The 51,327-nt window shown below is 66.1% G+C and carries 56 protein-coding genes; 26 read left to right on the top strand and 30 right to left on the bottom strand.

Annotation, left to right across the window (positions count from 1 at the left end; translation table 11 throughout):
• Window positions 1-64 precede the first annotated feature (64 nt).
• Window positions 65-1,039 (top strand): COX15/CtaA family protein, encoded by a 975-nt coding sequence (locus JWN03_RS38620; RefSeq protein ID WP_297626155.1) that lies wholly within the window; start codon window positions 65-67, stop codon window positions 1,037-1,039.
• A 44-nt stretch (window positions 1,040-1,083) separates the two neighbouring features.
• Here the strand turns inward: JWN03_RS38620 and JWN03_RS38615 are convergent, their stop codons facing one another.
• The 3 genes from JWN03_RS38615 to JWN03_RS38605 all read right to left on the bottom strand — a co-directional run bounded on the left by JWN03_RS38615 (window position 1,084) and on the right by JWN03_RS38605 (window position 3,136).
• The gene (locus JWN03_RS38615) at window positions 1,084-1,596 is read right to left on the bottom strand and encodes a pyridoxamine 5'-phosphate oxidase family protein (RefSeq protein ID WP_297626152.1); all 513 of its coding nucleotides are present in this window, start codon (window positions 1,594-1,596) and stop codon (window positions 1,084-1,086) included.
• 81 nt (window positions 1,597-1,677) lie between these two features.
• A complete protein-coding gene (locus tag JWN03_RS38610) occupies window positions 1,678-2,553 on the bottom strand; it encodes a class I SAM-dependent methyltransferase (RefSeq protein WP_297626149.1) in 876 nt (291 codons plus the stop codon).
• 91 nt (window positions 2,554-2,644) lie between these two features.
• Window positions 2,645-3,136 (bottom strand): MarR family winged helix-turn-helix transcriptional regulator, encoded by a 492-nt coding sequence (locus tag JWN03_RS38605; RefSeq protein ID WP_297626147.1) that lies wholly within the window; start codon window positions 3,134-3,136, stop codon window positions 2,645-2,647.
• 115 nt (window positions 3,137-3,251) lie between these two features.
• On the opposite strand from JWN03_RS38605, the gene JWN03_RS38600 reads away from it, so the two are divergent.
• Window positions 3,252-3,623 (top strand): DoxX family protein, encoded by a 372-nt coding sequence (locus JWN03_RS38600; protein ID WP_297626164.1) that lies wholly within the window; start codon window positions 3,252-3,254, stop codon window positions 3,621-3,623.
• A 67-nt stretch (window positions 3,624-3,690) separates the two neighbouring features.
• Here JWN03_RS38600 and nagB read toward each other — a convergent pair whose 3' ends face one another.
• The 5 genes from nagB to JWN03_RS38575 are packed head-to-tail and all read right to left on the bottom strand — an operon-like array spanning window position 3,691 to window position 8,752.
• A complete protein-coding gene (gene nagB, locus JWN03_RS38595) occupies window positions 3,691-4,473 on the bottom strand; it encodes a glucosamine-6-phosphate deaminase (RefSeq protein WP_297626146.1) in 783 nt (260 codons plus the stop codon).
• Window positions 4,461-5,627, bottom strand: coding sequence for an N-acetylglucosamine-6-phosphate deacetylase (locus tag JWN03_RS38590; protein WP_297626144.1), 1,167 nt, complete (start codon window positions 5,625-5,627; stop codon window positions 4,461-4,463). The genes nagB and JWN03_RS38590 overlap by 13 nt, the downstream gene beginning before the upstream one ends.
• Window positions 5,624-7,279 carry a phosphoenolpyruvate--protein phosphotransferase gene (gene ptsP / locus JWN03_RS38585; RefSeq protein ID WP_297626142.1) on the bottom strand — a complete coding sequence of 552 codons (1,656 nt, stop codon included), beginning with the start codon at window positions 7,277-7,279 and terminating at the stop codon, window positions 5,624-5,626. Before ptsP ends, JWN03_RS38590 begins: the two co-directional genes overlap by 4 nt.
• Window positions 7,269-7,532: an HPr family phosphocarrier protein gene (locus JWN03_RS38580; protein WP_297626140.1), complete on the bottom strand. Its 264-nt coding sequence runs from the start codon at window positions 7,530-7,532 to the stop codon at window positions 7,269-7,271. The genes ptsP and JWN03_RS38580 overlap by 11 nt, the downstream gene beginning before the upstream one ends.
• Complete coding sequence (locus JWN03_RS38575; protein ID WP_297626138.1) at window positions 7,532-8,752, bottom strand: PTS transporter subunit EIIC; 1,221 nt, start codon at window positions 8,750-8,752, stop codon at window positions 7,532-7,534. The genes JWN03_RS38580 and JWN03_RS38575 overlap by 1 nt, the downstream gene beginning before the upstream one ends.
• Before the next feature lie 110 nt (window positions 8,753-8,862).
• On the opposite strand from JWN03_RS38575, the gene JWN03_RS38570 reads away from it, so the two are divergent.
• Together JWN03_RS38570 and JWN03_RS38565 are read left to right on the top strand one after the other, a co-directional pair.
• The gene (locus JWN03_RS38570; protein ID WP_297626136.1) at window positions 8,863-9,093 is read left to right on the top strand and encodes a PTS glucose/sucrose transporter subunit IIB; all 231 of its coding nucleotides are present in this window, start codon (window positions 8,863-8,865) and stop codon (window positions 9,091-9,093) included.
• Between the two features lie 5 nt (window positions 9,094-9,098).
• Window positions 9,099-9,548: a PTS sugar transporter subunit IIA gene (locus tag JWN03_RS38565; protein WP_297626134.1), complete on the top strand. Its 450-nt coding sequence runs from the start codon at window positions 9,099-9,101 to the stop codon at window positions 9,546-9,548.
• A 79-nt stretch (window positions 9,549-9,627) separates the two neighbouring features.
• Here JWN03_RS38565 and JWN03_RS38560 read toward each other — a convergent pair whose 3' ends face one another.
• Window positions 9,628-10,338: a GntR family transcriptional regulator gene (locus JWN03_RS38560; RefSeq protein ID WP_297626131.1), complete on the bottom strand. Its 711-nt coding sequence runs from the start codon at window positions 10,336-10,338 to the stop codon at window positions 9,628-9,630.
• A 61-nt stretch (window positions 10,339-10,399) separates the two neighbouring features.
• Window positions 10,400-10,750, bottom strand: a complete 351-nt coding sequence (locus JWN03_RS38555; protein WP_297626128.1) for a hypothetical protein — start codon at window positions 10,748-10,750, stop codon at window positions 10,400-10,402.
• 98 nt (window positions 10,751-10,848) lie between these two features.
• Here JWN03_RS38555 and JWN03_RS38550 point away from each other — a divergent pair, with 98 nt between their 5' ends.
• Window positions 10,849-11,814 carry a quinone oxidoreductase family protein gene (locus JWN03_RS38550; protein WP_297626126.1) on the top strand — a complete coding sequence of 322 codons (966 nt, stop codon included), beginning with the start codon at window positions 10,849-10,851 and terminating at the stop codon, window positions 11,812-11,814.
• On the opposite strand, the gene JWN03_RS38545 is transcribed toward JWN03_RS38550, so the two are convergent.
• Window positions 11,815-12,420: a TetR/AcrR family transcriptional regulator gene (locus tag JWN03_RS38545; RefSeq protein ID WP_297626122.1), complete on the bottom strand. Its 606-nt coding sequence runs from the start codon at window positions 12,418-12,420 to the stop codon at window positions 11,815-11,817.
• A gap of 86 nt (window positions 12,421-12,506) precedes the next feature.
• Between JWN03_RS38545 and JWN03_RS38540 the strand changes: the two genes are divergently transcribed.
• Complete coding sequence (locus tag JWN03_RS38540) at window positions 12,507-13,985, top strand: FAD-dependent monooxygenase (protein ID WP_297626119.1); 1,479 nt, start codon at window positions 12,507-12,509, stop codon at window positions 13,983-13,985.
• 207 nt (window positions 13,986-14,192) lie between these two features.
• Window positions 14,193-15,656: a hypothetical protein gene (locus JWN03_RS38535; protein ID WP_297626116.1), complete on the top strand. Its 1,464-nt coding sequence runs from the start codon at window positions 14,193-14,195 to the stop codon at window positions 15,654-15,656.
• A 47-nt stretch (window positions 15,657-15,703) separates the two neighbouring features.
• On the opposite strand, the gene JWN03_RS38530 is transcribed toward JWN03_RS38535, so the two are convergent.
• Window positions 15,704-15,994, bottom strand: a complete 291-nt coding sequence (locus JWN03_RS38530) for a hypothetical protein (protein ID WP_297626114.1) — start codon at window positions 15,992-15,994, stop codon at window positions 15,704-15,706.
• Between the two features lie 426 nt (window positions 15,995-16,420).
• Between JWN03_RS38530 and JWN03_RS38525 the strand changes: the two genes are divergently transcribed.
• From JWN03_RS38525 to JWN03_RS38515, 3 genes are all read left to right on the top strand, one after another.
• The gene (locus JWN03_RS38525) at window positions 16,421-17,308 is read left to right on the top strand and encodes a helix-turn-helix domain-containing protein (RefSeq protein ID WP_297626111.1); all 888 of its coding nucleotides are present in this window, start codon (window positions 16,421-16,423) and stop codon (window positions 17,306-17,308) included.
• The gene (locus JWN03_RS38520; RefSeq protein WP_297626109.1) at window positions 17,305-17,508 is read left to right on the top strand and encodes a DUF397 domain-containing protein; all 204 of its coding nucleotides are present in this window, start codon (window positions 17,305-17,307) and stop codon (window positions 17,506-17,508) included. Before JWN03_RS38525 ends, JWN03_RS38520 begins: the two co-directional genes overlap by 4 nt.
• A gap of 456 nt (window positions 17,509-17,964) precedes the next feature.
• A complete protein-coding gene (locus tag JWN03_RS38515) occupies window positions 17,965-18,477 on the top strand; it encodes an LppP/LprE family lipoprotein (protein WP_297626106.1) in 513 nt (170 codons plus the stop codon).
• A gap of 65 nt (window positions 18,478-18,542) precedes the next feature.
• Here JWN03_RS38515 and JWN03_RS38510 read toward each other — a convergent pair whose 3' ends face one another.
• Entirely contained in the window at window positions 18,543-19,337 is a 795-nt protein-coding gene (locus JWN03_RS38510; protein ID WP_297626103.1) for a G1 family glutamic endopeptidase, read from the bottom strand.
• Between the two features lie 171 nt (window positions 19,338-19,508).
• Window positions 19,509-19,865 (bottom strand): winged helix-turn-helix transcriptional regulator, encoded by a 357-nt coding sequence (locus JWN03_RS38505; RefSeq protein ID WP_297626100.1) that lies wholly within the window; start codon window positions 19,863-19,865, stop codon window positions 19,509-19,511.
• Between the two features lie 65 nt (window positions 19,866-19,930).
• Between JWN03_RS38505 and JWN03_RS38500 the strand changes: the two genes are divergently transcribed.
• Both JWN03_RS38500 and JWN03_RS38495 read left to right on the top strand, forming a co-directional pair.
• On the top strand, window positions 19,931-20,560 hold the full coding sequence (locus JWN03_RS38500) for an NADPH-dependent F420 reductase (protein ID WP_297626098.1): 630 nt from the start codon (window positions 19,931-19,933) through the stop codon (window positions 20,558-20,560).
• A gap of 98 nt (window positions 20,561-20,658) precedes the next feature.
• Window positions 20,659-21,339: a hypothetical protein gene (locus JWN03_RS38495; protein WP_297626095.1), complete on the top strand. Its 681-nt coding sequence runs from the start codon at window positions 20,659-20,661 to the stop codon at window positions 21,337-21,339.
• Window positions 21,340-21,390: 51 nt separating this feature from the next.
• Here JWN03_RS38495 and JWN03_RS38490 read toward each other — a convergent pair whose 3' ends face one another.
• Window positions 21,391-22,377, bottom strand: coding sequence for a heme o synthase (locus tag JWN03_RS38490; RefSeq protein WP_297626092.1), 987 nt, complete (start codon window positions 22,375-22,377; stop codon window positions 21,391-21,393).
• A 392-nt stretch (window positions 22,378-22,769) separates the two neighbouring features.
• Here JWN03_RS38490 and tkt point away from each other — a divergent pair, with 392 nt between their 5' ends.
• The 6 genes from tkt to JWN03_RS38460 all read left to right on the top strand — a co-directional run bounded on the left by tkt (window position 22,770) and on the right by JWN03_RS38460 (window position 30,538).
• Entirely contained in the window at window positions 22,770-24,914 is a 2,145-nt protein-coding gene (gene tkt / locus JWN03_RS38485) for a transketolase (RefSeq protein WP_297626089.1), read from the top strand.
• A gap of 5 nt (window positions 24,915-24,919) precedes the next feature.
• Window positions 24,920-26,053: a transaldolase gene (gene tal / locus JWN03_RS38480; RefSeq protein ID WP_297626087.1), complete on the top strand. Its 1,134-nt coding sequence runs from the start codon at window positions 24,920-24,922 to the stop codon at window positions 26,051-26,053.
• A gap of 2 nt (window positions 26,054-26,055) precedes the next feature.
• The gene (zwf, locus tag JWN03_RS38475; RefSeq protein WP_297626084.1) at window positions 26,056-27,618 is read left to right on the top strand and encodes a glucose-6-phosphate dehydrogenase; all 1,563 of its coding nucleotides are present in this window, start codon (window positions 26,056-26,058) and stop codon (window positions 27,616-27,618) included.
• Window positions 27,615-28,523, top strand: a complete 909-nt coding sequence (gene opcA, locus JWN03_RS38470; RefSeq protein WP_297626081.1) for a glucose-6-phosphate dehydrogenase assembly protein OpcA — start codon at window positions 27,615-27,617, stop codon at window positions 28,521-28,523. The genes zwf and opcA overlap by 4 nt, the downstream gene beginning before the upstream one ends.
• Window positions 28,516-29,250, top strand: a complete 735-nt coding sequence (pgl, locus tag JWN03_RS38465; protein WP_297626078.1) for a 6-phosphogluconolactonase — start codon at window positions 28,516-28,518, stop codon at window positions 29,248-29,250. Before opcA ends, pgl begins: the two co-directional genes overlap by 8 nt.
• 592 nt (window positions 29,251-29,842) lie before the next feature.
• Entirely contained in the window at window positions 29,843-30,538 is a 696-nt protein-coding gene (locus tag JWN03_RS38460; protein WP_297626074.1) for a L,D-transpeptidase family protein, read from the top strand.
• 27 nt (window positions 30,539-30,565) lie between these two features.
• On the opposite strand, the gene JWN03_RS38455 is transcribed toward JWN03_RS38460, so the two are convergent.
• From JWN03_RS38455 to JWN03_RS38425, 7 genes are all read right to left on the bottom strand, one after another.
• Entirely contained in the window at window positions 30,566-31,021 is a 456-nt protein-coding gene (locus JWN03_RS38455; protein ID WP_297626072.1) for a hypothetical protein, read from the bottom strand.
• 112 nt (window positions 31,022-31,133) lie between these two features.
• Entirely contained in the window at window positions 31,134-31,787 is a 654-nt protein-coding gene (locus JWN03_RS38450; protein ID WP_297626069.1) for an RraA family protein, read from the bottom strand.
• A gap of 280 nt (window positions 31,788-32,067) precedes the next feature.
• Window positions 32,068-33,447 carry an acyl-CoA dehydrogenase family protein gene (locus tag JWN03_RS38445; RefSeq protein ID WP_297626066.1) on the bottom strand — a complete coding sequence of 460 codons (1,380 nt, stop codon included), beginning with the start codon at window positions 33,445-33,447 and terminating at the stop codon, window positions 32,068-32,070.
• 59 nt (window positions 33,448-33,506) lie between these two features.
• On the bottom strand, window positions 33,507-35,057 hold the full coding sequence (locus JWN03_RS38440; RefSeq protein WP_441343139.1) for a DUF4185 domain-containing protein: 1,551 nt from the start codon (window positions 35,055-35,057) through the stop codon (window positions 33,507-33,509).
• 141 nt (window positions 35,058-35,198) lie between these two features.
• Window positions 35,199-35,873: a hypothetical protein gene (locus tag JWN03_RS38435; protein ID WP_297626063.1), complete on the bottom strand. Its 675-nt coding sequence runs from the start codon at window positions 35,871-35,873 to the stop codon at window positions 35,199-35,201.
• 90 nt (window positions 35,874-35,963) lie between these two features.
• The gene (locus JWN03_RS38430) at window positions 35,964-36,719 is read right to left on the bottom strand and encodes an alpha/beta fold hydrolase (RefSeq protein WP_297626061.1); all 756 of its coding nucleotides are present in this window, start codon (window positions 36,717-36,719) and stop codon (window positions 35,964-35,966) included.
• 524 nt (window positions 36,720-37,243) lie between these two features.
• On the bottom strand, window positions 37,244-37,789 hold the full coding sequence (locus JWN03_RS38425) for a TetR/AcrR family transcriptional regulator (protein ID WP_297626058.1): 546 nt from the start codon (window positions 37,787-37,789) through the stop codon (window positions 37,244-37,246).
• A 94-nt stretch (window positions 37,790-37,883) separates the two neighbouring features.
• On the opposite strand from JWN03_RS38425, the gene JWN03_RS38420 reads away from it, so the two are divergent.
• Complete coding sequence (locus JWN03_RS38420; RefSeq protein ID WP_297626055.1) at window positions 37,884-38,642, top strand: SDR family NAD(P)-dependent oxidoreductase; 759 nt, start codon at window positions 37,884-37,886, stop codon at window positions 38,640-38,642.
• 114 nt (window positions 38,643-38,756) lie between these two features.
• Window positions 38,757-39,551, top strand: a complete 795-nt coding sequence (locus JWN03_RS38415) for a hypothetical protein (protein WP_297626052.1) — start codon at window positions 38,757-38,759, stop codon at window positions 39,549-39,551.
• On the opposite strand, the gene JWN03_RS38410 is transcribed toward JWN03_RS38415, so the two are convergent.
• Window positions 39,545-40,588 carry an Lrp/AsnC family transcriptional regulator gene (locus JWN03_RS38410; protein WP_297626049.1) on the bottom strand — a complete coding sequence of 348 codons (1,044 nt, stop codon included), beginning with the start codon at window positions 40,586-40,588 and terminating at the stop codon, window positions 39,545-39,547. The two genes, JWN03_RS38415 and JWN03_RS38410, sit on opposite strands and share 7 nt — an antisense overlap.
• Before the next feature lie 105 nt (window positions 40,589-40,693).
• Between JWN03_RS38410 and JWN03_RS38405 the strand changes: the two genes are divergently transcribed.
• Entirely contained in the window at window positions 40,694-41,854 is a 1,161-nt protein-coding gene (locus JWN03_RS38405; protein ID WP_297626047.1) for an alpha-hydroxy-acid oxidizing protein, read from the top strand.
• 69 nt (window positions 41,855-41,923) lie between these two features.
• Here the strand turns inward: JWN03_RS38405 and JWN03_RS38400 are convergent, their stop codons facing one another.
• Window positions 41,924-42,823, bottom strand: coding sequence for a helix-turn-helix transcriptional regulator (locus JWN03_RS38400; RefSeq protein WP_297626044.1), 900 nt, complete (start codon window positions 42,821-42,823; stop codon window positions 41,924-41,926).
• Between the two features lie 73 nt (window positions 42,824-42,896).
• On the opposite strand from JWN03_RS38400, the gene JWN03_RS38395 reads away from it, so the two are divergent.
• The gene (locus JWN03_RS38395; RefSeq protein WP_297626042.1) at window positions 42,897-43,568 is read left to right on the top strand and encodes a class I SAM-dependent methyltransferase; all 672 of its coding nucleotides are present in this window, start codon (window positions 42,897-42,899) and stop codon (window positions 43,566-43,568) included.
• A gap of 52 nt (window positions 43,569-43,620) precedes the next feature.
• Here the strand turns inward: JWN03_RS38395 and JWN03_RS38390 are convergent, their stop codons facing one another.
• Window positions 43,621-43,839 carry a hypothetical protein gene (locus JWN03_RS38390; protein ID WP_297626039.1) on the bottom strand — a complete coding sequence of 73 codons (219 nt, stop codon included), beginning with the start codon at window positions 43,837-43,839 and terminating at the stop codon, window positions 43,621-43,623.
• 129 nt (window positions 43,840-43,968) lie between these two features.
• Window positions 43,969-44,952, bottom strand: a complete 984-nt coding sequence (locus JWN03_RS38385) for an alpha/beta fold hydrolase (protein ID WP_297626038.1) — start codon at window positions 44,950-44,952, stop codon at window positions 43,969-43,971.
• Window positions 44,953-45,006: 54 nt separating this feature from the next.
• On the opposite strand from JWN03_RS38385, the gene JWN03_RS38380 reads away from it, so the two are divergent.
• From JWN03_RS38380 to fadD8, 3 genes are read left to right on the top strand one after another with little or no spacing between them, the layout of a single operon-like run.
• Window positions 45,007-45,855 carry an SDR family NAD(P)-dependent oxidoreductase gene (locus JWN03_RS38380; RefSeq protein ID WP_297626035.1) on the top strand — a complete coding sequence of 283 codons (849 nt, stop codon included), beginning with the start codon at window positions 45,007-45,009 and terminating at the stop codon, window positions 45,853-45,855.
• A 43-nt stretch (window positions 45,856-45,898) separates the two neighbouring features.
• The gene (locus JWN03_RS38375) at window positions 45,899-47,092 is read left to right on the top strand and encodes a thiolase C-terminal domain-containing protein (protein ID WP_297626032.1); all 1,194 of its coding nucleotides are present in this window, start codon (window positions 45,899-45,901) and stop codon (window positions 47,090-47,092) included.
• A gap of 35 nt (window positions 47,093-47,127) precedes the next feature.
• Window positions 47,128-48,735, top strand: coding sequence for a fatty-acid--CoA ligase FadD8 (fadD8, locus tag JWN03_RS38370; RefSeq protein ID WP_297626029.1), 1,608 nt, complete (start codon window positions 47,128-47,130; stop codon window positions 48,733-48,735).
• Here the strand turns inward: fadD8 and JWN03_RS38365 are convergent, their stop codons facing one another.
• The 3 genes from JWN03_RS38365 to JWN03_RS38355 all read right to left on the bottom strand — a co-directional run bounded on the left by JWN03_RS38365 (window position 48,736) and on the right by JWN03_RS38355 (window position 50,488).
• Window positions 48,736-49,422 (bottom strand): DUF1361 domain-containing protein, encoded by a 687-nt coding sequence (locus tag JWN03_RS38365; protein ID WP_297626026.1) that lies wholly within the window; start codon window positions 49,420-49,422, stop codon window positions 48,736-48,738. It abuts the gene before it with no gap.
• Between the two features lie 157 nt (window positions 49,423-49,579).
• Window positions 49,580-49,816, bottom strand: a complete 237-nt coding sequence (gene secG / locus JWN03_RS38360; RefSeq protein ID WP_297626023.1) for a preprotein translocase subunit SecG — start codon at window positions 49,814-49,816, stop codon at window positions 49,580-49,582.
• 243 nt (window positions 49,817-50,059) lie between these two features.
• Window positions 50,060-50,488 carry a MarR family winged helix-turn-helix transcriptional regulator gene (locus tag JWN03_RS38355; protein ID WP_297626020.1) on the bottom strand — a complete coding sequence of 143 codons (429 nt, stop codon included), beginning with the start codon at window positions 50,486-50,488 and terminating at the stop codon, window positions 50,060-50,062.
• A gap of 80 nt (window positions 50,489-50,568) precedes the next feature.
• Between JWN03_RS38355 and JWN03_RS38350 the strand changes: the two genes are divergently transcribed.
• Window positions 50,569-51,087, top strand: a complete 519-nt coding sequence (locus tag JWN03_RS38350; RefSeq protein ID WP_297626017.1) for a YbhB/YbcL family Raf kinase inhibitor-like protein — start codon at window positions 50,569-50,571, stop codon at window positions 51,085-51,087.
• Between the two features lie 82 nt (window positions 51,088-51,169).
• On the opposite strand, the gene JWN03_RS38345 is transcribed toward JWN03_RS38350, so the two are convergent.
• Window positions 51,170-51,322, bottom strand: a complete 153-nt coding sequence (locus JWN03_RS38345; RefSeq protein ID WP_297626158.1) for a hypothetical protein — start codon at window positions 51,320-51,322, stop codon at window positions 51,170-51,172.
• Window positions 51,323-51,327 lie beyond the last annotated feature (5 nt).

Below are 51,327 nucleotides of genomic sequence, written 5' to 3'. Positions count from 1 at the left end.
GACTAACGACGCGTTGTAGTAGGGCCGGTGATCGGCCCGAATACGCTCCCGCTACCATCGACGCGTGCTATCTCGCGCATTCCAGCGACTCGTCGACCTGCTCCCGATGCCCTCGCTCCGGGTGCAGCGCATCATCGCTTTCGCGGTGATCCTGTCCCAGGCCGGAATCTCGGTGACCGGGGCCATTGTTCGGGTCACCTCCTCCGGGCTCGGTTGCCCCACTTGGCCGCAATGCTTCCCGGGCAGCTTCACGCCGTCGACGGTGTCGGAAGTGCCGGTGATACACCAGGCGGTCGAATTCGGCAATCGCATGCTGACTTTCGCGGTGACGCTGTGCGCGGCCCTGGTGGTCATCGCGGTGGTGCGCGCGCGGCGGCGGTACGAGGTGAAGGTGTACGCGTGGCTGATGCCCGGCGGCACCGTGCTGCAGGCCATCCTCGGCGGCATCACTGTGCGCACCGGACTGCTGTGGTGGACGGTGTCGGTGCACCTGCTGGTGTCCATGCTGATGGTGTGGCTGTCGGTGCTGCTCTACGCCAAGATCGGCGAACCCGATGACGGCATCGAAACCGTTCGGGTGCCCAGGCCGCTGCAGTGGCTGACCGGATTCAGTGCGATTGCACTGTCCGCGACCCTGATTGCGGGCACGCTGGTCACGGGTGCGGGACCGCATGCCGGTGACAAGAGCATCGAGAAGCCGGTCGCGCGGCTGCAGGTCGAGATCGTCACGCTGGTGCATCTGCATGCTGAGATGGTCGTCGCGTATCTGGCGCTGCTGATCGGCCTGGCGTGTGGTCTCGCCGCGATCGGGATGAACAAGGCCATCCGCACGCGCTTGATCGTGGTCATCGTCCTGGTGTGCAGTCAGGGGCTGGTCGGCCTGGTCCAGTACTTCACCAATGTTCCGGCCGCGCTGGTGGCTGTGCACGTCGGTGGCGCCGCCGCCTGCACCGCGGCCACCGCCGCCCTGTGGGCAGCGATGCGCACGCGGGAATCGGTGACCTCGGTGGTCGCCCAGCCTGTTACCCAGAACGCCTGACCATTACCGGCCGGGGAAACCCCTTGCCGTGAGCGATGTTTCGGTCAGGCCGGAAAACGGTACCGGGTCTGGCTGAAGGGCTCACCCTTGCCGAAGGCCAGCACCTTCTCCGGGGCGATGCCGTAGACGGTGGCCGTCCCGTCCCGGCCATCGTCGAATCCGCCGTCGCTGACGGTGAAGTCCCAGTCCAGCTGCACCTTCCACAGTTTGGCCAACTCATGCAGGGTCGGCACATCGGTAATGCGCTCGGCGGTCCCTTCGACCACCACATCGACCCCGGTATTCAGCCGATCGGTACCGGTGGTGAGCACGCAGCGCGGTTCGCGCGCGAGGTTCACCGCCTTCTGCTCGTTATCGCCGGTGCAGATGTGCAGACGGCCCTCATGCCAGATCGCGGGCAGCGGCGTCACATGCGGCCGGCCATCTCCCCGCACCGTGGACAGCCAGAAGATTTCCGCCTGGTTCAGCACATCAGTCACTTCGGCCCAGGAGGGCGCAGTGGCTCCGGGGCTGCTGAAACGCGTATCCAGTTCGACAACGGGCTCGATCACGGACATCACTGATCTCCTGTTCGCAGATGGGTCGTTATCAGTACAGACCGGGCGCGTGGCCGGAATTCATCGCAGTCTCGTAGGAGATCACTTTCGATCGGCGACGGCGACTCTGCCGCGGGTCAGGAAGCGATCCCGCTCGACCTTCAGATCCAGTTCGCGCGCCACGCTGAGCTGGTCAACGTCCGTGGTGACGTCGAATCCGCGCGCGCCCAGCAGTTTTCGCATCCGCTCCGGCGGCCAGGCCGACTGGTTCGGTTCCCCCGCCATGGGATTGTGCCGCCCGGCCAGGTTCAGCAGCACCTGCACTGTTTTGCGGCCGATCGAATACACCCGTGAGGGCACGGGATAGGTGAGGATCAACCGGCTGCCGGGCGCGCTGTGCTTGCCGACCATATCGACGGTGGCCTCGACCTGCTCCGGAGTCAGGTAGGGCACCACACCCTCCCAGATCCAGGTGGTCGGCCGGGTCTCGTCGTGGCCGCCTTCGGCGAGTGCCGCACCGAGGGAATCGCGCGCGAAGTCCACCGGAACGAATCGGACCGAAGCGGCCAGTGCCGTCCGCTCCCCCAATCGTTCACGCTTCTCCTGCTGGGAGGCAGGCTGATCGACCTCGAATACGTCCACCTCGGCGAGTTCGGCCATGCGCCAGGCGCGCGCGTCCAATCCGGCGCCGAGAATCACCAGCTGCGGATTGCCCCGTTCACGCACCGCATCGTCAATCGCGACCGTGCGTACCGCCAGCACTTCCGTAGTGCCGGTGAGTAATTCGTACTCCATCCGCTCCCCGAAGGCCTTCGGCCGGATACCGGAACGAACCCGTTGCACCAGCTCTTGCTCGGAGGGGGTGAGTAGGTCTATCGCCACCGGGTCGGCGAACCGCCCGACCGCCAACCGTCCATCCGCCACGGCGCGGCCCTGACACACCAGAACCGCCGTCCGACTCGCCTTGCGCTCGGCCATGCCGACCATTATTCAGTGACAGCTCGCATCAAGCCCGCGTGACGTGCTGCCGACCCCTCCGAATCCCCGGTACTCCACCGGGAAAGCGAGGTCAGTGGCGACGACTGTCCGGGCAACCCTCCGGGTCGATGGCGTCGCCGATGCGCTGGCCGATCCGGGTCAGCTGCTGGACCTGAGCCTTGGTGATCGGGTCGAAGACGTAGCGCCGCACCGCTTCCACGTGCCCGGGCGCGGATTCCTCGACCTTGCCGAAGCCCGCATCGGTGAGCGTGGCCAGGGTGTAGCGGCCGTCGGTCGGGTCGGGCGCGCGGCGCACCCAGCCGCGTTTCTCGAGTCGGCCCACCACCTGCGACAGTCGCGCCAGCGAGCCGCCGCACAGCGCCGCGAGCACACTCATCCGCAGCGTCCGCTCCTGCGACATGGAAAGCCCGGACAGCACCTGATACTCGAAATGATTAATCCCCGCATCCTGCTGCAGCTGCGCGTCCAGCGCGGCCGGAAGCCGAATCAGCGTGCCCACCAGCGATAGCCATGCCTGCTGTTCCTCGTCGTCGAGCCAGCGCGGCTGTTCATCGGTGCCCATAGCTCCAGGATAACTTAAATCGTGAAGTGAAATCGACATGAGCTGACTTGCATGTTTAAGTGACACAACCTAGCATTCACTCAACGGTTTAAGTGATCAGGAAGGGTTGACCACCATGAATGTGGCGCTGTGGATTGTGGCAAGCGTGCTTGCTGTGGCGTTCGCGCTGGCGGGGGTAATGAAAAGCACCCAGCCGAAGGAGAAGCTCGCGGAGAAGATGCCGTGGGTGCAGGACGTATCCACCGGCACGCTGCGACTGATCGGCATCACCGAGCTCCTCGGTGGACTGGGCCTGGTACTGCCCGCATGGACCGGCATCGCACCGGTGCTCACGCCGATCGCGGCGAGCGGCATCGCGCTCATCATGGTGCTGGCGGCCGGAGTGCACGTGCGCCGCAAGGAGTTCAACGCGCTGCCGGTGAATGCGGTAATGCTCGCACTCGCCGTGTTCGTCGCCTGGGGCCGCTTCGGACCGTACTCCTACTGAGACCCGAGACGAAGCGGGCGGTGCACCGAGTCTCGGTGCACCGCCTGCTCTTTCGTGAAATCCGTGATCAGAAGCTTTGCCAGGCGGGCTTGTTCTCGACGGCGAAGCGGTAGTAGTCGACTGCCTTCAGGTCGGCGGCTGCATCAGGGTCGACGATGACGGTTACGTGGGGGTGCATCTGCAGGATCGATGCCGGGCAGAACGCCGAGACCGGGCCTTCGACGGCGGCCGCGACGGCATCGGCCTTGCCTGCGCCGGTGGCGATCATGACGAGATGGTCTGCGTCGCTGATGGTTCCGAGGCCCTGGGTCAGGACGTGGGTGGGGACCTGGGTCAGGTCATCCTCGAAGAAGCGGGCATTGTCTTCCCGGGTCGTCGGGGTCAGGGTCTTCACCCGGGTGCGTGAGCGCAGGGATGAACCGGGTTCGTTGAAGCCGAGGTGCCCATTGGCGCCGATACCGAGGATCTGCACCGAGATGCGACCGGTCTGGGCGATCGAGCGCTCGTAATCGGCTGCGGCGGCGGGGATGTCGGCGGCATTGCCGTCGGGGCTGTGCACATCGGAATCGGCGAAGTCCACGTGCGAGGTGAATTCGTCGCGGATGAACTGCGCGTAGGACTGCGGATGCCCGGGCGGGAGGCCGATGTACTCATCGAGTAGAAAGGCCTGCACACCACGGAAACTCAGGTCCGCCTCGCGGTACTGGCGAATGAGTTCCTGGTACGCGCCGAGCGGGGAGGAGCCGGTGGCCAGGCCGATTGCGCGGGCCCCGCGGCGTACATGGTCGGCCATGATGCGGCCCGCCAGCACACCGGCTTCGGCCGCGTTATCGGTGATCACGAGTTCCATGGGTTCCCATCCTTGTACACGGTCAGTGGGTTCAAGTGGTGGTCGGTGACAAGCACGTCGGCGCGCATCCCGGAGCGGAGTGCGCCGACCTGATCTGCAAGGCCGAGCAGTCGAGCAGGGGTGGCGCAGGCGGCTGTGGCAGCGGCGGTGAGTTCCACGCCCGCATGGAAGACGGTACGGCGCAGCACATCCGATGCCGTCGCCGTCCCTCCCGCGATGGCGCCCTCGCCGTTCGGGTCGTAGAGGCGCGAAACCCCTTCCTTCACCACCACATCCAGACTGCCCAGGTGGTAGCGCCCGTCGGGTTGACCGGCGGCCGCCATGGCGTCGGTGATCAGGGCGAGGTTGTCCGGACCGATGGTGTCGAAGACCATGCGGACGGTGCCGTCGGCCAAATGGACGCCGTCACCGATGACCTCGGCCACCACATCCCCACGTCCGGCGGCGGCCATGGCGGCGGTGAGGAAATTGGCATCGCGGTGTGCGAGTTCCTCCATGGCATTGAACAGATGGGTGATGGACACCCGCCAGCCGCGCCGCATGGCGTGCACCGAATGCTCGTAGTCGGCGACCGTATGCCCCAGGGACAGCACTACATTGGCATCGGCGAGCACATCGGCCAGAGCGTCGAAGTTCTCGACCTCCGGGGCGATGGTGACCGAGACGATGCGCCCACCGGCGTAGCCGATCAGACGCTCCAGCATGGCCGGGTCACCGGCGATGATCCGGTCGGGATTGTGCGCGCCCCGGCGATGCTCGCTGATGAACGGACCTTCGAGGTGAATGCCTGCGAGCAGTCCGGAATCGACGGCCTTGCCGAGCACGTCGATGCGTTCGCGCAGTTCGGCTTCGGTCGCGGAGACCAGCGAGGCCACCAGCGTGGTGGTGCCACGGCTGCGATGGAAGTCCGCCGCCACGGCGACGCCCTCAGAATCGGCTTCGGGGAAACCGAATCCACCGCCGCCATGGCAGTGCACGTCGATGAGCCCGGGCAGGATCACCGGCGGGCACGCTGCCACTGCGGGCAACTCACCGTCGAATCCCTGTGCCGGGCCGACGAAGTCGAGCAGCGGTCCGTCGAACGACACCACACCGTCGGCGATATCGCCCGCCTCGGTGAGGGTGACGACCCGGCCGCGCAGTGTCGTCCTCACTTACCTCGCCCCAGCGCGGTACGGGCCGCCTGTAATGCCTCGTCGGCGGTTCGCGCCGCAAGTACGGCGGCGGCCGCAGCCCGGCACTGTTCCACGGTGACTTCCGCGAGCATTGCCCGCACCCCGGCCAATGACCGCGGCACCATGGACAGTGTCTCGACACCGAGACCCACCAGGACACAGGCGAATTCGGGGTTGGACGCCGATTCGCCGCACACCCCGACCTTGACATCGTGCTTACTCGCACCGGCGACCACCATGGCAATAGTGGCCGACAGTGCGGGCTGCCACGGATTGTGCAGCGCAGCCAGCGACGAGGACATGCGGTCCGCGCCGAAGAGATACTGCGACAGATCATTCGTGCCGATGGAGAAGAAATCCACCTCCGCACCGAGATGCTCGGCGCGCAGTGCGGCGGCCGGAATCTCGACCATAACGCCGGGCGATTGCACCCCGGCCGCGCGCGCACGGGTGGCGAAGTAGTTCGCCTCCTCTACCGTGCCAACCATGGGCGCCATCACCTGCACGGCAGCCCCGGTGGCCTGTCGTGCGGCCTCGATGGCTGTGAGCTGGTCGAGCAGCGCCCCCTCATCGACGCTGCTCAACCGCAGCCCGCGCACACCCAGCGCAGGGTTCTCTTCTTCCGGCAGATTCAGGAACGGCAGCGGCTTATCGGATCCGGCGTCCAGGGTCCGCACCGTGATCGGGCGCTCCCCCAGGACGCGGAAGATCTCCGCGTACTGCTCCGTCTGCTCGGCCACCGTCGGCGCGGATTGCCTGCCCAGGAACAGGAATTCGGTCCGGAACAGTCCGACACCCTCGGCGCCGAGTTCGACCGCGAGCCGCGCATCGGCGGCGCTGCCCACATTGGCGAGCAGCGGCACCGCATGTCCGTCAGCCGTGCGGCCCGGACCGGTGGGAGCGTCTGTGTGCCGCGCGCGCACGGCAAGCACTTCCTCACGACGCTGCTCCCCCGGCTCGACTTCGACTGTGCCACTGGTGCCGTCGAGCACCACCACGGTGTTCTCCGCGATCTCGACCGCCTCCGGGCAGGCCACCACGGCCGGAATACCCAGGGCCTTGGCCAGAATCGCGGTATGCGAGGTGGGTCCGCCTGCGACGGTGAGCAATCCGACCACGATCTGCGGATCGAGCGTCGCCGTATCGGCGGGCGCGAGATCCTGCGCGGCGAGAACGAAAGGCGTAGCGCTGTCCGGGATTCCGGGCGGATCCACCCCCAGCAGTTCGGCGACCACCCGCTGCCCCACATCCCGCAGGTCGGAGGCGCGTTCGGCCATCATGCCGCCCAGCGCCGCCAATTGCTCGGCAAAGTGGGCAACGGCCTCGGTGACCGAGTGCGCGGTGGGGCCACCGGCACGGATACCCGTGCGCACCTGGTCGAGCAGAGCCGGATCGGCCGCCAGCGCCGAAGTCATGAACAAGATGTCGGCGGCCGGACCTTTCGCCGCATCGGCCTGTGCGGCGTAGCGGCCCGCGACGGTCTCGAAAGCGGTTTCGGCACGGGAGATTTCGGCCTCGATATCGCTCCCGGGAGCATCGGACGAGCTGGTGACCGGCGCGGACGCCAGCCACTTCACCGGTCCTAGCGCCACTCCGGGAGCGGCGGCGACACCATGGATCTCACGCGTCAAGATCGGTCTCCAGCAGCGTGACGAGCTGGTCGAGGACCTCGTCACCGCCGTCCTCGGTGTAGAGGGTGACGGTGTCGCCCTGCTTCACGCCGAGGGTCATCACCTGCAGCAGACTGCCGGCGGCGACAGGCGGCTTGCCATCGATCGAAATCGTCACGGGCGTGGCCGATTTGGCGGCGGCCTGGGCGAAGAGGGCGGCCGGGCGGGCATGCAGGCCGGTCTTCGACGCAACAACAGCGGTGCGATTGATCATTACGCGACGTTCTCCTTCTCGATCTCTTCTTCTTCGGGTTCACGACCCGGTGTCGGCAGATTCCAGCGTCGGATGATGAAGCTGAAGGTGACGTAGTACAGGACGGCGTAGCCGAGTCCGATGGGAATCAGCCAGAGCGGATGCGTCGCCTTACCGAAGTTCAGCAGATAGTCGATGGCGCCCGCGGAGAAGGTGAAACCGTCATGGATACCCAGCGCATTGGTCAGCGCCAGCGCGGTGCCGGTGAAGAGCGCGTGGATGAGCAGCAGCGGCCAGGCGACGAAGATGAACGCGAATTCCAGCGGCTCGGTGATACCGGTGACGAAGGCGGTCAGACCGGTGGAGAGCATGATGCCGCCGATCATCTTGCGGTTCTCCGGCTTGGCATTGCGCCAGATGGCGAGCGCGGCTGCGGGCAGGCCGAACATCATGATCGGGAAGAAACCGGTCATAAAGGTACCGGCGGACGGGTCACCGGCCAGGAAGCGCGGGATATCGCCGTGCGTCCCGTTGTAGTCGCCGATCACGAACCACAGCACCGAGTTCAGGATGTGGTGCAGTCCCAGTGGCAGCAGCATGCGATTGGCGAAACCGAAGATGCCGCCACCGACGACCGAATGGTCGGCCACGGTATTGCCGAGCCAGGTCAGACCGGAGTTGAAGGCCGGGTAGATGAACGACATGACCACGCCGAGAATCACTGCCGCACAGGCGGTCAGGATCGGGACCAGGCGGCGGCCGGAGAAGAAGCCGAGGTAGTCCGGGAGCTGGGTGCGGTGGTAGCGCTGCCAGAGAATCGCTGCCGTCAAGCCGATGACGATGCCGCCGAGGACACCGAAGTTCACCAGTGCCTGAGCACCTTTGGTGTCGGTCTTACCTTCGAGGACCACCGGGGACATGGCTTTGAGGACGCCGCCGAAGGCGAGGTAGCCGACCACCGCGGCGAGCGCAGTGGAACCGTCGGCCTTCTTGGCCCAGCCGATGGCGATACCGACCGCGAACAGCAGCGGGAGGGCGTCGATGAGTGCACCGCCGGCCCCTGCGAGCACGCTGGCGACGGTTTTGGTGGCCGTCCAGCGGCCGATCATGTCGTCCTGGCCTAGTCGTAGCAGCAACCCGGCGGCAGGTAGCGTGGCAATCGGCAGCATCAAGCTACGGCCGAGCTTCTGCAGTCCGGACAGGTCGATTTTCTTGCGCGCGCCCTGGGCGGTATCGGCCATAGCGGTGTTCCTCGGTCTGTGAATAGGGTCACCCAGCGGTATGGTGACTGGTTATAACCACATATAACTGGTTATAACCAGTTTTGTCCACTCGACACGCAGGAGGAATCATGTCGAAAGTCGATCAAATCGTCGCCGGACTCGGTGGCACCGACAACATCGTCGAAGTGGAGGGCTGCATCACCCGACTCCGCGTCGAGGTCAAGGACGCCACGAAGGTGAACGAGAAGGATCTCAAGGCCGCGGGCGCGCACGGCGTGGTCAAGATGGGTGACGCGGTTCAGGTCGTGGTCGGGCCGACCGCCGATGCCCTGGCCGAAGACATCAACGATCTCCTCTGAGCGCCGTGAGCACGCAGATTCTGGCGCCCCTGCAAGGCCGCGCCATCCCTCTCTCCGAGGTGCCCGACCCGGTGTTCGCGGCGGAGATGGTCGGCGCGGGCGTCGCCATCGAACCGCCCGATACCGATGAGCCGATCACGGTTGTCGCGCCGATTTCCGGCGCCATCGCGAAGCTGCATCCCCATGCCGCCGTCATCCTCAGCGATGCGGGCATCGGCGTGCTGCTGCATGTCGGCATCGACACCGTCGGCAAGACGGATCTGTTCCAGATGCAGGCCGCCGAAGGCGACCGCATCGAGGTTGGACAACCTCTGGTTACCTTCTCGCCGAATGCCATTCGCCGCCTGGGGCTCAGCGCCGCCGTGCCGGTCGTGGTGATGGACACCGCGCCGGGTTCGGCGCAGAACGCGGCATCCGGAGCGGTGACCGCGGGCGAGGTCCTCTTCTCCATCTGAGCGGACAACGAACTGAACCCCGGCCTGAATCAGGCTGGGGCTCAATCATGTTCGGTACAGCACTGAGTTCGGTTGCGGCTCAGTCGTTCTGACTGCCGTCGCCCGCCGAAACAGTCATGTAGACCTGGTATCGGTCTGCGCGGTACCAGGATTGGGCATGTTCGACACACCGGTCCCGCGAGTACGACATGCGATCGAACGCCAGCAGCGGCGAACCGACATCGGTGCCGAGCCAGCCCGCATTCCGCTCGTCCGAGGCCACCGCGCGCACCGTTTGATCGGCACGGTCGACGGGGCAGTCGTACTCACGATTCAGCAGCGAGTACAGCGATTGCGTCAGATCATGATCGAGCAGTCCCGGCAGCAGATCGGCCCGGTACCAGCCGTCGTCGATGGAGATGGGCAGCCCGTCCGCGAGCCGTAGCCGCACCAGGTGGAATGCCTTGTCCTCGGTCCCGATCCCGAGCGCGGCGATCGAAGCCGGCGGCGGCACACCGACATCGGTGTGCAGCACCACGGTGCTCGGTGTGCGGCCCAGCCGTCGCATGTCCTCGCTGAAGGAGGCCATATGCAGTCGTGAGCGCGCGACGCGTTCCGCGACGAAGGTGCCTTTACCCGGGATGCGGGTGATGACGCCCTCGGATTCGAGCTGGCCCAGCACCTCTCGCACCGTCATCCGGCTGACCCGGTAGTCGTCGCAGAGTTGCCGTTCACTGGGCAGCATTTCGCCGGGGCGCAGCGTTGCGCACAGGGTCGTCAGCGCGGAACGCAGCTGTGCCTGTTTTGTCACTCGACCGGACACGATGTCCTCTGTGAGCGCGCGCCCCCCGCGTGTTGCGGGTTCATTCGACCTACTTCTCGTTGCGTGCCTTGGGGAATCGCTTCTGCTTGGCTACCCAGCCTGCCATCTTGGCCCAGTGGCCCTTGGCGGGGGTGACGGTGGAGATGAGTTCGCGGTTCCACTCGTCGGCCTCGGTGAGTCCGTCGACGGCGGCGACGAGCGCCTTGGCGGTCTCCAGATCGCCGACGACCCGATCGCCGAGAACGCCGTCGGAGCCGACGAGGGTGACCCGGACGCCGATGCGGCCGACGGGCTGCAGCACCGCGGTGGCGGACCCACCGTGCTCGGCGAGGAATCCCTTCACCGAATCGATGACGGACGGCGACAGCTTGGCAGGTGCCGGTGCGGCGGTAGCGCTCATATCGGCCAGTTTACCCACGGGTAAAGCAGACTCCATGAAGCGCCGGTGTTCCCTGCGTCGCGCACGACCCGGCGGCAGGGCGGGTGTAGAACAGAGACATGCGCGCCATCGAGGTTTCCGAGCACGGCGGTCCCGAGGTTCTCCGGTCGGCCGAGGTAGCGGACCCGCAGGTCGGGCCCGGGCAACTGCTGGTCGACACCGAGGCGATCGGCGTCAATTTCATCGACACCTATATTCGCACCGGGCGCTATCCGACGCCTGTGCCGTACATTCCGGGCGCCGAGGGCACCGGCGTGGTGGCGGCCGTCGGGCCGGACGTCACGGAGTTCCAGGTCGGGGATCGGGTGGCATGGGCGACCGCGCCCGCCAGTTATGCCGAGAAGGTGCTGGTTCCTGCCGAGTTCGCGATTCCGGTACCGGCCGGGGTGCCCGCGCCGGTCGCGGCTTCCGCACTGCTGCAAGGCATGACGGCGCACTACCTGATCGAGTCGATCTACAAGCCCGAGATGGGTGAGACCGTGCTCGTGCACGCCGGGGCGGGTGGTGTCGGGCTGATCCTGACGCAGCTGCTGGCCGCGCGCGGGGTGCAGGTGATCACCACCGTGTCCACCGATGATAAAGAGAAGCTCTCCCGTGACGCGGGCGCCGCCGAGGTGCTGCGCTACGAGGACGACATTGCCGCGCGGGTAAGGGAACTCACCGATGGGGTGGGCGTGGCGGCCGCTTACGACGGGGTCGGCGCGAACACCTTCGAGGCCAGTCTGGCTTCGCTGCGGGTGCGCGGCATGCTGGCACTGTACGGCGGGGCCAGCGGTCCGGTGCCGCCCTTCGATCTGCAGCGGCTCAATCCGGCCGGATCGCTGTTCGTGACGCGGCCGACACTGGCGGACTATGTGCGCGATCGCGCCGAATTGCTCTGGCGCGCAGGCGACATCATGAATGCCATTGCCGACGGAACCTTGAAGATCCGGGTCGGCGCGAGCTATGCGCTTGCCGACGCCGAGCAGGCGCATCGGGATCTGGAGGGGCGCAAGACAACCGGATCGGTTGTGCTGCTGCCCTGATCAGGTGATGTCGCGGCCTGTCAGGCCGCGGTAGATGAAGCGGGTGAGCGCCTCGACGGCCTGTTCGTCGGTCAGTTCGAGCGTGCCGTCCTCGACGGCCTGCAGTAGCGCGCTCGTCGCCAGGAACATGATGGCGAGGCTGACGTCCGGGCTACCGGGAAGTTCCAACCCGGCGGCGGGAAAGCCGTCGAGATGGTCGCGGATGCCCATGCGCTGCTGTGCGCCGAAATCGCTGACGATGCGGGCGAAATCCGCACTGACCAGTGCGGCTTGGGAGGTGGCGCGCAATACCGCCCAGTTGTGGCGAGTGAAGCTCCAGTAGTTGTCGACGTGGTAGCGCACCGCCTCCGGATCGGTGAAATCCGGTTTGTGGTCCGGCGATTCGGCGGAGACATCACCTTCGGCCTCGAGGTCGTTCAGCAGCGACTGGAGCAGCTCCTCCTTGCTGGAGAAGTGGTTGTAGAACGAGCCTGCCGCCCGGCCGGCCGCGGCGGTGATATCGGTGATCTTGGTATTCAGGTAGCCGCGTTCGGCGAAGAGCCGGCGCGCGGCACTCTTGAGCGCCTGCTCGGTCTCTGTCGATCGCTCCTGACGTCGCCCAGTCATTCGAACCACCTCCTTGACAGCGGAAACTACCATCCACAATACTGAATCCACATTCAGTGAATTGCTATTCAGTTATTGGAGTTGCCATGTCGCCGCAGGTACTCATCGCAGGCGCCGGTCCCACCGGCCTCACCCTCGCCATCGATCTGGCACGTCGCGGTATCGCGGTGCGCATCGTGGATCGGGCCGAGAAGTTCTTCGACGGCTCGCGGGGGGACGGTATCCAGCCGCGCACGCTCGAGGTGTTCGACGATCTGGGCGTCCTCGACGCGGTGCTGGCCGCGGGGATCCCGCAGCCACTCATGAAGGTGTTCCTGGGTGGGGAGTTCGCCATGGAGCGGCGGATGACCGAACCGAAGGAGCCCACTCCCGATGTGCCGCACCCGAATCCGTGGGTGCTCGGGCAGTCCGATACCGAGGGGATACTGCGGGAGCGGCTGGCGGAATTCGGTGTGAAGGTCGAACTGGCCACGGAGCTGGCGGATTTCGCCGCCGACGAGGACGGGGTGACGGTCACGCTGACGCACGGCGGGGCGAGCGAGACCGTGCGGGTGGACTACCTCGTGGGCGCGGACGGCGGGCGCAGCACGGTGCGCAAGGCGCTCGGAATCGCGTTCGAGGGCACCACCGACGAGTCGATTCGCATGCTGCTCGGCGATATGCGCGCCGATGCGCTCGATCACGAGTACGGGTACTGGTTCGCCAACCCGGAGGATCCGATGGAGGGAATCGCCATGTCCCCCTTGCCGGGTGGGCGCAAGTTCCAGTTCGCGGCGCCGATCAGCGACGAATCCGATGCCGATCTGGCGGTGCTGCAGGAGTATCTGGAGCGGCGGTCGGGCCGCACCGACGTCACACTGAGCGAATTGAGCTGGTCGACGGTGTGGCGGCCGAATATCCGGCTGGCGGAACGCTTCCGGGTCGGGCGGGTGTTCCTCGCCGGTGATGCCGCGCATGTGCATCCGCCGACCGGCGGGCAGGGGCTCAATACCGGTGTGCAGGACGGCTACAACCTGGGGTGGAAACTCGAAGCGGCGCTGCGGAATCCGGGGGCGGAGAGTGAGCCGCTGCTCGATTCCTATCAGGCCGAGCGGCGCGCGGTCGCGGCGCAGGTACTCGGGCTGAGCTCGGCGCTGCTGGACAAAACGGTCAAGGGGGATCCGAACGCCATGGATCGCGAGGGCACCCAGCAGTTGGATCTGAGCTATCGGCAGCTGTATGCGACCGATGCGGCCGATGCCGAGGGGTTGCTCACCGGCGATCGCGCCCCCGATGCGCCGCTGGCCGACTCGGCCGGGCAGGCGGTCAGCCTCTTCGACATGTTCCGCGGGCCGCACGCGACGCTGCTCGTTTTCGGACCGTTGCACGCCGTGGAGCCGGGTGAGGGCGAGAGCACCTCGTTCGGACAGCCGACCAGGGTGGTGCGGGTGGTGCGACCGGGGGCCGTGACCGGCACGCACGACCTGACCGATCCCGAGGGGCACGCCTACCGCGCCTACGGCGCCGCCGATGGAACACGCGTGCTCATCCGTCCCGACGGCTATGTCGGGGCGCTGCTGCGGTAGCAATCGGACATTCCGGCCGGTTGCCCAGGCCTCGACCGCAACCGGCCGGTAGGGGCTCCCCCTGCGCGGCGACCGGCCGAACCATGCAGAATGATCTTGCTGCCGCGCAAAACAATTCGCCGCGACCGCGCAGCGCGACACGTAAGGTGGTCGCGGCGACCGTTCGGGCGGCCGAAGGGTAAAAGCATCGGTCAGAGGTGGTCTGGGATGTTGGTGAAGGTCCGGAACGATGACCCGTCGCGGTTGTCGGCCACCGAGCGCACCGTGGTGAACTGGCTCAAGTCGTGGAGCGGGCCGCACGCCGTGCCCGGTATCGCCATAGTGCAGTGCCAGGACGCCGACATCGTGGTGTGGACGCCGCAGACCAGTGTGGTGGTGGGAGTGCACGGTTTCACCGAGCGCGTCACCGGCACCCTCTCCTGCGCCGAGAACGAGCCGTGGACGGTCGACGGCAAGCCCGCGCCGATCGACGGCGACGCCAACCCGCTCGAGCGGGTGCTGCAGCAGACCGTGGGCCTGGCCGGCCAATTGCGCTCCGCGCCCGGCCGGGAGCATGTGCCCGTCAGCGGACTGGTGCTGCTCTGCCCCCAGCTCGGCAGCCGCGTGAAGCTCGAAAAGGGCGCCCTCCCACCCGGTATCGACGTCCTGATCGGCGACGGCCCGTCCTCCCTGCGCAACTACTTCACCAGCCTCGCCGAGGGCGCCGACCCGTCCTGGGACGCCGCACAGGTCGGCCAAGCGCTGGGCGCGCTCGGATTCGCCGCCGCCGCAACCTATTCCGACCTCGTCTCGGAAGGTTTCCCGCCGCCCGATTCGGCCCGGACCTCCGCTCCCCCGCTGTCCGCCGCCCCCACGGTCGTGGTCCCCTCGGTTCCCGTCCCTTCCCCCGAGCCCCCAACTCCCCCGGCGGTTCCTGCCGGCCCGCCCTCCGGCGCCCCGGCAGGCCCGCTCCCGGGCGCTCGAGCGGGTCGGCCTTCCGGGGCCCAGCCCGGTCCAGGAGCCGGCCGCGCCATACCCGGCGGCGCACCCGCCGGTTCCGCTGGCGGCGCTCCCACCGGCCCCGGCCGCGATGCCCCACCCGCACAACAATTCTCACAGCCCGCAGGCCGCCGTCCGGCAGCAGGCGCCGAAATCGCCAGCGCCGCAGCAGCAGCCGCCGCCTACCGCGCAGTCACCGGCGGCGCCCCCGCCCCCCAGCAGCAATACGCCCAAGGCGGCTCCCCGCAAGGCCCCTCCGGCCCTCCCCCCGGCGCCCAGCGCCCCCGCCAGTTCCAGCCCCAGTCCCCACAGCCCGGATGGCAAGGCGGCCAACAATCTCGCCCCCAACAGGGCGGCCCGTCCCCCGAAAACGGCCCCCAGACAAGCTATTCCGGCCAGTCCCAAAACCCCGCCCCCGGCTTCCCCCTGTGGTCCGACCCTCAGCACCCTCCCAAGGCAGCCCGCCCCCGCCGCCGCCGCGACCTCCCCATAGTCGGCGCCCTGGTCCTACTGGTCCTCATCCTCGCAGTAGCCGCCATGTGCACCGGCCGCACCACAACCACCAACAACAAACCTCGCCCCGCCCAAGAATCCACCCTCACCCACCAGTCCACCACCCCCACCACCACAGACCCCACCATCCCCCAAACCACCATCGCCCCAGCCTGCTTCCCCCTCCAACCAGGCTGCTGAGGCCAGCGCAGCTGCCGCAGTTCAGGGGCCGCGCCGATCACGCAGCTTCAGTTGAGTGCGACTCCGTCGATCAGGACGGCGAAGATCGCTGCGTCCCATGGATCGGCCTCGGCACCATCGAGTATGGCGTCTAAAAGCGGTGCACTGGAGAGACTTCCGGTGCCGTGATGACCGGCTGCGCGGGCACTGACGATGACGGCATGGATGACCGCTGCGTAGATCTGGGACCGGGGCTGGACGACGGACCTCCCTGATGCCTCGACTACTCGCAGGCGGGCTTCAACTGCGTCGATAACCTCGCGCAGGACATCGATTTCAATTTTGCGCAGGCTGTCCATGTCAGAACCCCGGCAACGTGTGAGGTCCGAACGGACCGGAGCGCTCGGCCGCGAGGCACACCTGTATTTCGGCGACGGCCAATCCGCTGCGAGGTCGGAGAGCTCGGCTCGTGGCGGGGGCAGCGAGCGTCAACGCGGCGATTACCGCCGTGGCAAGCGTGATAGCAAGGACGGCATTCATTTCCATACCTCCGGCCCTCGATGGTTGTGTGCGCCCGGGTTGCTTCTCGAATCGAAGAGGCCGTACCGGACGCATCTCATGCAACCCGGAGCGCAGAGTGCCGTGACACCGATTCGGAGTCTCCGAACCGGATTCGCCGAAATGCCTGAACAGTCACCGATTCCAGTGGGACCCTTGCACCGAAGCGAATGAACAGAGCTGCCCGAAGCGGGGATATGTCACGCCCCGAAACGGAGGTTGCGACCATGCATGATGCCGATGTGGGTTCTACGGTTCCGTTGCGCCAGCTCGGACGGTTGATGCTGGAGTGGCGCAACCGAGCAGGCCTCAGCCAGGCGAGAGCGGCAGTGCTACTGGAGATGGGCGCGACCAGTCTTGCACGTATCGAGAAGGCCGAAAACTCGCGCATCAGAACCTCCGTCATCAAGGAAGCCTGCGGGATCTATGGGGTTCCTGCGGACGTCGCCGAGGGAATGATCGGGCTCGCTCAACAAGCCAAAGTGAAAAGCTGGTGGCATTCGTACAGCGATCTGATGCCGAAGAATCTTGATGTGTATGTGGGGTTGGAGGCCGCGGCTGTCGGGATCGCCTCGTACCAGCCCGATCTGATCCCAGGCCTGCTCCAAACGGAGCAGTACGACCGTGCCTTGTTGCGCCAGCGGTGGCCGGACGATTCGGAGGAAGAACGCGATCGACGGGCACAGATCAAGCGGCATCGCCAAACAACGATCCTGCGGCGAACCCGTCCGATGGATCTGGACATCGTGATCGGACAGGCCGCCCTGCAGCGCATCGTCGGCGAACCGAAGACCATGGCGAACCAATTGCGCTATCTCGCCGATACCTCTACGCGAGAGAACATCTCGGTCCGAATCCTGCCGTTCGAGGCAGGATTTCCGGGAGGTCTCTCGATGCTGCCGTTCGTGATACTCGACTTCGGGACTCCACCGCGTGGAGAACCAACAGAGCCGCCTGTCGTGTATCTGGAAGGCGCCGTCGGCAGTATGTACCTTGAGGACGGTAATGACGTGCGGTTCTACCATCACGCGCACGAAGACATCCACCAGGCAGCTTTGGACGAAGTAGCCAGCCGAAACTTGTTGAGACGGCTAGCAAGGGAGTTGGCACCGTGAACACGAACCCATGCGGCACAAGGTGGTTCAAGAGCAGTTACAGCCAAGCCGGTGGCGAATGTGTTGAGATCGCGTTCCTCGGCCACGGCGAGGTCGGTGTTCGTGACTCGAAGAATCCGCAATGTGCGGCACTGGTATTCGGTGGAGCGGAGTGGGATCGGTTTGCCGGGGCCGTTCGCTCCGGCAAGTTCGACCGCTAGGACTGTCGATACTGCACTGCCGGGCGGCGAGTGGCGCTGGCTTGCCCATATTCTTTGGGGCACAGGAAGTTTGGGGGTCACGGCGCGAACTCCCGGTTAACACGGAGTCGGGTCGGTCCGATATTCAGGTTGTCCTTCCGGAGGTGCGGGAGTCGGGAATCGGGTGCCGGTGAGCAGGTCGTACCTTCGGCGAGGACACCGTTTATCCGGATGTGCCGGAACGACTTTCGAGGGGATTTCATGAAAGCCATGACGGCTGTTCTTGTCGCGGGTGTTGCGCTGGCCGTGAGTGCTTGCGGGACTACGACTTCGCAGTCCGCCGGTACCACGACGACGTCGCGTGTGGTTGCGACCCCGGCATCGTCACAGGCCACGCAACCGGGGACCCAGCCGGGTCGGACCACCGATGCTCCGAACAGTGGCGGCTCCGCGCCTACCACCGGGGATCCGGGCCCGGTGTCGACCATCACGGGGGATCAGCAGCCCGCGCCGGGCACCGCCGTTGACCAGCAGCCCGCGCCCGGTACACCGGTGGCGAGCACCGTCGCTGCTCCGATCGGGAGCGGCCACAACCTGTGCTTCGACCTGAATTCCGAACTCGCCCACAACGCCGTTGCCCGTTTGGCCGCAACATCGGCCGGCCCCTGGCAAATCGAGAGTGCGAGCAACGATCCGATCGCCGACGGGTGTGACGGCGTGCTGTCGTGGCTGACCGTCACTTCCGGCAATATCCACCCGTACACCCACGTCATGTTCTTCACCAACGGCACGTATTTGGGCACCGCCACCTCCCAGCCGTACGGCTACACCGAGGTGCTCGGCAAGTCGCGCACTGTCGTATCGGTGCGCTACCGCTGGGCGAAAGCCGATGACGCGCTCTGCTGCCCGCAGGGCGGACCGAGCATCGTGACCTTCACTCTGAACGGCACGACCGTCCAGGCCAACGGCCAGTTCCCACCCAGCAACTGACAGTTGAGTAATCCCGAGGGGCGGTCGGCGGCGGCCGCCCCTCGGAACGATTGGGGCGCTTCGCCTCAGGGCGAGGGGATCGTGAAGGAATCGTCTGTTATCGGGGTGGGGCTGATGTGGGGTGCGGCGATCGATAGTGACTGGGGGTTGTAGGTGGCGAGGGGGCGGCCGTCGGCGGTGACGCCGGTGAAGGTGACGGAGGTGAAGCCGGGGACGTTGTACGGGATGCCCTCGACCACCGCGAGGGCTGCGGTCGGGATTACCGGGCTTTGGAAGGTTGCTCCGTAATGCCAGCCCTGGGTGGTGTCGGCGACTGCCAGGTGGTAATTGGTTCGGCCGTCCCAGGTGATGGTTGCCGCTACCTCGTCGCCCGGGATGGTCGGCGGCGTATTCCAGCGATTGTCCGGGGTGTCGGCATCCGGGGTCGGCATTCCCTCCTGGTTACTGAAGGAGGGGGTCTCGAAGAATCCGAAATAATGCGGCACTCCGGCGTCGCACTCGCCGATGGTTCCGGTCTGGATGAGCGTGCGGTCCCCGCCCGGACCCATCCCGACCAGCCCGATCCATGGGCCGAAATGCGGAATCATCAGGGTTCCGAGCGCGGCACCGGGATGGGCGAGCAGGCCGGGCACGCGGAAGACGGACCCACCGGTCAGGACCGAATTGACCACACCGTTCACCGCGCCACCGAGGTCGCCGAAGGGCGGGCACGTGAGCGTCGGCATCTTCCACTGCGCGGAGAGAACCTTGAATGACGGAGCAACGGCGGCATATCCGCTGTAGTTGTCGCCGCCGGGACTGATAGGGCTGATCAATGGTGCGGGAGGAGGCGCCGGCTCAGCGGCCGCCGATGGCGTCATAGCCATCATCGGGACAATTCCCACAGCCAGTAGCCATCCCCGCCGACGTATTCCCGAATCGCTCCGACTCATCATTGAATCCTCCCCCGGTGAGAATCGAATCCGCTGCAGCAGCGCGGCGAACGGCTCGAATCTACCTCGGCGAATCACCAACCTGCGGAATGGATTACGTCACACGCCGCGCAGCTCAGAGGCTGGCGCGTCAGCGCGGTCCTGGGCTTCCATTACCTCGTCGCCGTGGTCGTGGGCCCATTGGGCGATGAGTTCTATCGGGCCGAGCAGCGAATGGCCGAGGGGTGTCAGGGCGTATTTCCCGGCGGTCCGGGTGAGGAGACCGTTGTACTCGAGGCGGCGCAGGGTCTCGGTGAGAACTTTCGCACTGATGCTGCCGACTCGGGTGCGAAGTTCGCTGTGGCGCAACGGGCCGTGGCGCAGCGCCCACAGTGCGACGCCGTTCCAGGTATTGGACAGCAGATCCAGACCCAGCCGGGCGCGGCAGTCGGCCAGCACCTGGTTGCCGGGAACCATATGGTAATCACCGTGCTGCCTAACGTCTTCCACGTATCCATCGAACCATGTGAGGAGACAGGCAAATGCGGATCGGCATTCTCGGAACGGGCAATATGGCGGAAGCGCTCGGCGGGCAGTGGGCCCGGGCCGGGCATGAGGTGCGAGTCGGCGGGCGCAGCGCCGAGCACGCGGCGGAACTCGCGCAGCGGATCGGCGCGGTGGCTGGTTCACTCGCCGAGGTTGCTGCTTTCGGCGAGGCATTGCTGCTGGCCGTGCCGTACGACGCCGCGCCGGAGGTGCTGGCCGACGCCGGGCCACTGAATGGACGAATCGTGATCGATTGCACCAATCCGCTTGTCCCCGGATCGTTCACATTGAAGACCGATGGCCGTTCGGCAGCCGAGAATTTCGCCGAGCAGTCGGGGGCGCGTGTGGTGAAGGCGTTCAACCTCTGCCACGTGGACGTGTGGCGAATGACGCCGCCCGTATTCGCCGGCCGTCCGGTGGCAGTCCCCCTGTGCGGCGAGCCCGCCGCGGTAGCCGACGCGATCCCGCTGGTCGAGGCCCTCGGCTGCCATCCCATCAATGCCGGCGGCCTCGATCGCGCGGGCCTGTTGGAGGCAACAGCCGCATTCGTGATCGGCATGTGGTTCGCCGGAGAAGACGCGCAGGCGGTTCTGCCACCCCTCGAAGTCGCACACGGCACGGCATAACCGACAGGACCGTCGTTCGCGTACTGGGCGACTGTCCGCATATATGTTGTTCGTCGGGGCCGGGTGATGAGAGAGCGGGTGCTATGCACTGGGATCAGATGTCCGATACGCCGGACGACCTACGTCGGCGGGCTACGCGACTGCGGCGCGGGGTCGGTCAACTGGGGGTGCTGGAGTCGATTATCGATGCGGCGGAAGGGCCTTGGCTCGGCGCAATGGACGCTGACGGGCGCGGCGCGGCGGAATTGCGCATGCATCTGGCCGGGCATTACCGACTGCATGTGGTCGTGACCAGTGCGGGCAAGCTGAGCCTGGTACACGTCAATACGCTCGCGCAGGGGACCACCGGGGAGCGGATCTTCTCCAACAAAATGGCGTTGCGGCGCGGCTGGGACGAAAAAGAGACGATGCCGAAGCAGCCGCAGTGGCTCCACTACGTGGTGACGTGGGTCAAGGCTGTGAGCAGTGAGGTGGATCGCCCCGCGGTGCTGGGGTGGATGCTGGCGGGGGCCGACCGAAACTTGGCCGCTGTCGAAGACGTCATCGACAATCTGCGTGCCAGCCTCGCCGAGCAGGAGCAATTGCGCGACGAACGGGCCGCCGAGGTCGCTGAACTACAGGCTGAGCTGGAAGCCCTCACCACAGATCAGAATAATTCACCACAGCTCCATGCAACCCAGATCGATGCACCTCCGATCGAGACACCCCAGATCGATGCACCTCCGATCGAGGAGCCACAGATCATTGCACCTCAGGTGCACAGCACCTCAGTTCAATAGCAAACTGCCGCCGAGCCTTTGGGCCCGGCGGCAGTTTCGTTTTGTCGATGGTCACCCGAAGGCGATGTGCCCCAGCGTGTGCCACCCCATGACCGAGTCCACGGCCAGACCGCAGAACACCACCGCGAGATAGTTGTTCGACTGCAGGAACAGACGCAGCGGCTTCACCGGCTCACCGCGACGCACGCCCGAGTACAGCTGGTGCGCCATCAGCAGGAACCAGGCGCCCGCGACAATCGCCACGGCGGCGTAGATGGCGCCGGCGGCCGGAGCCAAAGCCAGCGTGGCCAATACGGTCAGCCAGGTGTAGATGACGATCTGCTTGGTGACGACCTCTTCGGTGGCCACAACCGGGAGCATCGGAACGCCCGCGGCCTTGTAGTCCTCCTTGTAGCGCATGGCCAGCGCCCAGGTGTGCGGCGGCGTCCAGAAGAAGATGACCAGGAACAGCACGATCGCGGGCCAGCCGATCGTCCCGGTCACCGCGGACCAGCCGACCAGGGCGGGCATGCAACCGGCCGCGCCGCCCCACACCACATTCTGTGAGGTACGGCGCTTGAGGCCGAGGGTGTAGACGAAGACGTAGAACAGAATCGTCGCGACGACCAGCACACCGCTGAGCAGATTGGCCTGCCACCACAGCCAGGCGAAGGAACCCAGGCCGAGCACGATGCCGAAGATCGCGGCATTGCGCGTGGGCACCGCCTCACGAGCGAGCGGACGCTTGGAGGTCCGCTTCATCACCTTGTCGATATCGGCGTCCGCGACACAGTTCAGCGTGTTCGCGCTGGCCGCACCCATCCAGCCACCGAACAGCGTGACGAGGATCAGCCGCAGATCCGCATGCCCGCGATCAGCCAGCAGCATGGTGGGAATCGTTGCTACCAGCAGCAGCTCGATCACGCGGGGCTTGGTGAGCGCGATGTAAGCGAGTACTCGCCTGGTCGTCGATGCCAGCGGCCCACTGCCTGTGACGCGGTCGGTCAGCACCGTTCCGGAGGAGCCGTGAGCGCCACCCGGCTGTTGCCCAATCCGCACTGTTTCTCCTCGCACGCCGTGCATCTTGATCCGGTCTGGAACAGCAGCGCGCTCGGCCGTTCCCTAGAAAGGAGTCAGTGGCGGCGCGGCTACTACTACAGAGCATGGTAGACCCACGCCGACCGTGCTCTCGTCCAGGTCCGGCGCGGGCGCACCGAGATATGTCCGCGACGGGACCGCAGCCGGGTCACAAACTGGTCCGCACGAGGCTACGAACCACGACACGACGGCCGGTGAACGCGGGTTCCCGCGTGGCGCGGAAACGGCCACCTTTAGGGTGGTGGGTAGTCCGGTGCGCTGTCGGATGATTGAGTCGGCGCATCGCGCATCACCCCGCCAGCGAGCCCGCCGACAACCTCAGTGTTCACGAGAAGGTCAGGAGAACCTCGGTCGTGTCAGTCACAGACGACATCCGCGCCCTCACTCAGCCGCATCACCCCACCGACTGGTCCGAAGTGGACACCAGAGCCGTGGATACGGCCCGGGTCCTCGCCGCGGACGCGGTACAGAAGGTAGGCAATGGCCATCCGGGCACCGCAATGAGCCTGGCGCCGTTGGCGTACACCCTTTTTCAGCGCATCATGCGGATCGATCCCAGCGATCCGGAGTGGGTGGGCCGCGATCGTTTCGTGCTGTCCTGCGGCCACTCCAGCCTCACCCAGTACGTGCAGCTCTACCTGGCGGGCTTCGGACTGGAGCTCAGCGACCTCGAGAGCCTGCGCACCTGGGGCTCGCTGACCCCGGGCCACCCGGAGTACCGGCACACCAAGGGCGTGGAGATCACCACCGGCCCGCTGGGCCAGGGTCTGGCCTCGGCAATCGGCATGTCGATGGCGTCGCGGCGTGAGCGCGGTCTGTTCGATCCCGAAGCGGCGCAGGGCGAAAGCGCCTTCGACCACTTCATCTACGTCATCGCCTCCGATGGCGATATGGAGGAGGGCGTCACCTCCGAGGCGTCCTCGCTGGCCGGTACCCAGCAGCTGGGCAACCTGATCCTGTTCTACGACGACAACCGCATCTCCATCGAAGACGACACCACCATCGCCTTCACCGAGGATGTCGCCGCGCGCTACCGCGCCTACGACTGGCATGTGCAGATCGTCGAGGGTGGCGAGAATGTCACCGGTATCGAAGAGGCCGTCGCCGCGGCGCAGGCCGTGACCGACAAGCCGTCGATCATCGTGCTGCGCACCATCATCGGCTACCCGGCCCCGACCAAGATGAACACCGGCGGCGCGCACGGCGCGGCGCTGGGCAAGGACGAGGTCGCCGCCACCAAGAAGATCCTGGGCTTCGATCCGGAGCAGAGCTTCGAGGTCGACGAAGCGGTCATCGCGCACACCCGCAGCCAGGTCGCCGATCGCGCGAAGGCCGCCAAGGCCGTGTGGCAGGACCAGTTCGACGCGTGGGCCGCTGCCAACCCGGCGAACAAGGCGCTCTTCGATCGCCTGCAGACTCGCAGCCTCCCCGCCGGCTGGTCCGCCCAGCTGCCGACCTGGCCCGCCGACCAGAAGGGCATGGCCACCCGTAAGGCGTCCGGCGCGGTGCTCGCGGCGCTCGCCCCGGTGCTGCCGGAGCTGTGGGGCGGCTCGGCCGACCTCGCCGAGTCCAACAACACCACCATGCCGAACAGCCCGAGCTTCGGCCCGGAGTCGATCTCGACCGGTATGTGGAAGGCCAACCCCTACGGCCGCACCCTGCACTTCGGTGTGCGTGAGCACGCCATGGGTTCCATCCTGAACGGCATTGCGCTGCACGGTCCCACGCGTCCGTACGGTGGCACCTTCCTGGTGTTCTCCGATTACATGCGTCCCGCCGTGCGCCTGGGCGCGCTTATGCGCACCCCGGTCACCTACGTGTGGACGCACGACTCCATCGGTCTGGGCGAGGACGGCCCGACCCACCAGCCGATCGAGCACCTCGCCGCACTGCGCGCCATCCCGGGCCTGAATGTCGTCCGCCCGGGAGACGCCAATGAGACCAGCTATGCCTGGCGCACCATTCTGGAACGTGACTCCGCGGAACGGCATTCGCACTTCGTGCCGTCGGACGCCCCGCACCAGGACGGCCCGTCCGCGCTGGCGCTGACCCGCCAGGATCTGCCGATCCAGGAGGGCACCAGCTACGACGGCGTCCGCAAGGGCGGTTACGTGCTGGCCGAATCCTCCACTGCCACACCGCAGGTGATCCTGATCGCCACCGGTTCGGAACTGCAGCTGGCGGTCGACGCGCGCACCGCGCTCGAGGCGGAGGGTATCGGCACGCGCGTAGTGTCGATGCCGTGTGTCGAGTGGTTCGACGCGCAGGATCAGTCCTACCGCGATCAGGTGCTGCCGCCTTCGGTCAAGGCGCGTGTCTCGGTGGAAGCCGGGATCGCAATGCCCTGGTACCGATTCGTCGGTGATGCCGGTGAGATCGTGTCGATCGAGCATTTCGGCGCCTCGGCCGATTACAAGACGCTGTTCCGCGAGTTCGGTATCACTACCGAAGCCACCGTCGCTGCCGCGCAGCGCTCGCTCGCCAAGGTGAAGGGATAGTCCACATGACCCAGAACCCGAATCTCGCGGCCCTGTCGGCCGCCGGGGTTTCCGTATGGCTCGATGATCTCTCGCGTGGTCGCATCAAGTCCGGCAATCTGCAGGACCTGATCAATACGTGGAGCATTGTCGGCGTCACCACCAACCCGACCATCTTCCAGGGTGCGCTCTCCAAGGGCCACGACTACGACGCCCAGGTCGGCGAGCTCGCTGCCCGTGGCGCCGATGTCGATTCCGCCATTCGCACCATCACCACCGATGACGTGCGCTCGGCCTGCGATGTGTTCGCCGAGGTCTTCAAGGCTTCCGGCGGCACCGACGGCCGTGTCTCCATCGAGGTCGATCCGCGTCTGGCCTTCGACGAGGACGGCACGGTCGCCCAGGCCATCGAGCTGTGGAAGATCGTGGACCGGCCCAACCTGTTCATCAAGATTCCCGCCACCGAGGCCGGTATTCCGGCCATCACGCGGGTGATCGCGGAGGGCATCAGCGTGAATGTGACGCTGATCTTCTCGGTCGAGCGCTACCTCTCGGTCATGGGCGCGTACCTCGACGGCCTGACCAATGCGCACACCGCGGGCCACGATCTCGCCAAGATCCATTCCGTCGCTTCGTTCTTCGTCTCCCGCGTGGACTCGGAGATCGACAAGCGGCTCGAGGCCATCGGCACCCCCGAGGCCCTCGCACTGCGCGGTAAGGCCGGAATCGCCAACGCGCGCTTGGCCTACGCCGCCTACCAGGACGTATTCGACGGCGGCAAGCACACTTCGGTGTTCGCGCGGCTGTCGGCGGCGGGCGGGGCCAATCGGCAGCGCGCGCTGTGGGCCTCGACCGGTGTGAAGAACCCGGATTACCCGGACACCATGTACATCTCCGAGCTGGTGGCGCCGAACACGGTGAACACCGTCCCGGAGAAGACCCTGGCGGCCTTCGCCGATCATGGCGAGGTCGCCGGCGACACCATGTCCGGCACCGGTCCGGCCGCGCAGGAGATCTTCGACAAGATCGCCGCCGCCGGCGTGAATCTGGACGAGGTATTCGGTGTGCTCGAGGTCGAGGGCGTCGACAAGTTCGTGACCTCGTGGGAGGAATTGCTCGGCGCCACCACCGAACAGCTCCAGGCAGCCGGGAGTAACTGACGGTGGCAAACGGCGCAGCGACAACGGCCGCGACGGTGAACCCGCTCCGCGATGGACGCGACAGCCGGGTTCCCCGCATCGCCGGGCCGTGCAGCATGGTGATTTTCGGGGTGACCGGTGACCTGTCGCGGCGCAAGTTGCTGCCGGCCATCTATGACTTGGCGAACCGGGGGCTGCTGCCCCCCGGTTTCTCCCTGGTCGGGTTCGCCCGGCGCGATATGTCCGATGCGGAATTCGCTGCCGTAGTGAAGGATTCGGTGAGTTCTTCGGCGCGCACCCCGTTCCGCGAGGAAGTGTGGGACCAGCTGAAGGACGGATTGCGGTTCGTCCAAGGAACTTTCGAGGACGACGCCGCCTTCCACCGGCTGGCCACCACCCTCAAGGATCTTGACCGGGATCGCGGTACAGGCGGCAATCACGCCTTCTACCTGGCGATCCCACCCACCGAGTTCCCGGTGGTGCTCGATCAGCTGTCGAAGAACGGTCTCGCACAGGCGAAACCGGAGCACGGCAATACTCCGACGTGGCGGCGGGTAGTCATCGAGAAGCCCTTCGGGCACGATCTCGACAGTGCCCGTGAGCTCAATGCCCTGGTGAACTCGGTCTTCCCCGAGCAGTCGGTGTTCCGCATCGACCACTACCTCGGCAAGGAGACGGTGCAGAACATTCTGGCGCTGCGCTTCGCGAACCAGCTGTTCGATCCGATCTGGAATGCCAATTACGTCGATCATGTGCAGATCACCATGGCCGAGGACATCGGCTTGGGCGGTCGCGCAGGCTATTACGACGGTATCGGCGCCGCACGTGATGTGATCCAGAACCATCTGCTGCAGCTGCTGGCGCTGACGGCGATGGAGGAGCCGGTGAGCTTCCAGCCGCGACAGTTGCAGATCGAGAAGATCAAGGTGCTCTCGGCGACCAAGCTCGCCGAGCCGCTGGACGAGACCACCGCGCGCGGGCAGTACACCGCCGGATGGCAGGGTAGTGAGCCTGTTGTCGGCCTGATGCAGGAGGAGGGTTTCGACCCGAATTCGCGCACCGAGACCTACGCCGCCATCACCCTGCACGTGGAGACACGGCGCTGGGCGGGGGTGCCGTTCTATCTGCGCACCGGAAAGCGTCTGGGCCGCCGCGTCACCGAGATCGCGGTGGTGTTCAAGCGGGCCCCGCATCTGCCGTTCGACCAGACGATGACCGAGGAGCTGGGGCAGAACGCCCTGGTGATCCGGGTGCAGCCGGACGAGGGCATCACCATGCGATTCGGGTCGAAGGTGCCCGGCTCCAGTATGGAGGTCCGCGATGTGAATATGGACTTCAGCTACGGCGAAGCCTTCACCGAGGACTCCCCCGAGGCCTACGAGCGGCTCATCCTGGATGTGCTGCTCGGCGTGCCGTCGCTCTTCCCGGTCAACGAGGAGGTCGAATTGGCTTGGCGCATACTCGATCCCGTTCTCGAGCACTGGGCCCAGACCGGTAAGCCCGATCCGTACGAGGCCGGTATGTGGGGTCCGGAATCCGCCGACGAAATGCTCGCGCGCAGCGGGCGGGAATGGCGGCGACCGTGATCATCGATATGCCGGACACCGATACCCGTGAGGTATCCAAGCGGCTGATCCAGCTGCGTGAGGCCAATGGCGTGGTCACCATGGGCCGGGTGCTGACCCTGGTGGTCTGCACCCTGGACAGCTCCGAGGCCGAAGACGCCATCGACGCCGCCAATGACGCCAGTCGCGAACACCCGTGCCGCGTCATAGTTCTCGCACGTGGTGACCGGAATGCGACAACGCGGCTCGACGCCCAGATCCGTGTGGGCGGCGACGCCGGCGCGGCCGAGGTGATAGTGCTGCGGTTGCAGGGCGATCTGGTCAGTCACGAAAGCAGTGTGGTGGTGCCGTTCCTGCTGCCCGACACCCCCGTGGTGGCGTGGTGGCCTCGTGGCGCCCCGGATTTCCCGTCCAAGGATTCGGTGGGCCGCCTGGCGACCCGGCGAATTACCGACGCGACCTTCGCGCCCGATCCGCAGGACACCATCAAGAAGCGCCGCGATTCGTACGCGGCGGGCGATACCGATCTGGCGTGGAGCCGGGTCACCTACTGGCGGGCCCTGCTGGCCGCGGCCCTGGACGAGGCGCCGTTCGAAGACGTTGAGTCCGTGACGGTTTCGGGCCTGCAGGACGAACCCGCACTGGACATGCTGGCCGGGTGGCTCGCCGCCCGACTGTCCTGCCCGGTGATTCGCGAGACCGGCGAGCTGAAGGTGGAGATGCACCGCTCGTCGGTATCGATCTCCATTGCCCGCCCGCAGCACGGCCGCACCGCGACCCTGACCCGCACGGGCGAGCCTGATCAGCGCTTCGCCCTGGCCCGCCGGGAGACCCGCGACTGCCTGGCCGAAGAGCTGCGCCATCTCGACGCCGACGAGGTCTACGCCGAGGCGCTGGTCGGAATCGAAAAGGTGATCTATGAGTAAGCCCGCCGTCGAAACCTTCGCTACCACAGCGGAACTCGTGCAGGCGGCGGCTGCCCGCTTCGTCACCCAGGTGGTGGAGGCGCAGCGGCTGCGCGGCTGCGCGTCAGTGGTCTTGACCGGCGGCGGCACGGGTATCGGCCTGCTCGAATGGGTGCGCAAGGCGCCGGGTGATATCGACTGGTCCAAGGTCGACATCTTCTGGGGCGATGAGCGTTTCGTGCCCACCGGGGATCCGGAGCGCAACGACCTGCAGGCACGGCAGGCGCTGCTCGACCATGTTCCGGTCGATCCGGCCCGGGTGCACCCGACGGAAACCTCCAGCGGCGACTATCCCGATCCGCTGGAGGCCGCAGGCGAGTACTCGGCCACCGTCCACGCGTATCTAGCCGAGCACGGTGCGTTCGATCTGCACCTGCTCGGTATGGGCGGTGAAGGCCACATCAACTCGCTGTTCCCGCATACGGACGCCACCCGTGAGGAACGCGAACTCGTTGTCGCCGAGACGCATTCGCCCAAGCCGCCGGCCGTCCGCATCACGCTGACGCTGCCCGCCATCCGCAAGTCCCGTCACGTGATTCTGATTGTCGGCGGCGAGGCCAAGGCCGCTGCGGTGGTGGCCGCACTCAATGGCGCCTCGCCCCTGGATGTGCCCGCTGCGGGTGCGATCGGCAGCGAGTCCACCACCTGGCTGCTCGACGAGGCCGCTGCCGCCGATCTCCCGAGCTGATTGTTCGCCCAGGTCGGGGGCGTCAAGGCCCCCGACCTGCGGTAGATCGCCACAATGCGCTGTCGCGCAACCAGTTCGGCCATTTCGGTGAGCGAGTCGGCCAGGCTGGGCCGCAGTTGTGCACGGGCCGCCTCCAGTGCCGCGTCGACAGCGGTGGGCGCCACTCCAGGAAACTCCATCCGCAGACGCAGCGCGGAGATTCGGTAGGGTGTCATCGGATTGTCCAGTGCCGCAATTGCTCATGCGAACGCTGTTGGAATACCTCGAGCGTGCTCATATAGACCTAGTCCCTTTGCCGGAAAGCTGCGGTCGGATTCGAGCTGATCCACCGGGGTCCGGGGTGGGAGGCAAGAAGAGCGTGCCGGAGTTGTCGAGCTACTCCGAACGGGTGTGTCGGGCGAAAGATTACGACACTCTGCGCTATCTGAACACCCATTCCGGCGAGTCCTCGGCACCACGCCGAGCTGGTACAACAGTAGTCATCCGACCAGTCCGCGTACCGTGTGACCAGTGCAAACACGGACATAGCCGACAGGCAGAAAATCACTCCGGCTCGCTACGAGGCCATCGGCGCAGACAGTGGGGAGCCTGAATGGGATTGGCGGACAAGGGTCTCCGAGCGCTGCGGTGGACGGTCACCGTGGCCGTCGCGGTGCTCGCCGTCGCGGTGCTGCCCCGGCTGACCGTCGACCGGCCGCCGTTCGACCCGAATACCGTTCCCGGGATGCAGGTTGTCTGGGTCACGGCACCGGCCGGCGCCGATCGCGGGACGCTGGAGCTGTGGCAGCGGAACCGGCTGCGGGACTGGAAGCGCACCTTCGCGGTACCGGCCCGGGTTGGCGCGGAAGGGATTTCGAGTGCGGCAGGCGAGGGCCGGGACTACACACCGGAAGGCACCTTCGCCTTGACCGAGGGCTTCGGCCGCCTCCCCGATCCGGCCGCGCTACTCCCCTACCTCACCGTCGACCCGTCGAATACCTGGTGGTGGGTATCCGACTCCGAAAGCCCCCTCTACAACCGGAAGTATCGGTGCGCCGAGGATGCCTGCCCATTCGACACCGCTATCAGCGAGAATCTCGGCCGGACCGACCCGCAGTACAACCATGCGCTCGTCATCGACTACAACCGCTTCCCCGCGGTTCCGGCCCAGGGCTCGGCATTCTTCGTGCACGGCGATACCGGGGCAGCGACGGCAGGGTGCGTCGCCGTCTCCGAGGACGTCGTCCGCACCCTGCTCGCCACCCTCCAGCCGTCGAAGCGGCCGGTCATCGCGATTCACAGCAGCTGAATCACGCTCCGGCCCAGCAACTCCGGATCAGACGCACACGCCGTTCAGGTTCATGGCGGTGATCATCGTCTGCCCGGAGGCGGGATGCAGGTCGGATGCATCGTCGAAGTAGATCGCGCTGATGATGTGCTGCCCCGCGACGCCGGGAACCCACGGAATGCTGGCGGTGCCGTTGGTGACCGGTACCGTTCCCACCACATTGCCGGAGATGCCGGGCAGGTGGCTGGTGAACTCCACCGAGCCGTGCGATACCGGGGTGCCGTCGGCCATCTTCACCGTCGCCACCGCGGTCTGCCCGCAGCCGACGGAGGCGAGCTTGGCCGGGCCGATCGGTGAGCCGGTCATGCTGACCGTCAGGGTCGGCGTCCCCGCCGCGGCCGCTTGCGGCGCTGCCGCCATCGGTACTGCAATACAAGCCGCTGCGACCGCGATCCCGGCCATGCCGCGCGCTGCCATGCCTCGTGAGAGGTCGAATCCGCTCATCGTGCCCCGTCTTTCGGTGTATCCGGACCAATCGTGGACAGATCTTCGAACCGGTCGCAGGGTATCCGACGTTGGCCCGGCTGCCATGGAGGCGGCGCGGCGAGTATTCGGGTCAGGCGAGGAATTCCAGGGCCGAGTGCTCGCCCCGCTGCAGTGCCTGGGCGTGTGCGGAGATGCCGAGGCAGTCGCTGAGCGTGGCTCCCGCATCCAGCTTCGCGATGACGCGGGCCTCGGCTTGTTTGATGGCGGTGGCGGCAGCCAGCAGTTCTTCCGCTCGCGCCGGGTCGAGTACAACAATGCCTTCATCGTCGGCGAAGATCAGATCACCCGGATTCACCGGCACACCACCGCAGGTCACGCGGACCTGCAGTTCACCGAGCTCGGTGGTGGATCCGGCCATAGGTGTGATGAAACGGCTGTAGATCGGCAGCTCGCAATCGCGGACATAGCCGATATCGCGGTACCCGCCGTCGACAATGATCCCGCCCAGCTCGCGCACCAGCGCCCCGCGCGCGAAAAGCTCTCCGGCCAAGGCGATTTCACTGCTTCCGCCATCAACGATGACAATATCCCCCGGCGCGGCCGACTCGATGGCCCGCAATACCGCGAAGAAATCCCCATAGCACCGGACGGTGAACGCCGGGCCCAGAATTCTGATCCCCGCCGACCGCGGCCGAATCGCACTGTCCATCACCCGCAACGACTTATCAGCATCACACAGCGCAGTCGTATCAACCGAGCGAAACCCAGCGGCAAGTCGTTCCACGAGCACAGGCAATGCCTTTCGGAGTTCGAACCCACATGACTCTCCGACCCTACGTCCCCCGCACCGCTCGAACCCGCCGTTTCACCCGACCTTTCGCCGCCCGGCCAATGCCTCCCGAACCATCAACCGCGCAGCAACACCAATAGCCGGCTGCTCCGTCAGCACCTGAAATGTCTTCTCGCACAGCCGATCAGTAGCCCTCGGTCGCCCGAGAAATGTTAGAGATCGGAGGTCCGGTCCAATGCCGGGTGTGGTGATGATCTACCGCCTGAACGTGCGGCTATCGAGGCGGGCGGAGGATCTTCAGGGCGGCCTTCATGATCGGGCCCGGAACCCGATCCCGCATGTTCAGCGCTGCGGCTGCGGCTTTGGTTCGTATCTCGGTGCCGCGGCCGAACATTTTGTTCAGCGGGCCTCCGGACGGTTCGAGGTCGACGTGGAGGGGTGGTCTGCCTTCGGCAGCGCCCAGGGCGTGGGAGATGACTATGCGCTGGATTTCGCTGGTGCCTTCGAAGATGGTGTACAGCTTGGCATCTCGGTACCATTTCTCCACCGGGTGGTCGGTGATGTAGCCCCATCCGCCCAGTGTCTGTATCGCGCGTTCGGTGGCTTTCACCGCGATTTCGCTGGCCGCCAGCTTCGCCATCGAACCTTCGCCGCGTTCGAAGGGCACACCCTTGGCGGCCATCCAGGACGCCCGCCAAGTCAATAGTCGCGCGGCGTCGATCTGGGTGGCGAGGTCCGCGATCGGGAAGGCGATGCCTTGATTGTCGATGATCGGCGCACCGAAGGCCTCGCGGCGGGTCGCGTAGAAGGTCATGTATTCCAGAGCGGCTCTTGCGATTCCGAGCGCCTGGGCGGCGACCATCGGGCGAGTCTGCTCGAAGGTTCCCAGCGTCACCGAAGCGGATCGGCCGCCGGTGCGGGCCGCCTCGCGGCGCTTGGCCAGCGAATGCTCGAGCTTCTCGACTCCGCCGAGCAGGTTGTCCATCGGCACGCGCACGCTGTCGAATTTCAACTCCGCGGTATGCGAGGCGCGGCATCCCAGCTTGTCGAGCTTTCGTACCAATTCCAGACCGGGTGTGCCGCCGGGTACTACGAAGAGGGCCTGGCCGCGGTGGCCCAATTGCTCATCCACCACCGCGTTCACGACGTGCACATTGGCAATGCCGCCATTGCCGATCCACATCTTGTGACCGTCGATGATCCAGTCGTCACCGTCGCGGACGGCCCGCGTGCGCAGATTGCGCACGTCGCTGCCGCCCTCAGGTTCCGATATCGCGAGCGCCGCGAGCTTCAAATCCCCTGGTGTGCCGAAACATTCGGGCGCCCACCGCAGCATCTGCTCGGGAGTGGCGGCCTGGCCGATCGCCGACAAGGCCAGTGCGGGCATGACAATCGCCAATCCGATGCCGGCGCAGCCCCAGAACAGCTCCTCCATAAACATCGGCAGCGACAATCCGGTCGGGTCGCCGATGAGGTCGCGGTAGAACAGCGGGCTGTAGAAGCCGCGTTTCGCTGCCTCTTCGAGGACCGGCCAGGGGAACTCCTGGGCCTGGTCGTAGTGGGACGCCACCGGCCTGATGCAGTCCCGGGCGAACTCGTGCGCACGCTTGGCCAGGTCGTGCTGTGCTGCCGTGGGTGTCAGGTCGAAGGTCACGACTTGTCGATACCCGGTCAGGGGCCGTCAACACGTCCCGTCACGGATTACCTGCGGCGTCACTTCAGGGTTGCGTGCATGAGGTACACGTTGTAGCTGTTCCACGCCGACACGGTGAAGTACAGGTCCTTGCCCGTGGACCACGGGTGCATGAACCCGCCGTACGCGGTCGGATAGTCCTCGGTACTGAGCAACGGCACCGGATCGGTCCACGCACCCTGCGGTTGCGCGGCGGTGCGCATCACGATCTGCCCACGCGTCACGTCCAGATACACCATCTGCCACTGCTGCGAATCCTGATCGAAACGCACCGACAACTCACTCGCGGTACCGGAAACGATAGGCGTGGCCAGCAATTCGTTCGCCCCGTCCGCGGCCACCCAGGTCCCGTCGATCCAGTACTGGTACGCCGATTTGTTGAGCACCTGATCAGCAGGCACACGGGCCAGGCCGATCACACCCAGGCGCCCATTCGGGGTGCCGAACATGTACGCGTAATCCCCACGGGGCACCATCGTCGCGACCTGGAAACGCCCCAACCCGAACAGGTTGTCCCAGCGCGCCCATTGCGATTTGGTCCAGGTGCGGCCGTTGTCGTCGGAATAGGCGATACCACCGTCATTGGTCCACCACATCCCCGGAATACGGGACCAATGGTTGATCGACATGTACGTCAGATACTGCCGGTCACCGATCGCGAACCCCGACGTCGGGATCGTGGTGTGCTCGAAGTTCTTGATCTTGCGGCTGTCCAGGATCTCCGCGGCATGACAGCGGGAGTTCTGCACGAAATCATCCAGCACCAGACCCTGGGACAGATCATGGTTACTGCTGTAGGCGATCGTGTTGCTGCGCCAGTCCTGCTGATCGGTACCCGCCCCGCCGGCCTGCCAGCCCTTGCCGAAGGTGTCACCGAACACGACCGCGACCTGACCGGGCTTGTTCTCCCACATCAATCCCAGATCGGTGCCATCGACCGACCACCGCATATCGGTACGATTGACCGACCCGTGCCCGGTCACCTGATCGACCAGCTGCACCGCATCCACCTGCCGCGCCGGCACCGGCGCCACCGCGGGCGCCGGCTCCGAAGGTTGCACATCCGAGGTCGGCGGGGCCTGCGGTTCGGGGGCCTCACCGCCGGGCACCGGAATCGGAATCGGTTCCGGCTCCGGGGCGATCTCGATATGCGGCAACGACAAACCACTCCCACTGCCCGTGCCGGCAGGCGCGGTGGCCGGGGCGGGATCGTCCCGAATATCCGGGCACGGGTTGCCACACGGATCCGCCGGCAACGCGGCCGGGTCGATCCGGGTGTTATCGGGTTTGGGTCCGGGCACCTGGACCGTCACGATCTGCGGTATCGGGATCGGAACCTTGATCGTCGCACCCGGTTGCTGCTGCGACGGATCAGGGTTCGGTTGGCGGGCAAGGGGATCGAAACCTGTTTCGCCACAGGAGTTCAGCGGCGGAGCAGCCCACGGTTGGGTAGGACCGGCCATCGCCGGAGCCGCCGGCAGCAACACGGCACCCAGCGTCAGAACACCGGATAGTGCGAGTAACGCGGGGATTTCGGAGTGTGAAAGCTGGCGGCGATGCCGAAATCCCATGAGAGCGCGTTTCCTCGTCTGTAATCGAACCGCGCCACTGTACCCCGATCCGCGCGCTACCGTATCGGTCACCGAATCGGTCACGACCGAGTCGAGGCGCAGGCGTCCGACCGATTCGCCTTATCTGCCGAACCCCCGGGATCAGTTCTGACAGACCGGGTAGGCGGCTGCCGGGTGGCAGTGCGCCGGGCACGCCAGGACGTAGACGATATTGCCCAGCAGTAGTCCGTCATCGAGAGCTGGATAATCGACGGACAGATCGTGCAGGTAGGCGGAGAACTCGAAGCTTTCCGGGATCTGGCAGAGGAAGACCAGATCGGTGCCGCACGCGCAGCGGAAGTGTTCAGCGGCCTGCACCCAGAATGCGGCGCCGCCCACTTTGAAATCCTGCAGCGGCAGGCTGTCGTTGCGGTGGTCCACATCCTCGAATTCATGGACTGTCAATCGGTGCGGCCGTAGGTACGGGTCTGCGGTCGCGGCGGCGACACCATTGCGCTGCAGCAGGATTCGCCAGAACGCATGGTCGTTCTCGGCCGGGTGGTCCCAGAATTCCGGAGGCAGCTGGGTCTCGGACGGATAGCAGGCGTCGCTTTCGACCGGGCATTGGAAGACCAGCAGCTGGTCACCACCGAAGTGCGGCACCCCGGCAGGAATCTCGACCTGGAAGTACAAAGCCATGCGCTCGCCGCAGTCGCACACCGGCCAGGGCTGATCCGCGTCCAAGACGGGCCAGCCCCCGATGGTGTCGCGATCACCTGCGACGGCCGCCTGCCCACTGACGTCGATCACATTGGTCACTGGCGCGGTCGATCCCATTTGCCCTCCGTATTCCGTTGCGCCACAGACAATAAAGCATCCGCATTCGAGGTCAGGGAGTGCCGCGAGACTCCCGGGCGACCGCCATCGTCACAGGGATTCGCCCTCGCAATGGGAGAGGAACTTCTCCAGCTCGTCGGTGAAGCCCGGTGCAGCCGGGACGAAATGGCCGGCTCCCGGCGCGGTGAGCCGTTGAGCTCCGAGCTCCTCGGCGAGCGCGTCGCATATCCGTTCCAGCGCAAGGGAATGTCCGCCGGAAGCGACCAGGGCGGGCACTCCGGCCGCACGCAATGCCGCGAGATCAGGCCGCGCTTGCCCAGGCAGCCGCCCACCCTGCGCGCGGTGCACAGCGGCCACAACCGCTTCCGGAAAGCGTTCGGCATCGACCCCGGGTGATCCAGCGAGAGCGAGGAATTCGCGCAGCGAATCGGGGTCGGCATCAAGACCATTGATGAGGACCGCGTCCCCCAATTCTTCCAGTCGAGCCACGTCCGGGTCCCCTGGAACAAGGAAGAAAAGAGGTGGTTCGATCAGCGTCAGCGAGCGCACACTCTCCGGCCGTTCAGCCGCGGCCAGCAGTGTTCCGAGCACCCCGTAGGAATGGGCGACCACATGAGGTCGGCACGCCCGGAAAACCGCACCGAGATCGTCCGCATCGACCAGAAAGTCCTGCCGCCCACCCAGCGCCGGCGGACTCGGCTCGAACCCGCGCCGATACACGAGCAGCAGCTTCCACCGCGCACCCAGCGATTCCATCCCAGCCCACGTAGTCCTCGGCCCGGCCCCACCATGGACCAGCACCACTTCGGGCCCATCCCCGCACTTACGCACCGTGAGAGCATCCACGCCAGTATTGTCAGCCACTTTCGGTCCCCCGGACAGCAACAGTGGGAATTGCCTCAGGTGACTTATCACTCCGATCCCACCCACCAACCCGAATCCCGCCCTCGCCCAAGTGAAACGACCACCACCAGGAACTGAGGGCGGCAAACGCCGAGAAGAACCCGCCACCAGTTCCTGGTCGATGAGGCTTCATACGACTGGTCGACGCGTAGGTGGTCGAGTGCACGGTAATGGCAACTGTTCGCGCGGCGATCTGCCCAGGAGACTTGTTTCCAGGAGGGGCATGGCCGCCGAAACTCAAGTGCCGGAATGCCGCTGGCGTTTGCACTGGTACGCAATAGCTCGCATCATTACCGGCGCCCTCGCTGCCCTCGCACTGATCGTCGCCGCATTGCTGGTCCCGCTCGCCCAACCAGATCCATCGTCAAACACCAATGCGCCCGCAGTGCCGTTGCCACCGGTCTCAGCTCCATTGCAACCGAGGTGGCTGGACAGTTCAGCACCTTCATCACCCAATTGAGCCAATGTCATTGCAGGCCTTGGCGGAGGAGGGTCCAGGCGGCGGTGGTGCGGGCTGGGCGGGCTGCGGGTTCGGTGTTGGAGAGGAGGGAGGCGAGCATTGCGAGGGCGAGCATGAGGTCGTCGGGGGTCAGGTCGGGGCGCCAGGTGGGGCGGGCGGGTTCGAGTTTGGTGGCCAGGAGGTGGCGGAGGCGGTCGGCCAGGGCGGATAGGTGGGGGTCTGTGGCGGTGTGGTCGAGGGCGGCGACGATGGTTATGGCGCTGGGGAGTTGGGCGATTACCTCGGTGAGGATGGCGTCGAGGGTTACTTCGGGGGCGGCGGCGAAGGATTCCAGGGATTCGATGTTGTTTTCGAAGACGGCCAGGGCGAGGCTCTGACGGTCAGGGAAGTGGCGGTAGAGGCTGCCTTGGCCTACACCCGCGGTGCGGGCGATCAGGCTGAAGGGGGCGTGGAAACCGGTTTCGGCGAAGACCTGGCGGGCGGCGGTGATGAGTGCCGCGCGGTTGCCGGCGGCGGCGCTCGGGCCTCTATTGACGCGACGTTGCGGGGGCACGCACACTAGCTTAGCAACCGGACAATTCTGTCCGGTTGTGTGCCGGGACGTTCGAGGCAATGCGCCTCCGGTTCACTCGCTGAGAGGAGTTTCTTTGAGCAGCAATAACTTCGATGGCAAGGTCGCGGTGATCACCGGTGCCGGATCGGGTATCGGACGCGCGATGGCGGTGGCCTTCGCAGCGGCGGGAGCCAAGGGGGTCGCCGCCGATATCGACATCACGGGCGCGGAGAAGACTGCGGCCGATATCGGCTCGGCCGCTCTCCCGGTCGCGGTCGATATCTCCGATGAGGCGTCGGTGGCACGGCTGGTCGACACAGCCGTCGAGACGTTCGGACGGATCGATGTGCTGTGCAATAACGCCGGAATCATGGACACCATGGCCCTGCCTGCGGATACCTCGATAGAGGTATGGGATCGGGTCCTGCGGATCAACCTGACCGGCACCTTCCTGGTCACGCGTGCGGTACTTCCGCACATGCTGAAGCAGGCCGCGGGCGCGATCGTCAATACCGCCTCCGAGGCGGGCGTTCGCGGCGGCGCCGCGGGTATCGCCTACACCGCATCAAAACACGGAGTTGTCGGCATCACCCGCAATGTCGCATGGGCTCACGCCAATGACGGGATCCGTTGCAATGCAATCCTTCCCGGCCCCACGCTCACCGGCATCGCCGGGCCCACCCCGAACTGGGATGCCGAGGGCATCACCCGCCTACGGCCGATCCTGTCCCTCGCCCAGAACATCGCCCAGCCGGAGCAGATGGCGGACGTCGCGGTGTTCCTGGCCTCCGATGCCGCAGCGTTCATCAATGGCGCGATCCTGCCGGTCGACGGTGGCTGGTCCGCAGGGTGAAAACCGCACCGCGCACCGCATGATCAGGTAGTTCACTACTCGCGTTTCCCGCCGCTGCCGCGCCTAACGTTGCTGGTAGACGCCGAAAATTTCGGCGCGCAGATGGAGTTGATCATGATCGACATCATTACCTTGCGCGGCACCGGGGAGCAGCGCAATTCCGATGGCACCCCGGCCGGCATGCTGCACGATGTCACCAAACTGCTGGACCCGGCGAAGTTCAGCTGGTTCGAACCGGACTGGCCCGCATCGATCGGGCCGGATCCGAATACCTGGGGACCCTCGCTGGACACCTCGGTACGACTGGGGGTCGCGGCGGGCGTACAGGCGCTACAGGATTCGCCGAATATCTGTGGGCTGCTGAGTTATTCGCTCGGCGGGATCGTCGCGAGCACCATCCTCGAAGGTGTGCGGGCGGGACGATTCACCAATGTCGACGGCTCACCGCTGGAGATCGCTTTCGTGGTGAATATCGCCAATCCGATGCGACGGTCCGGGCAATCGGTGGGAAATCTCTGCCCCGCAGGCACATACGGCCTGCACCGGCGGCGCAAGGCGTGGCCGACCGATATCGACGTGTTCGAGTACGCCAACCCCAATGACATCATCACCGCCTCCCCCGCCGATTCGCCTCTGCGTCTCATCGATGCCGGAATCTCACCCTTCTCACTGGTCGAGGGCGCTCGGATCGGCAATCTGACCCCGCTGCTTTTCCACGAGCTGCTGGATTTCCTACTGCTGGACCCGGTCTCGAACCTGGACCGCTATTCTGCGGCCGTGCGCGGCCTGCTCGGATACCTCACGCCGTGGCCCGATGGCGAGCACGTCCGATACTCGGGCCACACCATGCCCGGCACCGACGTGCTGTGGACAACACACGCCGCTGAATATCTCAACGCCAACTACTGAGCGGCGGACGAAATATCCCGCCAGATATCGGGCGGGACAACAGCTTTGGATCGACCGTGCTGATCGAGGATACGGCCGAGCAGCTTTTCGTGCCGCAGCGTGATGCTGCGCTCGGTAATGGCGAGCTCGGGATGCATGGTGGCGAGCTGGTTTTCGAACCGCGTCACCTCCGCGACCGAATGCAGCCCGGCCTGCACCACAAGATTGTGCGTACCGCTCACCACGGCGCAATTGCGGGTCTGCGGCAGCCGGATGAGCGCGTACCCGATCGTGGATAGCGCGGCGGTGGGCGCCGTCGCACAGAAGGTCACCGCGACCGGCCAGCCGCCGAGCGGGCGCGCGAAATCGCAGCGAAAGCTGAGCAGGCCGAGCCGGGTCAGCTCGTCGATCCGCCGTTTGACGGTGGAGCTGCTGGTCCCCAATGCGGTGGCGATCGCCCGATGCGAGGCCCGGCCGTCGCCGTACAGCTGATCGATCATCGCCCGGTCCAGCTCGGTCACCTGCCGCCGTCCGCGCACGTCGGAGGCGGGAGCAGCGGGTGTTCGCAACTGGTCGCGCTGCTCCGGAGCCAGCGCGTCGATGCGCCAGCTGCCACCCTCGGCGAACCAGTGCGTGACGATCCGAGTCCGCACGGCGACAACATTCGGGACGGCCGGGAGCACATCCAGGGTGTACCGGGCCATCTGATCGAAGTCGCGGGTCGCCACGGTGGCGAGAATGCGATTGCTGCCACCCGATCGTTCGAGGGTGAGCATGTGCGGATGCCCGGCGAGCGCAGCCACCACCGTCGCGGTCGCCCCGGCAGCGCAGTCGATATCGACGTACGCGGCGCAGACCAAATCGAACAGCGCAGGCCCCGGCGAGACGCACACCCACGCTTCACCGCGATCGTCCAGGCGCTGCCAGCGGCGGGCGACGGTCACCGGATCGATGCCAAGCACCTGCCCCAGCTCGGTCCACGAAGCGCGGGGCCGCAATTGCAGGGCGTGGATCAGCGCGAGGTCCTCTTCACTCAGCGCTCTGACATCATCCTGCACGTGTACCGGTCTCCGTGACTGAATACTGCGTTTCGTTCGGTTCCAACGCTCAGTCTCGCACAATAATCAGGTACCCCGGCACGTTCGGAAACTGGAGATGACGTCATGGCATTCGGTGACTTTCAGAACGAGATCTACTTCAACGGACTACGCGGCGTAGTGCCCGCGCTCCCGGTGAGCTTCACCGATCTGGAGGAGCGGGCGCGCGCGGCCATGCCGCCGTCGGTGTGGTCGTATGTGGCCGGCGGCGCCGGCGATGAGCGCACCCAGCGCGCCAATGTCACGGCCTTCGACCACTGGGGACTGATCCCCCGCATGTTCGTCGGCGCGGCCCAGCGCGAGCTGTCGATCGATCTGTTCGGAATGACCCTGCCCGCACCGGTTTTCATGGCTCCGATCGGCGTGATCGGCCTGTGCGCCCAGGACGGCCACGGCGATCTCGCGACCGCGCGCGCCGCGGCGCGCACCGGCATTCCCATGGTGGCATCGACCCTCATGGTCGACCCGCTGGAGGATGTGGCGGCCGAATTCGGTGATACGCCAGGCTTTTTCCAGCTCTACACCCCGACCGACCGCGATCTCGCCGCCAGCCTGGTCGAACGCGCCGAGCGCGCCGGATACAAGGGCATTGTCGTCACCCTCGACACCTGGGTGACCGGTTGGCGACCGCGCGATCTGTCCACCGGCAATTTCCCGCAGCTGCGCGGGCACTGCCTGGCCAACTACTTCACCGATCCGGTCTTCCGCGCGAGCCTGGCGCAGTCACCGGAACAGGATCCGCAATCGGCGATCCTGAAATGGATCCAGGTCTTCGGCAATCCCCTGACCTGGGAAGACCTCCCGTGGTTGCGCTCGCTGACCAAGCTGCCGCTGATCGTCAAGGGCATCTGCCATCCCGACGACGTCCGCCGCGCCCGCGACGGTGGCGTGGACGGCATCTACTGCTCCAATCACGGTGGCCGCCAAGCCAATGGCGGCATCCCGGCGCTCGATATGCTCCCGGATGTCGTCGCCGCGGCCGAAGGACTGCCCGTCCTGTTCGACTCCGGCATTCGCAGCGGCGCCGACATCATCAAGGCCCTGGCCCTCGGCGCCACCGCCGTAGGCATCGGCCGCCCCTACGCCTACGGCCTCAACCTCGGCGGCACCGACGGCATCGTCCACGTCCTGCGCTCACTACTGGCCGAAGCCGACCTGATCATGGCAGTCGACGGCTACCCCACCCTGAAAGACCTCACCCCCCAATCCCTGCGCCCGGTCTCCTGACATCACGATCCCCGGCCGATGGTCCCGATGGTTGCCACTACCGGGACCGTCGCCGTTGCAGGCCGTCCGTCAAGCCACGTCGCTGCGGGTGCGCCAGACGCGGGGGGTCATCTCGTGTTCGCGGCGGAACCTGCGGGCGAAGTAGCCGGGGTCGAGAATGCCTACGCGGCGGGCAATGTCGTTGATCGGGAGGTCGGTGTCGGTGAGTAGGCGTCGGGCCTCGGACATGCGGCGGGCGAGGATCCAGTCCTGGACGGTGCGGCCGGTGCGGCGGCGGACCAGGGTGGTGAGGTAGGCGGGAGTCATGCCGATCGCGCTCGCGACGTCGCGCAGTGAGAGTTGGTCGGTGAAGCGCGCTTCGATGACGGCGAAGACTTCGGCGAGCACGGATTCATTGCTGCGCTGGAGGTCTCCCACCACATCGACCGCCAGCCGGGCGATATCCACCAGGAGCAATGTCAGATGGGCCGCGGCGGCCTGGCGGTATCCCGCTCGGCCCGTGCTCAATTCGTCCTCGATGGCGGCGATGGTGTTCTCCCACAACGGTTGCCGCTCCGCGGGCACGTACAGCCGCAGCAACCCGCTCGGGGTGCCGTGCAGGAAGGGGAACAGCAGCGGGTGCGCTCGCCAGGCGGGCCAGGGCGCACGGGTGTCATCGCCGAGCGCCGCCGGATCGAAGAGCACCCCGACCGCGCTGTCCATGGTGACTGCCCGACCGTCCACCACCGCACCCGGCGCGACCACGAAGACGTCGCCGGTCCGCGCGAGCCCCGGATGCTCCTGCTCGCCCGGCGTGCCGCGGTCGACGTAGAGCAGCACCGGAAAGTCGTGGATGTGCGGCGTGCCGTACCCCGGTCGCCCGTCGTGGGCAAATCGCATGACCGAGATCGGCGGTACAGCAGGATCGGAGGAGTAGCGGTACACCGGCACGCCCGCTTCGTACCGGATGGCGTGCGGACGTTCGGGCATGAACCAAAGATAATCCTAGTTCTGCCGATGATCCACCAATTGCTCAGCCAGTTCGGTGCACATCATGGAATACATGACGAAAGATACTCCCCTCCACCAGGCCATGGGCAACCGTCACGACTACCTCCCCGCAGCCGGTCGTGACGCCATGCTGCCGTTCTACGACGTGTTGACCCGCCTGCTCGGAGCCCGCAAGGTGCACCGCTCACTCATTCGGCAGGCCGACCTCGCACCCGATACCCGGATTCTCGAGATCGGGTGCGGCACCGGCACACTCACCGTTGCGGCCAAAGATGCGCAACCGTGCGCGGATATTGTCGGCACCGATCCGGATCCGCTCGCCCTGGCTCGCGCCGAGCGCAAGATCCACGGCCGCAAAGGCATTCGATTCGAACGCGCGTACGCGCAAGATCTGCCGTTCCCCGACGCCGGCTTCGACTACGTATTCTCCTCATTCATGCTGCACCACCTCAACCCCGAGGTGAAGCCCACCCTGGCCGCCGAGGTGTTCCGCGTACTCCGTCCCGGCGGGCGACTGCATCTGGCCGATGTCGGCGGAAACCTCTCCGCCACAGACGGATACGCCTCGCGCCGCATGATGAAGAATCCGCACGCGAGCGGCAACCTCGGCGACGGTATCCCCCACCTCCTGCGGGCTGCCGGCTTCGACTGTGAGGAAGTGGATTCCCAGGTGTACCGCCACGTCGGACGCGTCACCTTCTACCGCGCCACCCGGCCCGCGTAATCCGCTACCGAAAGCCGAGATCCGGCCTGTCGGGCCGGATCTCGATACGGTTCTAGAAGCTGCCGGTCTCGGGCAGCTGCTCGGTCCACGGACCCCACTCCGGATGGCAACCCGGACGCCAGTACTCGTGGTCACGGTCGCAGTGCACCCAGTGCCAGTACCCGTCATGGACGAACTGCAGGTTCGGCACGGAGGTCGTCGTGTCACCGGCAGGTGCTTCGGCGGATGCGGCACCGGCCGCCATGACCATCGGAACTGCCGCGATCGTCATAGCCAAAGCCACGCGAATCCCGGTACGGCTCACTCTCGCTTGTAGTTTCATGCCCATCATCACAGCCGAAGGGTGGCCCTGCGAAAAGGCGCCGGGCCACTCCTTCAGAGGATCTTCAGGCAGTGCGGATCAGGCCGAAGTCGAGACGGTCACGTCCAAACTCTGCAGGGCATTGATCAGGAAAACGTTGACCGCATCCGCGCGTTCCAGCTGGACCAGGTGACCGGCCTTGGGGATCTCGACCACCTCGCGGAGGTCGACCACATTGGCGCGCAGGGTGGCCAAGGGGTCGCGGCCGCTGAAACCCTCCATGTCAGGGTCGTTCTCGCCATAGAGGAAGAAGGTCGGGACGGTGACCTTGGCGTCGGCGTACGCCTCGGTGAGTTCCCAGTTGCGGTCCAGGCTGCGGTACCAGTTCAGGCCACCGGTGAACCCGGTGCGCTCGAAATCCGCTACCAGCGTGTCGAATTCGGCTTCGGAGAGCCACGACCACGGCATGGGCGGAGCCTCGGGAAGCACGTCGAGGTAGCCGAGCCCCGGCGGGTTCTTCCAGGTGTCGAGGTAGTGGTAATCACCGCTGAGCGAGTAGTACACCCGGGCCAGGAACCCGCGCGGGTCGGCGGCCAGCTCGGCATCGGCCACACCGGGAGCCTGGAAGTACGCCAGATGCAGGAAATGCCGATCCGCCGCCTTGGTCCAGAATGCCGACGGCGGACGCGGCGGACGCGGGCTGAACGGATTGTTCAGGACCGCCACCCCCGCCACCCGCTCCGGATGCCGCAGCGACAGCTCCCACACCAGTTGCGCGCCGAAGTCCAAGCCCACGAAGACGGCCTGCTGCTCGCCGATATCGTCGAGCAGCGCCAGCAGATCGCCGATCACGGCCTCGTTCGTGTACGACTCCAGCCCGGCGGGCGCGTCGGTGCGCCCGTAGCCGCGCAGGTCCGGGGCCAGCGCGCGGTACCCGGCCGCCGCGACCGCTTCCAGCTGGTTGTGCCACATGAACCAGGTGTGCGGGAACCCGTGGCAGAAGATGACCGGATACCCCTCACCCTGCTCAGCCACGTGCATACGGATGTCTCCGGTATCCACCGTCCGATGCGTCAGCTCCACTGCTGCCTCCAATTTCTAGAACACGTTCCTATTTAAAGGTAGTGTCCAGAGGTCGTGAGCGAAATACCCAAGATTCTCGCCGGAACGGTCGCCGTGGTGACCGGAGCCAGCCGCGGTATCGGCAAGGGCATTGCCCTGGAGCTGGGCGCGGCGGGCGCGACCGTCTATGTCACCGGACGCACCACCACGGCCGGACACCTGCCGGGCACGGTGGCCGGCACCGCCGCCGAGATCGATGAGCTCGGCGGGACCGGAGTCGCGGTGGTCTGCGACCACAAGGACGACAGTGCGGTCGAAAAACTCTTCGCGCAGGTGCGCGAGGAACACGGCCGCCTCGATGTGCTGGTGAATAATGTCTACAACTCCCCCGCCGCCGCCCGCTGGCTCGGCCGCAAGTTCTGGGAGGTGCCGCCCAAGGCGTGGGACGAGACTTTCGATATCGGCGTTCGATCGCATTATGTGGCAAGCGTTTTCGCCGCGCCGCTGATCATCGAATCCGGTGGGCTCATCGTCAATGTGTCCTCCCCCGGTGCGACTCGGTACATGCACAATGCCGTCTATGGCGTGGGCAAGACTGCGCTGGATCGGCTCACCGCCGATATGGCGCACGATCTCGCCGACACCGATGCGACAGCCGTGTCGCTGTGGCCCGGCATCGTGAATACCGAACTGCTGCAGATGGTTCCGGCTGATGCGCAGGGCCGGCGCCTGGTCACGCTGCCCGGTGAAGGCACCTTCGATCTCGATACCGCCGAATCCCCCCGCTTCCCGGGCCGGGCCGTCGCGGCACTGGCCGCCGACCCGAAGCGCAAGGCGCGCAGCGGGAAAGCCTGGAAGGTCGCCGACCTCGCCGGGGAGTACGGGTTCACCGATATCGACGGCCGCGTCCCGCGCGCCGACTGACCATCCACCACAGTTGTTTCCGCAGAACAGGAGTACAGGAAGAATGCGTCGCGTTTTCGTCGTCGGAGTCAATATGACCCCGTTCGTCAAGATCGGTTCCCGCGAGTGGACCTACCCGCAGATGGTCGCAGAGGCCGTCAACGGCGCACTCGGCGATGCCGGAGTCACCTACGACCAGGTGCAGCGCGCCGCTGTCGGCTACGTCTTCCAGCCGTCCGCCGCCGGGCAGCGCGCGCTGTACGACGTGGGCCTGACCGGTATCCCGATCGTCAATGTGAACAACAACTGCGCCACCGGTTCCACGGCGCTCATGCTGGCCCGCGAATGGGTCGGCAGCGGGATTGTGGACATCGCCCTGGCCGTCGGCTTCGAGCAGATGACCAAGGAATCCATGGCGGGCCCGGCCACCCGACCCAAGGCCACCACCGTGGATCACCACCTGGCCGTCATGCGTGAGCATTACGACTTCAGCCAGGCGCCCATCACCACGCAGTTCTTCGGCAATGCCGCCATCGAGCATATGAAGCGCTACGGCACCACGCCCGAGCAGCTGGCTGCGGTCGCGGTGAAGAACCATGAGCACTCGACCCGGAACCCGTTGGCGCAATTCCAGGATGCGTACACGCTGGAGCAGGTGCTCGGCGACAAGCCGGTGCACGGTCCGCTGACCCGCTCGCAGTGCTCGCCCATGTCCGACGGCGCGGCCGCCGCGGTCGTGGTCAGCGAGGAGTACGTGCGGGCGCACGGCCTGGAGGATCAGGCCATCGAGATCCTGGCGCAGGAGCTGGCCACCGATGATGGTAATGCCTTCTCGACCGGCTCCATGATCGATGTCGTTGGCGCGCCCATGACCCGCGCCGCGGCCGGAAAGGTGTTCGCCACCGCCGGAATCGGGGTCACGGACGTCGATGTGATCGAACTGCACGACTGCTTCACCATCAACGAGCTCATCACCTACGAGGCCCTGGGCCTGTGCGGTGAGGGCGAATCCGGTGCGCTGATCGAATCCGGCGCCACCACCTACGGCGGCTCCTGGGTGGTGAACCCGTCCGGCGGGCTCATCTCCAAGGGCCATCCGCTCGGCGCCACCGGCCTGGCGCAGGCCACCGAATTGTCCTGGCAGCTGCGCGGACTCGCGGGCGAACGCCAGGTGCCGGACGCGCGCACCGCGCTCGCCCACAATCTGGGCCTGGGCGGCGCGGTCGTCGTCACCCTGTACGGCGCACACACGCTATAACCGCTGACAAAGAACCGCTCGAAGTGGAGAAGGCTATGACCACAATCGATCCCGACACCCATCTGCGGCTGCCACTGCACAATGGCCATCTGCTGGTGTCCGGACTGCGCCGGCACAAGAATCGGCCGGTGCTGACCCTCGGTGGCAATGTGCTCACCGGCGGCGAGGTGCTCGATGCGATGAGCCGCTATATCTCGGCGTTCGCCGAGTTCGGCCTCGTGCAGGGCAGCCCGGTCGGCATCCTCGCGCTCAACCGGCCGGAGGTGCTGTTCACCATCGGCGCGGGCCAGATCTCGGGGCAGCGGCGCACCGCGCTGCACCCGATCGGCGGCGTCGACGATCACGCGTATGTGCTTGCCGACGCGGGCATTACGACGCTCATCCTGGATCCGGTTCCGGCGTTCGTGCAGCGTGCTCGCGAACTGGTGGATCGGGTGGAGAGCCTCACTCGCGTGCTGGTGCTCGGGCCCGTACCCGAAGCGCTGGCCGATGTGGGCGTCGATCTGCTCGCCACCGCCGACAAGTACGAGCCGCAGCCGGTACAGGCGGTGGAACTGCTGCCCGAGGACATCATCTCGATCAGCTACACCGGCGGAACCACCGGCAAGCCCAAGGGTGTGGTCGGCACCGCGCGCACCATGACTGCCATGACGCAGATCCAGCTGTCGGAGTGGGAATGGCCCAAGCGGCCGAAATTCCTTATCTGCACACCGCTTTCGCATGCGGGCGCGGCGTTCTTCCTGCCGGTCGTGCTGCTCGGCGGGCAGTGTGTGGTGGTGCCACGCTTCGATGCCGGTGAAGTGCTGAAGGCCATCGAAGAGCACAAGATCAGCGCCACCATGCTGGTGCCGTCCATGCTCTACGCGCTGCTGGACCACCCGGATTCGGCGACCCGCGATCTGTCGTCGCTGGAGACCGTCTACTACGGCGCGTCCGCCATCGACCCGAATCGCCTGCAGGAGGCCATCGATCGCTTCGGGCCGATCTTCGCGCAGTACTTCGGGCAGTCCGAAGCGCCCATGGCCATCAGCTATCTGGGCAAGGAGGAGCACGACAAGGAGCGGCTCACCTCGTGCGGGCGGCCCTCCACCGCGGTCCGGGTGGCGCTGCTCGACGGTGAGGACACTCCGGTCGCGCCCGGTGAGGTCGGCGAAATCTGTGTTTCCGGACCGCTGCTCGCGGCCGGGTACCTGAATCTGCCCGAGGTCACCGCCGAAACGTTCCACAACGGCTGGCTGCGCACCGGCGACTTGGCCCGCGAAGACGAGGACGGCTTCCTGTTCATCGTCGGCCGCAGCAAGGACATGGTGGTCACCGGCGGCTTCAATGTCTTCCCGCGTGAGGTGGAAGACGTTGTCTCCGAGCATCCCCGGGTGCTCGAAGTCGCGGTGGTCGGCGTCCCCGACGCGCATTGGGGCGAGGCCGTCACCGCACTCCTGGTCCTCGACCCGGAGACCGCCGGCGATCCGGCTGCCGTCGAGATCGTGACCGCCGAGATCCAGGCGGCGGTCAAGCAGCGCAAGGGTTCCGTCCAGGTTCCCAAGCATGTGCTGCTCATCGACAAGCTGCCGCTCACCGGCCTCGGCAAGCCGGACAAGAAGGCGATTCGCATTATCGCGGCGGAGCGCCTCGGCCTCGCCTGATCACACCTGATCGGGGCTCGGCGGTGCGAGGCGCAAGCTTCGCACCAGCCGGGCGCCGCGACGGGCGCTCGCCACCCCGGCCTCGGCCACGGCGCGAGTCACGAAGTGGCCCAGGGCGGTTGCCACGAAGACCGCGGCGATCAGAATCGGGGCCCACTCCCAGGTGAGGGCCAGCACCATACGTTCGAAGGTGCCGCGCGGCTCGACCACCGGCTCCCAGCTGTTGAGGCGTACCCAGCGGCCCAGGAAAACGCCTACGGCGCACAGCAAATGGACCGTGAAGATGACCGGCGCCCGCCATGCCTCCAGGCCGATGCGCTCCAGGAAACCGCGCAGCTCCGCCAGCACCAGGTAGTAGGCGAGGAATCCCGAGATGATGAATATGCCGTACACCGGCAACACCGTGGAGACCACCGGACCTTCGCCGATGGCACGCACGTCATCGCGCAGATGCACCAGATCGGTGACCACATAGGGCGCGTTCGGCAGGAACAGCATCAGCAGCGCTACGCCCGCCCACCGCACCGGGGAAACCGGTAAGCGCCGCCCCAATTGCGGGTCGGAACGGAATACCAACAGCGCGAGCGCAACTGGAATCCAGGCGAGAACGCTGTTCCACACCATCCAGAAGAAGTCCCGGTGCAGCACCCCCGCGAGGCTCGGCGCCACCGTATTCACCAAGTCCATCTGTCCATGATGCCCACTGGACGGTGATGACGAGGTCCCGATTGGACAACCCGTTGCAAACAATCGGCGATACGCACCTGCCCGCTGAGAGCAAGCGCCCAGCACAAGTCACCCGGGCGTCGCAGCGCGGCGCCCGGGTGGACCAGTCGGCTATCGACTAGGAGGAGAACTTGATTTCTAGGCCGATGCCCAGAATCGAGATCAGCCAGATCACTCCGAGGAAGATGGTGATTCGATCGAGGTTCTTCTCGACGACGGTGGATCCCGACAGGCTGGACTGCACACCGCCACCGAACAGGCTCGACAGACCCCCGCCCTTGGCGCGGTGCAGCAGCACCAGCAGCACCAGCAGCACGCTGGTGATGATCAGGAGGATATCGAGGAACATGCGCATGCGGGCCATTGTATGCGGTCGTCAGAGGCATGATCGCATACACCCTGGTCATCGCCGCAGCTTCCCGGCAACGCCCTCCGCGCCCCCCGCGTATCCGCGATATCTCGCAAAATCGACACGCGATTCGGCATGTCGGAACCCGACAATGTCCCGGCATCGGCCGGGGTCGCCGAGCACATCGAATACAGCGGCACGCGTCTGCGTCTCGAGCTCATGCAGCGCCTCCCACATCCGCTGTTCGGGTCACCCGTCGCCGACGATGAGTTTCTCGAGAACTGCGGGAAGGCGCTTGAGGACTGTCCGCTCCTGATCGGTCAGCTCCTGCGCGGCCCGCGCGATCCACGCCGCTCGACTCGTTCGCTCGTCGTCGAGCCGAGCGCTGCCCTCGGCCGACAGTGCCACGACGACGCGCCTCTTGTCGCTGGTATCGGCCGCGACGTCCACCAATCCCTGGTCTGCCAGCAGCCTCACCGTCCGAGCCATCGTTTGGTGGCGGACGCGTTCCCGGTCCGCCAGGGCCACGATCGCCAGTGGTCCATCTCTGCGCAGATGACCGAGCACTGTGGCTTGACCCGCCGGCATCGTGTCGACGCTTCTGACGCCGCGCACGAACCTTCCGACGACGACGCGCAGTTGCTCGGCGTCGGCCACGGAGTAGTGGGCATCCTTCATTGGACAAACTATACAGCTTCGCTGTATTTTCGGATATACAGCAATGCTGTATATATCGATACTCTCAGGAGAACCCGACAATGAGCTACAACCCCTACGCATTGGCCTTCCCCGCCGTCGAATTCGACTTGCGCAGTGATGATTTCGATAACGGAGGCGCGCTCCCGACGGCCTGCTACAACACCGACGCCGGCGCCAACCGATCTCCTGCGCTGGCCTGGTCGGGCTTGCCCGACGGAACCCGAAGTCTGGTCATCACCGCGTTCGATGCCGATGCGCCGATCCCCGGCGGACTCTGGCATTGGGTGGTCAAGGACGTGCCCGCCGCCGCGGGGAGCATCAAGGGCGGGGCCGGTGGCGGGACCGATCTGCCTGCCGGGGCCCTCGCGCTGACGAATGATCTGGGACAAGCGGCATACTCAGGGGTCCGGCCGCCGCCCGGCACCGGCACCCATCGCCTGTTCGTCTGCGCGACAGCACTCTCGGTGGATCGTTTGGAAATGCCGGACGGCGCCAGTCTCGCGATGCTCAACATCTTGATGATTCCGCACACGATCGGGCGGGCGGTGATCGTAGGAACGAGCGACGCTCCCGCCTGACACCCCCGGCGGAGGCGAGAGACAGACTGCACGGTAACGCTCATACCGCTGACCGCGCTTGGCACATGCGCCGAGCGACTTCTCAGGCGGCGGAAGGGTTTTCGAGGACGATCGCGACGCCTTGACCGGATCCGATGCAGACTCCGATCGCGCCGTAGCGCGCATTGCGTTCCCGCAGTTCGGTGGCCAAGGTCAGGACGTAGCGGGCGCCGGTGGCGCCGAACGGATGACCGATTGCCA

The sequence above is a fragment of the Nocardia sp. genome (assembly GCF_025465275.1).
Lineage (GTDB): Bacteria > Actinomycetota > Actinomycetes > Mycobacteriales > Mycobacteriaceae > Nocardia.
The sequence above is the reverse complement of the archived record's forward strand: the minus strand, read 5'-3'. Positions and strand labels throughout refer to the sequence as shown.

Excerpts from the sequence above, each read along its gene's own strand:
- JWN03_RS38615 (WP_297626152.1), bottom strand. The coding sequence starts at position 1,596 with ATGTCCGTGATCGAGCCCGTTGTCGAACTGGATACGCGTTTCAGCAGC.
- JWN03_RS38610 (WP_297626149.1), bottom strand. The coding sequence starts at position 2,553 with ATGGCCGAGCGCAAGGCGAGTCGGACGGCGGTTCTGGTGTGTCAGGGC.
- JWN03_RS38605 (WP_297626147.1), bottom strand. The coding sequence starts at position 3,136 with ATGGGCACCGATGAACAGCCGCGCTGGCTCGACGACGAGGAACAGCAG.
- JWN03_RS38600 (WP_297626164.1), top strand. The coding sequence starts at position 3,252 with ATGAATGTGGCGCTGTGGATTGTGGCAAGCGTGCTTGCTGTGGCGTTC.
- nagB (WP_297626146.1), bottom strand. The coding sequence starts at position 4,473 with ATGGAACTCGTGATCACCGATAACGCGGCCGAAGCCGGTGTGCTGGCG.
- JWN03_RS38580 (WP_297626140.1), bottom strand. The coding sequence starts at position 7,532 with ATGATCAATCGCACCGCTGTTGTTGCGTCGAAGACCGGCCTGCATGCC.
- JWN03_RS38575 (WP_297626138.1), bottom strand. The coding sequence starts at position 8,752 with ATGGCCGATACCGCCCAGGGCGCGCGCAAGAAAATCGACCTGTCCGGA.
- JWN03_RS38570 (WP_297626136.1), top strand. The coding sequence starts at position 8,863 with ATGTCGAAAGTCGATCAAATCGTCGCCGGACTCGGTGGCACCGACAAC.
- JWN03_RS38555 (WP_297626128.1), bottom strand. The coding sequence starts at position 10,750 with ATGAGCGCTACCGCCGCACCGGCACCTGCCAAGCTGTCGCCGTCCGTC.
- JWN03_RS38550 (WP_297626126.1), top strand. The coding sequence starts at position 10,849 with ATGCGCGCCATCGAGGTTTCCGAGCACGGCGGTCCCGAGGTTCTCCGG.
- JWN03_RS38545 (WP_297626122.1), bottom strand. The coding sequence starts at position 12,420 with ATGACTGGGCGACGTCAGGAGCGATCGACAGAGACCGAGCAGGCGCTC.
- JWN03_RS38540 (WP_297626119.1), top strand. The coding sequence starts at position 12,507 with ATGTCGCCGCAGGTACTCATCGCAGGCGCCGGTCCCACCGGCCTCACC.
- JWN03_RS38535 (WP_297626116.1), top strand. The coding sequence starts at position 14,193 with ATGTTGGTGAAGGTCCGGAACGATGACCCGTCGCGGTTGTCGGCCACC.
- JWN03_RS38530 (WP_297626114.1), bottom strand. The coding sequence starts at position 15,994 with ATGGACAGCCTGCGCAAAATTGAAATCGATGTCCTGCGCGAGGTTATC.
- JWN03_RS38525 (WP_297626111.1), top strand. The coding sequence starts at position 16,421 with ATGCATGATGCCGATGTGGGTTCTACGGTTCCGTTGCGCCAGCTCGGA.
- JWN03_RS38510 (WP_297626103.1), bottom strand. The coding sequence starts at position 19,337 with ATGACGCCATCGGCGGCCGCTGAGCCGGCGCCTCCTCCCGCACCATTG.
- JWN03_RS38505 (WP_297626100.1), bottom strand. The coding sequence starts at position 19,865 with ATGGTTCCCGGCAACCAGGTGCTGGCCGACTGCCGCGCCCGGCTGGGT.
- JWN03_RS38500 (WP_297626098.1), top strand. The coding sequence starts at position 19,931 with ATGCGGATCGGCATTCTCGGAACGGGCAATATGGCGGAAGCGCTCGGC.
- JWN03_RS38495 (WP_297626095.1), top strand. The coding sequence starts at position 20,659 with ATGTCCGATACGCCGGACGACCTACGTCGGCGGGCTACGCGACTGCGG.
- tal (WP_297626087.1), top strand. The coding sequence starts at position 24,920 with ATGACCCAGAACCCGAATCTCGCGGCCCTGTCGGCCGCCGGGGTTTCC.
- pgl (WP_297626078.1), top strand. The coding sequence starts at position 28,516 with ATGAGTAAGCCCGCCGTCGAAACCTTCGCTACCACAGCGGAACTCGTG.
- JWN03_RS38460 (WP_297626074.1), top strand. The coding sequence starts at position 29,843 with ATGGGATTGGCGGACAAGGGTCTCCGAGCGCTGCGGTGGACGGTCACC.
- JWN03_RS38455 (WP_297626072.1), bottom strand. The coding sequence starts at position 31,021 with ATGAGCGGATTCGACCTCTCACGAGGCATGGCAGCGCGCGGCATGGCC.
- JWN03_RS38440 (WP_441343139.1), bottom strand. The coding sequence starts at position 35,057 with ATGGGATTTCGGCATCGCCGCCAGCTTTCACACTCCGAAATCCCCGCG.
- JWN03_RS38435 (WP_297626063.1), bottom strand. The coding sequence starts at position 35,873 with ATGGGATCGACCGCGCCAGTGACCAATGTGATCGACGTCAGTGGGCAG.
- JWN03_RS38415 (WP_297626052.1), top strand. The coding sequence starts at position 38,757 with ATGATCGACATCATTACCTTGCGCGGCACCGGGGAGCAGCGCAATTCC.
- JWN03_RS38405 (WP_297626047.1), top strand. The coding sequence starts at position 40,694 with ATGGCATTCGGTGACTTTCAGAACGAGATCTACTTCAACGGACTACGC.
- JWN03_RS38400 (WP_297626044.1), bottom strand. The coding sequence starts at position 42,823 with ATGCCCGAACGTCCGCACGCCATCCGGTACGAAGCGGGCGTGCCGGTG.
- JWN03_RS38395 (WP_297626042.1), top strand. The coding sequence starts at position 42,897 with ATGACGAAAGATACTCCCCTCCACCAGGCCATGGGCAACCGTCACGAC.
- JWN03_RS38390 (WP_297626039.1), bottom strand. The coding sequence starts at position 43,839 with ATGACGATCGCGGCAGTTCCGATGGTCATGGCGGCCGGTGCCGCATCC.
- JWN03_RS38375 (WP_297626032.1), top strand. The coding sequence starts at position 45,899 with ATGCGTCGCGTTTTCGTCGTCGGAGTCAATATGACCCCGTTCGTCAAG.
- fadD8 (WP_297626029.1), top strand. The coding sequence starts at position 47,128 with ATGACCACAATCGATCCCGACACCCATCTGCGGCTGCCACTGCACAAT.
- JWN03_RS38365 (WP_297626026.1), bottom strand. The coding sequence starts at position 49,422 with ATGGACTTGGTGAATACGGTGGCGCCGAGCCTCGCGGGGGTGCTGCAC.
- secG (WP_297626023.1), bottom strand. The coding sequence starts at position 49,816 with ATGCGCATGTTCCTCGATATCCTCCTGATCATCACCAGCGTGCTGCTG.
- JWN03_RS38355 (WP_297626020.1), bottom strand. The coding sequence starts at position 50,488 with ATGAAGGATGCCCACTACTCCGTGGCCGACGCCGAGCAACTGCGCGTC.
- JWN03_RS38350 (WP_297626017.1), top strand. The coding sequence starts at position 50,569 with ATGAGCTACAACCCCTACGCATTGGCCTTCCCCGCCGTCGAATTCGAC.